This window comes from Streptomyces sp. GbtcB6 (genome assembly GCF_019091475.1).
Lineage (GTDB): Bacteria > Actinomycetota > Actinomycetes > Streptomycetales > Streptomycetaceae > Streptomyces > Streptomyces hyaluromycini.
In genome coordinates this window covers 1-53293 of record NZ_JAGXJL010000056.1, presented here as the reverse complement: position 1 = coordinate 53293, position 53293 = coordinate 1, and the positions used below count along the sequence as shown (strand labels likewise).

Below are 53293 nucleotides of genomic sequence, written 5' to 3'. Positions count from 1 at the left end.
ATCGAGGAGACCTCCGAGGACCAGGCGCGTGCTCAGATGGAGACGAACTTCTTCGGCGCGCTGTGGGTCACGCAGGCCGTCCTGCCGATCCTGCGCGCTCAGGGCAGCGGCCACATCGTCCAGATCTCCTCGGTCGGCGGCATCGCCGCGTTCCCGACCATCGGCGTGTACAACGCGTCCAAGTGGGCGCTCGAGGCACTGAGCGAGTCGCTCTCGCACGAGCTCGCCATCGCCGGCACCGGCATCAAGGTCACGATCGTGGAGCCGGGCGGCTTCACCACCGACTGGGCCGGTTCGTCCGCCAAGCACGCCGAGCGGATCCCCGTGTACGACACGGTCCGTGAGGCCATCGCGGCTCAGATGGGTGACGCCAGCTACGCCGACCCGAGCGACGCGGGCGCCGCCCTGCTGCAGATCGTCGACGCGGAGAACCCGCCGCTGCGCGCCTTCTTCGGCACGGACGGCCTGGAGATCGCCAAGAACGTCTACGCCGACCGCCTGAAGACCTGGGACGACTGGGCACACGTCTCCCAGCGGGCGCAGGGCGTCAAGGAGTAACCCCCCTCGGGCCGGCTCGTGTTGCAGGCGGCGTCACCGGTCACCACCGCGTCTCTTCACCAAGGGCCCCTTCCCGGACCGGCACCGATGGTGTCGTCGGGTCCGTGCTCATGGCGGCGGCCGAGTGCGCCTGCCGTCGCCCGCGACCGGCGGGTCCACCACGGACATCGCCTTCGGCACCCGTGCGCGGAAACGACCGTCCGGGGTGTGCCCGTGCCGGCCGGCTCTCAGGGCATGCATAGGATGGCCCCGATGCGCCCCACCGAGCAGCCCACCCCGCGACCGCCGTACCGGCGTTGGCGCGCCCTGCTCGTGCTGGGGCTGCTGACCGGGCTGCTCGGCATGCACGCGCTGGCACCCGGCGGCGTCATGGGAATGCACGGCGGGCACGAGCGGGCCGTCTCCTCCACGGCGGTCACGGCCACCGCGTACGACGGCTGCTCCGGCGACGACGGCCACTGCGGCGACCACCACGCGCACCACGCCGACGCGACCTGCGCCTCCGGCGCGGTGAGCGGCGGACCGGCGCTGCCCGCGCTGGTCCCGGACCCGGTCCCCGTGCTCGCGACCGCCTGCCCGGTGCCCGCCGGCCCGGTCACGGCACCGGACGGCGCACGGGCACCCCCCGACCTGGCCGAACTCCAGCTCCTGCGGATCTAGAGGCACCCGAGCCGGCCGCGCGCGGACAGCGCGGCGGTCGTGCTCCCGCGTGCCCACTCACATCCATTCGCAGGAGATCCAGCATGACCACCACGCGTACCCGTGCCGTCCTCGTCGCGCTCACCGCGACCGCCGCCCTCGCCCTCACCGCGTGCGGCAGCGGCGACGACAGCACCGACACCGCCGGCACCGCACACGCGTCGCACTCGGCGGCGGCCGGCGCCACCGCCACCGCCGACGCGCACAACGCGCAGGACGTGTCCTTCGCGCAGAGCATGATCCCGCACCACCAGCAGGCCGTGGAGATGGCCGGGCTCGCCGCCGACCGTGCCTCCTCCGCCCAGGTGAAGGACCTCGCCGCCCGGATCGAGAAGGCCCAGGACCCGGAGATCCGGACCATGACCGGCTGGCTGAAGGCCTGGGGCGAGGACGTGCCCATGGCGGGCATGGACCACAGCGGCCACGCCGGCATGGCCGGGATGATGTCCGACAAGGACATGACCATGCTGAAGCAGGCCAAGGGGACGGACTTCGACACGATGTTCCTGACCATGATGGTCCAGCACCACCAGGGCGCCGTCGAGATGGCCGGCACCGAGAAGGCCAAGGGTGACTACGCCCCGGCCACGAGCATGGCCGCCGGCATCGTCACCGCCCAGAACGCCGAGATCAAGGAGATGAACAAGCTCCTCGGCAAGGGCTGATCACCGATCGGGGCGGGACGGCCGCGCTCACGGGCCCGGCCGCCCCGCCCCCCGGCTCCTCCCCGGTCTACGCCGCGAGCACCTTCTCCAACGACCCCAGCGCCGACCGCAGTTCCTCCGCCGTGACGGTCAGCGGCGGGGCCAGCCGGATCGTGGAGCCGTGGGTGTCCTTGGCCAGGACGCCCTCGCGCATCAGGCGTTCGCCGATCTCCCGCCCGGTGCCGATCGCCGGGTCCACGTCGACGCCCGCCCACAGTCCGCGCGAGCGGAAGCCGACCACACCCCTGCCGACCAGCTCCGTCAGGCCGTCCCGCAGGACCACGCCCAGCTCGGCGGCCCGGCGCTGGAAGTCGCCGCTCTCCAGCAGCTCGACCACCGCCGTGCCGACCGCCGCCGCGAGCGGGTTGCCGCCGAACGTCGAGCCGTGCTCGCCGGGGTGCAGCACCCCCAGCACCTCCCGCCGGGCCACCACCGCCGACACCGGCACGATCCCGCCGCCCAGCGCCTTGCCGAGCAGCACCACGTCCGGCACCACGTCCTCGTGGTCGACGGCGAGGGTGCGGCCGGTGCGGCCGAGGCCGGACTGGATCTCGTCCGCGACGAACAGGCAGCCCTTGCGCCGGGTCAGCTCGCGGACCCCGGTCAGATAGCCGTCGTCGGGGATGAGCACCCCGGCCTCGCCCTGGATCGGCTCGATCAGCACGGCCGCCGTGGTCTCGTCGACCGCCGCCTCCAGCGCGGCCAGGTCGTTGTACGGCACGATCCGGAAGCCCGGCGTGAACGGGCCGAAGCCCGCGCGGGCGGTCTCGTCCGTGGAGAAGCTGACGATCGTGGTCGTACGGCCGTGGAAGTTGTCCGCGGCGACCACGATCGTGGCCTGGTCGGCCGGGACGCCCTTCACGTCGTAGGCCCATTTGCGGGCCACCTTGATGCCGGACTCGACCGCCTCGGCGCCGGTGTTCATCGGCAGCACCATGTCCAGGCCGGTCAGCGCCGCGAGCCGTTCGGCGAATTCGGCGAGCCTGTCGTTGTGGAAGGCGCGCGAGGTGAGGGTGAGGCGGTCCAGCTGGCAGTGTGCGGCCTCGACCAGCGCCGGGTGGCGGTGGCCGAAGTTGAGGGCCGAGTAGCCGGCCAGCATGTCGAGGTAACGGCGGCCCTCGACGTCCTCCACCCAGCTGCCCTCGGCGCGGGCGACGACGACGGGCAGCGGGTGGTAGTTGTGCGCGAGGACCGGTCCCTCCGCCTCGATCAGCTCGGCGGAGGTGCGTGCGCGTGCGGGTGCGGTCATCAGGGGGATCTCCTGGTCCTCAGCGGATTTCCTGGGTGCAGCACTTGATGCCGCCGCCTGCCTTGTGGAACTCCGACAGGTCGACGGGGACGGGCTCGTAGCCCTGGTCGGCGAGCCGGGCGGCGAGCGCCTCGGCCTGCGGCGCGATGAAGACGTGGCGGCCGTCGGAGACCGAGTTCAGGCCCCATGCCATGGCGTCGTCCCGGGTGGCGAGCACCGCGTCCGGGAACAGTCGGCGCAGCACGTCCCGGCTGCCGGGGGAGAAGGCCTCCGGGAAGTACACGATGTTCTCGTCGTCCAGGACGAAGAGCGCCGTGTCCAGATGGTAGAAGTACGGGTCCACCAGGGTCAGGCTGATCACCGGGTGGCCGAAGAACTCCTGGGCCTCCCGGTGCGCCTCGCGGCTGGTGCGGAAGCCGGTGCCGGCGAGCAGGTACCGGCCCGTCCAGACCAGGTCCCCCTCGCCCTCGACCACCGAGCCCGGGCGGTGCACGTCAAAGCCCGCGGTCTTGAACCAGAGGTCGTAGTGGGTGGACTCGGGGCGCCGCTCGGGCGCATGGAAGAGCGAGCCGAAGACGCGGCCGCCGACGACGACCGCCGAGTTCGCGGCGAACACCATGTCGGGCAGGCCGGGCACCGGCTCCAGCCGGTCGACGCTGTGCCCGTGCGTGCGGTAGGCGCTGATCAGCGCGGTCCACTGCTCCTGGGCCAGGTCGACGTCGACCCTGGTGTCGGGGTTCATCCAGGGATTGATCGCGTACTGCACGCCGAAATGTCTGGGTTCGCAGACAAGGAAGCGCCTGAGGCGCGGCACACGGCTTTCGGACACAGAGGGGTTCCTCCGCTTTCCCGCGGTGTCGACTGAGGGTTGACACCAAGGTAGAAAGCGTCGGATACGGGCGACAAGAAATGAATGTTGCGCGTCTGCGCAGGAACGCTGCGTCTCCAGTCGTACAAACGCAGCATCGATGCGTTTACTCCGGTACGGGGTGCGTGGCACCGGCCTCCGGGCTCTCCGGAAGCAGATGCGACAGCACCATCACACTGATCGTCTTCCGGATGAACGGCTCCACGCGGATCCGCTCCAGCACCTCCTCGAAGTGGCCCACGTCCCGGGCCCGCACATGCAGCAGCGCGTCCGCGCCACCGGTCACCGTCATGGCCGCGGTGATCTCCGGATGGTTGCGGACCACCTCCGCGAGCCGCCGGGGCGGGGCCGCGCCCTCGCAGTACACCTCGACGTACGCCTCCGTGCGCCAGCCGAGGGCCGACGGGGTGACGGTGGCCGTGAACCCGGTGATCACACCGGTCTCGCGCAGCCGGTCGACCCGCCGCTTCACGGCCGTCGCGGAGAGCCCGACGGCCGCGCCGATCTCGGCGAAACTGGTCCGCGCGTTCGCCATCAACGCAGTGGTGATCTTCCGGTCGAGATCGTCGAAGGAGGCGGTGCCGCTGTTCATGCCCGCACTGTAACCACGGCCGAAGAGACTTCGGGAACACCACTTCGTCCGGCGCGAACGTCCACGTCCGGTACATGTCCAGCGCCGCGTTCCGCCGCCTACACTCCGTTCATGCTGCGCGCCCTCGCCGTCGACGACGAACGCCCTTCGCTGGAGGAGCTGCTCTATCTGCTGCACGCCGATCCGCGCATCGGAAGCGTCGAGGGCGCCGGGGACGCCACCGAGGCGCTGCGCCGCATCACCCGCGCCCTGGAGTCCGGGCCCCAGGGCCCCGAGGCCATCGACGTCGTCTTCCTCGACGTCCAGATGCCCGGCCTGGACGGCCTGGACCTGGCCCGGCTGCTCACCGGCTTCGCCCGGCCGCCGCTGGTCGTCTTCGTCACCGCCCACGAGGACTTCGCGGTAAGGGCCTTCGATCTCAAAGCAGTTGACTACGTCCTGAAGCCGGTACGCAAGGAACGCCTGGCGGAGGCGGTACGCCGGGCCGCCGAACTGCGCGGCAACGCACCCCGGATACCCGTGCACGAACCCGACCCCGACCACATACCCGTCGAACTCGGCGGCGTCACACGGTTCGTGACGGTGAACGACATCACACACGTCGAGGCCCAGGGCGACTACGCCCGCCTGCACACCGACCGCGGCAGCCACCTGGTCCGCATCCCGCTCTCCACCCTGGAGGACCGCTGGCGCTCCCGCGGCTTCGTCCGCATCCACCGCCGTCACCTGGTCGCCCTCCGCCACATCGGCGAACTCCGCCTGGACGCGGGCACGGTGAGCGTCCTGGTCGGCGCGGAGGAGCTCCAGGTCAGCCGGCGCCACGCCCGCGAGCTGCGGGACCTGCTGATGAGGAGGGCCTGACGGTGGCCGCGGACCCCGCCGAGCGCCGGGTGACCGTCACCGGTCCGCCGCGCCGCAGCCGCCGTACCTCCGGCTACTACCGGCCGCGCACCGAGATCGACGAGCAGACCACCCTCGGCCACACCTACGTCCGCTCCCTCATGCGCAGCCAACTGCGCGTCGCCCTCGTCGTGTTCGCCGTCCTGGTGCTGCTCGTCGGCCCGCTCCCGCTGGTCTTCGCCGCCGCCCCCCAGGCGCGCCGCCTGGAGTGGCTGGTGCTCGGCTTCTGCCTGTACGCCCCGCTGATCCTGCTCGCCCGCTGGTACGTGCGCCGCGCCGAACGCAACGAGGAGGACTTCGTCCGCCTCGTCGAGGACCGATGAACTCCAGCCCCGACGACGCGGGATGAACTCCGACGAGGCCAGATGAACTCCAGTTACGCAGTCCCGGCCGTCGCCCTCGTGGTCGTCGCGACCGTCCTCGTCGGCGCCTTCGGCCTGCGCATCTCCCGGACCACCTCCGACTTCTACGTCGCCTCCCGCACCGTCGGCCCCCGCCTCAACGCGGCCGCGATCAGCGGCGAGTACCTCTCCGCCGCCTCCTTCCTGGGCATCGCGGGACTGGTCCTCGTCCAGGGCCCCGACATGCTCTGGTACCCGGTCGGCTACACCGCCGGCTACCTCGTGCTCCTGCTCTTCGTCGCCGCCCCGCTGCGCCGCTCCGGCGCCTACACCCTCCCCGACTTCGCCGAGGCCAGGCTCGCCTCGCAGCCGGTACGGCGGCTGGCCGGGGTGTTCGTCGTCGGCGTCGGCTGGCTCTACCTGCTGCCCCAACTCCAGGGCGCCGGGCTGACGCTGGCGGTCCTCACCGGCGCCCCCGACGCGCTCGGCGGGCTCATCGTCGCCGTGGTCGTGGTGGCCACCGTGGCCGCCGGCGGCATGCGCAGCATCACCTTCGTGCAGGCCTTCCAGTACTGGCTGAAGCTCACCGCCCTGCTCGTCCCCGCCCTCTTCCTCGTCCTCGCCTGGCAGCGCGCCGGCGCCCCCGTGCACGCCTTCGACGAACCGGCCACCTTCCGTACCCAGCGCGTCGTGGACGTCCAGGACACCCTCTCCCTCCGGCTCGACGGCCCGCTCACGGTCACCGTCACCGGCACCGTCGACGGCCACCCGCACGAGGACACCAGGGTCACCCTCCCCGAGGGCACCCACCGCATCACCGCCGGCACCCGCCTGACCTTCGCCAAGGGCACCCGCGTCCCCGCCACCGACCGGGGCACCAACGGCGGCATGTCCACCTCGCTCGCCGAGAGCCGCGAGGAACGCCCGCTGTACGCCACGTACGGGCTGATCCTCGCCACCTTCCTCGGCACCATGGGCCTGCCGCACGTCGTCGTCCGCTTCTACACCAGCCCGCACGGCGTCGCCGCCCGCCGCACCACGGTCGCCGTCCTTGCCCTGATCGGCCTCTTCTACCTCCTGCCGCCCGTCTACGGCGCCCTCGGCCGCCTCTACACCCCCGAACTCACCCTCACCGGCGAGACGGACGCCGCCGTCCTGCTGCTGCCCGACCGGGTCGTCGGCGGTCTCGGCGGCGACCTGCTCGGCGCGCTGGTGGCGGGCGGCGCCTTCGCCGCGTTCCTCTCCACCGCCTCCGGCCTCACCATGGCGGTCGCCGGCGTCCTCACCCAGGACGTCCTCCCGGCGCGCGGGGTACGGCACTTCAGACTCGGGACGGTCCTCGCCATGGCCGTACCGCTCGCCGCGAGCGTGCTGGTGGGCGGCCTGCCGGTCGCCGACGCCGTCGGGCTCGCCTTCGCCGTGTCCGCCTCCTCCTTCTGCCCGTTGCTGGTCCTCGGCATCTGGTGGCGGCGGCTGACCCCGCCCGGCGCGGCCGCCGGGATGCTGGCCGGGGGCGGCTCGGCGTTCTGCGCGGTGGCCGCGACGATGGCCGACCTGCCCGGCACCGGTGACCTGCACGCCCTGCTCGCCTGGCCCGCGCTCTGGTCGGTGCCGCTGGGCTTCCTCACCATGATCCTGGTGTCCCTGGCGACCCCCGGCCGGGTACCGCCCGGAACGGCCGCGATCCTGGCCCGCTTCCACCTGCCCGAAGAGCTGCGCGCGGAGGTGAAGGCGTGACCGGGTTCCTGGCCGGCCTCTGCGTGGCCGTACTCCCGCTCCTCGCCGCCGGCTTCTGGCTCGGCCGCCGCACCGCACGCCCCGAGAGCCTCGGCGGCCTCGGCACCCCGGTCGAGCACGCCACCTTCGAGACCCTGCACACCGCCTCCCTCGCCGCACCCCCGCTGCGCGCGGGCCTGACCGAGGAGACCGCCCGCCGCTCGGCCCGCCGGCTGCGCACGCTGCTCGGCACCGACGCCCTCTGCCTCACCGACCACAAGAACCTGCTGGTCTGGGACGGCGTCGGCGACCACCACCGCACCGAGATCATGGAACGGCTCGCCGGGCCGCTGGAGTCCGGCCGCGGCGAGGCCTTCCGGCTGCACTGCGAGACCCCCGACTGCCCGGTCCGCTGGGCCGTGATCACCCCGCTCACCGTCGACGACCGCGTCCACGGCACCCTGGTCGCCTGCGCCCCGCGCGAGTCCGCCGTCCTGGTCCGGGCGGCCGGCGAGGTCGCCCGCTGGGTCAGCGTCCAGCTGGAGCTGGCCGACCTGGACCGCTCCCGGACCCGCCTCATCGAGGCCGAGATCCGCGCCCTGCGCGCCCAGATCTCCCCGCACTTCATCTTCAACTCGCTCGCCGTGATCGCCTCGTTCGTCCGCACCGACCCCGAGCGCGCCCGCGAACTGCTGCTGGAGTTCGCCGACTTCACCCGCTACTCGTTCCGCAGGCACGGCGACTTCACCACCCTCGCCGACGAACTCCACGCCATCGACCACTACTTGGCGCTGGTCCGGGCCCGCTTCGGCGACCGCCTCACGGTCACCCTGCAGATCGCCCCCGAGGTACTGCCGGTCACCCTGCCCTTCCTCTGCCTCCAGCCCCTGGTCGAGAACGCCGTGAAACACGGCCTTGAGGGCAAGACCGGCACCTGTCACATCCAGATCACCGCCCAGGACGAGGGCGCAGAGGCCCTGGTCGTCATCGAGGACGACGGCGCCGGCATGGACCCGGTCCTGCTGCGCCGCATCCTCGCCGGCGAGACCAGCCCCAGCGGCGGCATCGGCCTGTCCAACGTCGACGACCGGCTCCGCCAGGTCTACGGCGACGACCACGGCCTCGTCATCGAGACCGCCCCCGGCGCGGGCATGAAGATCACTGCCAGGCTGCCCAAGTACCAGCCCGGCGTGCACTAGGCGCTCCGCGATGCGCCGTCAGTCGTCCGCGGCGCCGTTGTGGCTGGTCGCGCCCACGCGGCGGTAGCCGCACATTCAATACAGCCCCGCGCCCCTTCGGGGGCGCTGCAGGCGAGGGCGCTGTGTCAGTTGCTCTGGGTGGCCACCATCGCCAGGGTCAGCAGCCCCAGGACCACCCACCCGAACCAGAGCCAGCCGTTGCTGCCGAGCGCCACCGTGTAGGCCGTCACCACCACCAGCCCCCCGACGGTGAGAACCCCCATCGCCTTGGTGGCACCGTTCGAGCCGTTCGCAGAACCGGGCATCGCGACACCCTCCTCATGGTCCGTGTCCCTCCATGGTGCCCCCGTTCTGCTTCCTGACGGTGCACACGACGAAATGAGCGCCGGTCTTCCACATCAGGTCACCGACCAAGGAGGCCGCCCGATAGACGGAGGGATCGAATCCGTAGTCCCCGGGCGGCACGTCCCGCGCACAGGCCTCGTCCTGCTGCTTCGCCGCCTGCGCGAGCGTCAGGCCGGCCCCCAGCCGCGTGAACCCGAGCACCTCCTGGTCGTGCGGCCCCGAGCACGCGACGAGCAGGGCGGTCCGGGCGGGCGGCACCCGCAGACAGTCCCGCTTCTGCATGGTGCCCACGTCCGTGAACGCTGCCCCCTCCTTGCGGAACCCGTCCAACGGCCCGTACAGCGGTCCGTGCGCCCCCAGCACCAGACACGCGACCCGCCCCCCGGCCGCCTCGAACCCCGCCTCGCCCGGTACGACGGCGACGGCCCGCACGTCCGCGAGCTTCCCGCGCAGCACCCTGGTGCGCTCCTCGCACCCGGCGGGCCCCTGTGCACGCGCCTCGGCAGCCGACGCCACCGGCACGAACGTCATCACCTGACCGTCCGGCGCCCGGTCCGCACAGGTCGGGTCGAGAGTGAGCGTCGGGGTCCCGGCGAAGCGCGTCCCGCTGCCCCACTCGGCGACGACACAGTCACCCGCCTTGAGGGGGCGCGCGAGCCCCACCGTGCCGCCGTAGGGCTCGGCCGTGGAGTCGGTGCCCTGATGCGCGACGGCCCACCAGACCCCGGCCAGAGCGAGCACCAGGCCCAGGGCGGCGGCGAGGGCGGCCCGCAGCGCCCGGGGGAGCGGCCGTCGCCGGTGGCCGGGAGGAGGCGCGGACGGCCGGTCCCGGCCCGGGCCGCCCGAGACGACGTCAGGCGCTTCGGGGGAGGCGCCCCAGTGCGGCACGGAACCGGGAGCGGTCCGGGTACGGTCGTACGCCTCCGCCCTGGACGACACGATCAGCGACAGTGCGGCCTCAACCTCCGCCGCCGGTGTCCGCCGCGCCGGATCCTTGGCGAGCATCGCCGCCAGCACGGAGGCCAGTGCACCCGCCCGCACCGGCGGATCCGGCTCCTCGGTCACCACGGCGGTGATCTCCGCCAGCTGCGAGCCCCGCTCGAACGGCCCCCGCCCCTCCACCGCGAAATACAGCGTGCACCCCAGTGAGAACAGATCGGCGGTCGGTGTCGGCGGTCCGCCCGTGGCCCGCTCCGGCGCCAGATACCCCGCCGTCCCGACCAGCGCCGACGGCAGCGTGTACCGGGTCCGCCCGGCGTCGGGCTGCACCGAGATGCCGTAGTCCGTCAGCAGCACCCGGGCGTACGGCGTGCCCGCGCGGTCCGGGGCGAGCAGGATGTTCGCCGGCTTCACGTCCCGGTGCAGCACGCCCCGCTCGTGCCCGGCGGTCAGGGCGTCGAGGACGCCGAGGCCGATCCGGGCACACTCGGCCGGCGACACCGGCCCGTGCCGCGCCACCAGCTCCTGGAGATCGATCGCGCCCGGCACGTACTCCATGACGATCCACGGCAGGCCCTCGTGCTCCAGCACGTCGTGCACGGTCACCACATGCGGATGCCCGCGCAGCCCGGCCGCGTTCCGCGCCTCCGTCCGGGCCCGCGCGATCCGGGCCGTGCGGTCCCGCTCGTCCGCGTCCCGCAGCACGATCTCCTTGAGCGCGACCTCGCACTCCAGCCTCATGTCGTGGGCGAGCCAGACATGCCCCATGCCGCCGCTGCCCAGCCGGTTCAGCAGCACATACCGGCCGGCGACGACCCGGCCCCCTCCCGACGTCGGTGTTCCTCGGTACATCCGGTCACTCCCGGGTCAGGTGTCACGCCGTCCCCGTGCCGGCCCCGTCGTCCGGCACGGGGACATCACTCGTGGGCCCGCCGCCGGCGGTCTGGGTGACGGGCGGCGGCTCCGAGGGCGCCGGACTCGACGAGGGTGCCGCGGCGGCGCCGGAGGGTGTGACGGGGTCCGTGGCGGGCTCCGACGACGTGTCCGACGAGACGGACGAAGGCGACATGAAGGACGAGGACGAGGACGATGACGTCGGCGCGGATGACGACGACGGCGACGGCGATACGACCGGGGAGGAGTCCCCCGACGGCGAGGAGGAAGCCGACGACGAGGGCGACGACGAGGACGAGCCCGAGTCCCCGCCGACTGATCCGGAGGACGCCGAGGACGAGACCGAGGGTCCGTCCGGGCCCTCGCCGCCCCCGGACCCGGAGGGCGACCCTCCGCCGTCCGCACCGCCACCGCTGCCCTCGGCCACGCGCAGCGTCACGTACTCCCCGAACGCCAGCCGTGTGCCCGCCACCGGATCCGAGCCCAGCACCCGGGCGTCGTCGGGCGGCAGCTCCGGACCGTCGGACGCGGCCGCCAGCCCCGCGTCCGCGAGCAGCCGGCTCGCCTCCCCGAAGGAGGTCCCGGCGACCTCGGGCACCGCGTGCCGGTCACCGGTGCGGAACACGGTGTCCCGCGCGCCCTCCGTCCCCATCGGCCGCTCGATGCCCCGCGCGGGGTCGGTGACATCCACGAGCGCGAGTTGCTCCAGGGGCCGTGCGGTGGGCCGTACGGTCGTCACCTCGTCGCGGTCGTAGCCGGTCCACTTCTTGTTGCCATGGCGGAACTCGACCTTGACATGCCCCGGGTCGTCCTTGAACGGCAGGAGCGGATTTCCGCACGAGCATTTCACGGTGGGCTGTCCCCGCCTGTCGACGAGCACGGCTATTCCGGCCTGGAGCAGGGAATTGAAGGGGGTGGCGGTACCGTCCTTGTAGTCGTGGTTCTCCACGAGAGTGTCGTGACGCAGGAGAACAGGGGTGAGGCGGTCGAGATAACCCGGAATCTGTGCGGTGGTGATGTGGAGGACACCGGCCCATGCCTGTGCCTTGCGGTGATTCGCGGGATCGGTGAGGAATTCCTTGAGTTTCTCGACGTCACAGATCGTCGGCTCCCGGGTGCCGCCGTAAAGCCCGGGCGAGTCACCCTGCTGGATATGCCCGCGCACCGGCAGCGAACGGACCTGGACGTCGTGCCCGACTCCCTGGTGCTCGTCGACGAACGGGTTCAGCGTGGAAACACCGGCGGCCACCGCTTCGACCGCGGACCGGGGCGAAGCCCGCCCGCATCCGCCGAGTACCAGGAGCGGAACCAGAACCACGAGCACGCACGCCCTGTGCAGAAAAGCGCGAAGTGTCATCACCGCTCCCCCCGGCGGTTTTGGCCTGTCGCGCTTTATGCTACTGAATGAGAGGCCTTTCAGCCCTTGCGTGCGTGCAGTGAGGCCAAATAGGCGTTGTACGCCTCGAGTTCCTTGTCACCGTCACGGTCGGCGGCCCGGTCCTGGCGTCGGGCCTGGCGCTGTTCGGATCCGTACCACTGGAACAGCAGGGCGATCAGGACCAGTACGGACGGGACCTCGCTGAATGCCCAGGCGATTCCGCCGGCGGCGCTCTGGTCGGAGAGCGCGTCGATGCCGAGCGAGGCGGGCGGATTCTTGAACGTCTCGACCATCGGCTCCGACGCCATCATCAACGCGATACCGAAGAACGCGTGGAACGGCATGCCCGCGAACAACTCCAGCATGCGCATGAGGTACCCCGGCCGGTGCGGTCCCGGGTCGACGCCGATGATCGGCCAGAAGAAGACGATGCCGACGGCGAAGAAGTGCACCATCATCCCGATGTGCCCGGCCTTCGAGCTCATCAGGAAGTCGAACAGCGGGGTGAAGTAGAGCGCGTACAGGCTCGCGATGAACAGCGGGATGGTGAAGGCGGGATGGGTGACGATCCGCATGTACCGGCTGTGCAGCAGGGCCAGCAGCAGCTCACGCGGCCCCTTCCGGCCCCTCCCGGCGACGGGCAGCGCGCGCAGCGCCAGGGTCACCGGGGCACCCAGCAGGACCAGGATGGGCGAGAGCATGCTGATGATCATGTGCTGCACCATGTGCACGCTGAACATGACCATCCCGTAGTCGTTCAGCCTGGTGCACATCACGAGCATGACGGTCAGCACCCCGACGACGAACGACACGCTCCGGCCCACGGACCAGGCGTCCCCGCGCCGCCGCAGCCGCACCACACCCCACCCGTACAGCGCGAGCCCCGCGAGACAGGCGACGAGGAAAAAGGGATCCGCCGACCACTCCAGTCCGCGCCCCAGCGTGAACGGCGGCAGATCCATGGTCATGCCGTGCCCGCTGTGATCCATCCGGCGGCTCCTGATTCGTGGGGGGTTGTACGTTTACAGCCGACCCCAGAGTAGAACCGCCCCCGGGCGCCTTTGCGACCGGGGGCAGAACAGCCAACTCAGGGGCGCGGGGAACTGCGCGAGCAACCACACACAACCCGCACCCGGCAACGAATCCGGACCTCCTACGGCGAGGCCCCTTAAAGCACGGTCTCCGCCTCGTCGTACCGCTCCGCAGGAACCGTCTTCAACGTCTCCACCGCCTCGGCCAGCGGCACCATCACGACGTCGGTCCCCCGCAGCGCGGTCATGTGACCGAACTCCCCCCGGTGCACGGCCTCCACCGCATGCCACCCGAACCGCGTCGCGAGGACGCGGTCGTACGCGGTCGGCGTGCCACCCCGCTGCACGTGCCCGAGGATGACCGGCCGTGCCTCCTTGCCGAGCCGCTGCTCCAGTTCGATGGAGAGCTGCCGGGCGATCCCGGCGAACCGCTCATGGCCGTAGATGTCCTTGCCGCCCTCGTCGAAGGCCATCGTGCCCGCCTTCGGCTTGGCCCCCTCCGCCGCGACGACGATCGCGAACCGCTTGCCCGCCTCGAACCGCTCGCCGACCCGGCGGGCCAACTCCTCGATGTCGAAGGGCCGTTCCGGTACGACGATGGCGTGGGCGCCGGCCGCCATGCCGGAGTGCAGGGCGATCCAGCCGGTGTGCCGGCCCATGACCTCGACGACGAGCACCCGCTGGTGGGACTCGGCGGTGGTCTTCAGCCGGTCGAGCGCCTCGGTGGCGACCCCCACGGCCGTGTCGAAGCCGAAGGTCACGTCGGTGACGGCGATGTCGTTGTCGATGGTCTTCGGCACGCCCACGATCGGGAGCCCGGCGTCGGACATCAGCCGGGCCGCCTTCAGGGTGCCCTCACCGCCGATCGGGATGATCGCGTCGAGCCCGAGCTCGGCGACATGGCCCCTGGCCCGCTCCACGCCGTCCCGCAGATGGGAGGGCTGGACCCGGGACGATCCGAGGATGGTGCCGCCGCGGGCCAGGATGCCGGCCACGGCGTCGAGGTCGAGCTTGAGGTAGTCGCACTCCAGAAGGCCCTTCCAGCCGTCCCGGAAGCCGATGACCTCGTCGCCGTGGTCGGCGACGGCACGGTGCACGACGGACCGGATGACGGCGTTCAGGCCGGGGCAGTCGCCGCCGGACGTGAGGACACCAATGCGCATAGCCCGAAACAACCTTCTCCACGTGGGCCGGAGACCGGACCACGCTGTCCGGCTGTCATCGCCGTCACCCTACCCGCGCGAGGGGGTCATTCCGCACCGGGCGTCCGCCTGCTGGACGTGCCCGCACATGTGAGCGGACACCCTGTCAGGCGGGCCCCGGAACCGGCCGTCCCAGAAGGGTTACGCGGGCTGCTGGGCGGCCGCGATGCGCTCGTTGCGGAGCGCCTCGTACCAGCGGTCGTCGATCGGCGGCAGCGCGTTCACGTCGAGCGCCAGCTTCAGCAGCAGGTCCGCGATGAGCGGGTTGCGGGCGAGCACCGGCCCGTGCATGTACGTGCCGAAGACGGTGTCGTTGTACGCGCCCTCCGTGCCGTCCCCGGTGCCGTTGCCCTTGCCCAGCTGGACCCGGGCGAGGGGGCGGGCGGTGGGGCCGAGCTGGGTGACGCCCTGGTGGTTCTCGAACCCGGTGAGCGGGGGCAGCCCGAGGCGCGGGTCGATGTCGGCGAGGACGTCACCGACACACCGCTCGCCGGTGCCGCGCACGGTCGTCACGTCGAGCAGACCGAGGCCCGGCTCCCGCTGCCCGAGGTCGTTGATGAACTCGTGCCCGAGGATCTGGTAGCCGGCGCACACGGAGAACACGATCGCGCCGTTCTCCACCGCCCGGTACAGGTGCCCGTCACGGCGCAGCCGCTCGGCGGCGAGCCGCTGCGGACGGTCCTCACCGCCGCCGATCAGGTAGATGTCGCCGGAGGTCGGGATCGGCTGGTCGCTGCGCACGTCGAGCCGGGCCACGTCGAGACCGCGCTGCCGGGCCCGCCGCTCCACGACGAGCGCGTTGCCCTGGTCGCCGTAGGTGCTGAGCAGGTCGGGGTAGATCCACACCAGCCGCAGTTGGTTGTCTGTCATGAAGTGATCGTCCTTCGTGGTCAGTTGCCGACGCGGCGGCGCAGGTCCTGGAACGCGGTGTAGTTCGCGATGACCTCGATCCGGCCCGGCGGGCACATCTGCACGGCCTGGTCGAGCGAGTCGCAGACCTGGAAGTGCTGGTTCGCCACCTCCAGCCGCACCGCGAGGTCCAGCTTGCGGTCGCCGAGGACGAAGATCGGGTGGCCGGTCAGGCGCGTGTAGTCCACGTCCCACAGCCAGGAGGTGTCGGTGCCGTCGGCGCCGCGCGCGTTCACGGAGAGGATGACCGGCGCCGGCGGCGGGTCGATCAGCGAGAACGTCTCCAGCCAGCCGGCCGGGTTCTTGGCCAGCAGCAGGCGCAGGTCGCGGCCCTGGAACTGCACGACGTCGTAGCGTCCCGCGACGGCCTGCACCTGGTACATCCGCTCCAGGGCGACCTGCGGCGGCACCCCGAAGACGGCGGCGACGGCGGCCGAGGAGGCGGCGTTCGCCTTGTTGGCGCGCCCCGGCAGCTGCAGGTGGATCGGCCAGGCGGACCCGTGCGGGTCGAGGACGTGGTCGCCGGAGAGCACCCAGCTCGGCGTCGGCCGCCGGAACCCGCACTCACCGCAGAACCAGTCGTCGCCGGGGCGCTGCATCACGCCGCCGCAGGACGGGCATGACCAGGCGTCGTCCTTCCACATCTGCCCCGCGGCGACCCAGATCACGTTGGGGGAGGAGGACGCGGCCCACACCACCAGCGGGTCGTCGCAGTTCGCCACGATGACGGCCTTGGTGCCGGCCAGGCCCTCCCGCCAGTTCTCGGCGAGCATCCGGGTCTCGGCGGCCCGGTCGAGCTGGTCGCGGGAGAGGTTGAGCAGCGCGATGCACTTGGGGTCGGTGTCCCGGGCCACCCCGGCGAGGTACTTCTCGTCGACCTCGATGACACCGAACTTGGACTCCGAGCCACCCGCCAGCGCCGACGTGATGCCGGCCGGCATGTTGGCGCCGAGCGCGTTGGACACGACCGGCCCGGCGGCCTTCAGCGCCTCGGCGATGAGGCGGGTCGTCGTCGTCTTGCCGTTCGTCGCCGAGACGAGGGTGACGTCCAGGTTCTGGGCGAGCCGGGCGAGAAGGTCGGGGTCGAGTTTGAGCGCGACCCGGCCACCGATCACGGATCCGCTGCCGCGCCCCGCGGCACGGGACGCCGCCGCGACCGCCTTGCCCGCGGTCACGGCCAGCTTGGCCCGCGGCGTGAGCGGGTCCGAGTTGCCTGCCATCAGTTCTCGATCCTCCTTGCGTACGCGCCGCGCCTGAGCCATCCGGCAACGTGGTGTGAGGTCAGCCTATCGAGATCCATTCGCACACCCGAATTCCGGCCCGTGCCTGCGCGGCGAGCAGGGGCCGATCCGAACCGTACCCTTGCGGCCATGCGACACGGTTCCATTCCGGGCGCCCATGGGCGGGTCCGGCCTCTCACCCTGCTCGGCGACCCCGTTCTGCACGCCCGTTGCGCGGAGGTCACCGACTTCGGCCCCGAACTCTCCCGGCTGGTGGATGACTTGTTCGCCACGATGTACGCGGCGGAGGGCGTGGGCCTGGCGGCGAACCAGGTGGGGGAGCCGCTGCGGGTGTTCGTCTTCGACTGCCCCGACGACGAGGACGTCCGCCACCTGGGCCATGTGGTCAACCCGCGCCTGGTGGCGGCGGACGGCGTGACCCTCCGCGGCCCCGAGGGCTGCCTGTCCCTGCCGGGCCTGGAGGCGGGCACGGAGCGGTACGACCACACGGTGGTCGAGGGCTTCACGGCGACGGGGGAGCCGATCACGATCCACGGCACGGGCTTCTTCGCGAGGTGCCTCCAGCACGAGACCGACCACCTGGAGGGCCGGGTGTACGCCGACCACGTCACGGGCTGGCGCAAGCGCAAGCTGATGCGACAGGTGGCGAAGTCTTCCTGGCACCCGTGAGCGGACGCGCCCCGAAGGGGCGCGGGGCTGTGTCTGATTTGCGGCTGCCGCCGCGCGGGCGCGACCAGCCCCCACCGGCGGTGAGCCGAAATTCAACCCTCAGAACCCCGGCCCTCCCACCTTGTCCCCCGCAGCCGCCAGCCGCCCCCACAGAAGATCGGCCAAACTCTTCACCAGTTCCGCACGAGTACAGGGCCGTTCCCCCAGCCACCAGTCCCCTGCGGCATGCATCATCCCGACGATCCCGTGCCCCCACACTCGCGCCAGCTGCTGACTCCCGGGCCCGAGATCCAGCCGCTCCTCGATGACCTGCGCCAGCTCCTCACCCATCCGCCGCAACAGCGGAGCCGAGTGCTTGCCGACATCGAACCCCTGGTCAGTCCCGCTGCTGCCCTCTGCGGGATGCATCAGGAACCGGTACACCTGAGGCCGCGCCTCGATCGCCGCGAGGTAGGTGTCCAAGGTCGCCTCGACGCGCTCACGGCGCTCCGCGGGAGCGTCCAGCGCGGCCCGGAGCGAGTTCAGCAACGCGTCCGTGTGCCGCGTGGCCAGGGCCGCGTACAGCCCGCCCTTGTCGCCGAAGTGGCGGTAGAGGATCGGCTTGGTGATGCCGGCCTCCGCCGCGATGGCGTTCATGGAGGCCTGCGGGCCGTCGCGCAGCACCACCCGGTCGGCGGCCTCCAACAGCTCGCGCCGTCGGCGGTCGGCGGACCGCTGCTGTTCGGTCCGCTGTGTGGTGTCCATGTGCTCTCCCCACCCCGTGCTGTTTCGGTGACGCCTGCGCAAACTAACACCTGACGGCCATCCGCTCTCGAACTGGCTGCCGAGGTGACCTTGGGAGTTGACTTTTCCTACCGACGAGTAACAGACTCGGGTTACCGCTAGTAACACATTATGCGCCGCCGCTGGAGGAGTCATGGCCGAGTTCACCATGGAACTCAACGACGAACAGAAGGAGGTCCGGGACTGGCTGCACGGTTTCGCCGCCGACGTCATCCGTCCCGCGGCCGCCGAATGGGACGAGCGTGAGGAGACTCCCTGGCCGGTCATCCAGGAGGCCGCGAAGGTCGGCATCTACTCCCTGGACTTCTACGCCCAGCAGTACTTCGACCCCACCGGCCTCGGCATCCCGATGGCCATGGAGGAGCTGTTCTGGGGCGACGCGGGCATCGCCCTGTCGATCGTGGGCACGGGCCTCGCCGCCGTCGGCGTCCTCGCCAACGGCACCGAGGAGCAGATCGGCACCTGGATCCCCCAGATGTACGGCGACGCCAACGACGTCAAGGTCGCCGCGTTCTGCTCCTCCGAGCCCGATGCCGGCTCCGACGTGGCCTCCCTGCGCACCCGGGCCGTCTACGACGAGGCCAAGGACGAGTGGGTGATCAACGGCACGAAGACCTGGGCGACCAACGGCGGCATCGCCAACGTCCACGTCGTCGTGGCGGTCGTCGACCCGGAGCTCGGCTCCAAGGGCCACGCCTCCTTCATCGTCCCGCCGGGGACGCCCGGGCTCTCCCAGGGCCAGAAGTTCAAGAAGCACGGGATCCGTGCCTCGCACACCGCCGAGGTCGTCCTCGACAACGTCCGGGTGCCCGGTTCCTGCCTGCTCGGCGGCAAGCAGAAGCTGGACGAGCGCCTGGCCCGGGCCCGGGAGCGGGCGAAGTCGGGCGGCATGGGGGTCCCCCCGCTCGAGCGAAGCCGAGAGTGGGGGAGGGTGAAGAACGCGGCGATGGCCACGTTCGAGGCCTCGCGGCCCGCCGTCGGTGCGATGGCCGTCGGTACGGCACGCGCGGCGTACGAGGTCGCCCTCGACTACGCCATGACCCGTGAGCAGTTCGGGCGGCCGATCATCGACAACCAGGGAGTGGCCTTCCAGCTCGCGGACATGCGGACGGCCATCGACGCGTCCCGGCTGCTGGTGTGGCGGGCGTCCTGGATGGCGATCAACGGCAGGCCCTTCACCGCGGCCGAGGGGTCGATGTCGAAGCTGTTCGCGAGCGAGACGGCGAAGAAGGTGACCGCCCAGGCGATCCAGATCCTGGGCGGCAACGGGTACACGCGGGAGTATCCGGTGGAGCGGATGCACCGGGATGCGGCGATCTACACGATCTTCGAGGGTACGAGTGAGATCCAGCGGTTGGTGATCGCGCGGACCTTGTCGGGGATGCCGATTCGGTAGCGCCGTGGGGGTGCGGGTGCGTTGCGGACGGACCGTGCGTTGTGGTTGCTCGCGCCCACGCGGCGGAGCCGCATATCGACAACGCCCCGCGCCCCTAGGTAGGACATCTCACCGGTGTTTCAAAGGCGTGAGTTGCTCGATGTCGTAGCGGCTCCGGAGTTCCTCGATCGCCTCGTGGTCCGGGGGGCCGTCGCTGCCGAGGATCTCCAGGAGCTCCTCGAAGTAGCGCTCGTGATCGGGCGGCGGCGATGCCTGGAAGAACATCTTCGCCGGAGTCTCCGTCGGGTTGGCGAAAGCGTGCGGGCACCCCGGTGGTACGACGATGACCGTACCCGGAGTCGCCCGCACCACCCTCGTGCCCGAACTCGACTCCCACTTCTGCCAGTTGTCGGGGGTGCGGATCAGGGGCTCGAAGGCGAGGACGTCCAGTTCGCCTTCGAGCACGTAGAACAACTCCTCGCTCCGGGTGTGCACATGGGCGCCCACGTCGAACCCCGGCGGGACCTCCACCTCGAAGGTGGAGGCGATCCGCGAGTGTGTGCCCGTCACTTTGAACGTGACGCGCTGAGCCGGTGTGTGGACCACGCGTCCCTGGCCCGGTGGCACGAGGAGTCCCTCCGCGAGTCCCTCAGCGAGTCCCTCGGTCGTCGTCATGGGCCACTCACCACGTCACCGGAAGCGCTTCGGGACCCCGGATCAACGCACCCTTTCTGAAGGGGACCTGCTCCGGGGGCACGGCGAGCCGCAGCCCGGGCAGCCGGTCGAGGAGGGCGTCGACCAGCAGCTCCTCCTCCAGCCTGCCCAGCTGGCCGCCGGGACAGTAGTGCGGGCCGAACCCGAAGGAGACGTGCGGGTTGGGGCTGCGGGAGAAGTCGATCGTCTCGGGGGCCGGGAAGACCTCCGGATCGCGGTTGGCGGCCAGGTACGAGACGTAGATCGGATCGCCCGCGCGGATCCGTACGCCCTTGATGTCCACGTCCTCCGTGGCGATCCGGGACAGCCCGACCGCGCTGCGGTGCGGGATGTAGCGCAGCAGCTCGTCGATCGCCCGGGGGCGGATCTCCGGCTCGGTGCGCAGCCGGTCGAGGAGGTCGGGGCGGGTCAGCAGCAGGTAGAACATCTGCCCGCTGTTGTTGGTGACCGCCTCGCCGCCGATCTGGAGGAGGACGGCGAGACCGACGGCCTCCTCCAGAGTCACCTCGCCGCGGCCCACGGCCGCGCCCAGCAGGGACGCCACGTCCTCGCCCGTACTGCCGTCGCGCAGGGTGACGAGGTCGGCGAAGTAGGCGCTCATCTCGCGCTTGGCCTTCTCGCTGACCTCCTTGCCGTGGCTGGAGGACAGGATCAGCTGCGTCCAGACGTGCATGGTGTGCCGGTCGGCGGCCGGCACGCCCATCACCTCGCAGATCACCGCGATGGGGAACGGGCTCAGGATCGCCGCCGTGAGATCGGCGGGCGGGCCGTCCTGGACGAGCTCGTCGACGAGCTCGTCCAGCATCCGGCGGGCCTTCTCCCGGACCCGCTCCACGCCCTTGCTGGTGAGCGCGGAGGCCACCGAGCGGCGCAGCCGCGTGTGGTCGGGCGGGTCCAGGAAGCCGACCGCGCCGCGGTCCGGGATGAAGTGCGGGGCCAGCCGGGTGACCGGCTGCTCCATCACCGCCTCGCGGCTGAACCGGAGGTCGTTGGCCACCATCCGTACGTCGTCGTACCGGGTGACCAGCCACGCCCAGCCCTCGCCGTTCGGAAGCTGGATCCGGGTGACCGGACCCTCCCGCATCAGCTCGGCCAGGGTGGGGTCGAAGTCCACCCCCGTCAGGTCCGGCACCTTCCAGTGCCGGACCGGACAGGCGGCCTCGCCGGGGGCCTCGTCGGCGGGGTCGAGCGGTTCGGTGAGCGTCATCTCTATCGAGCCGCCTCTTCGTTCGAACGCCGCCAGCGACCCAGCGACATTTCCGCGGTGATGCCGGGACCGAAGCCGGCCAGCAGGCCGCGCGCCTGGTGCTCGGCACCGCCCTCGTCGAACATCCGGCGCAGCGCGTCCAGGACGACGGCGCTGGCGATGTTGCCGTACTCGGTGAGCGTGGACCGGCTGAACCGGAAGGCGTGCGGGTCGACCTGGAGGAACTTGCTCAGGTCGTCCAGGATCCGCGGCCCGCCCGCGTGGACTATGTAGAAGTCCAGGTCGGACGCGTCCCAGCCGTGCAGTCCTGCCAGGTCCTGGAGAGCCGGCGCCAGCGGCTCCATGGTCGCCGGGACCCGCTTGTCCAGCAGGAAGTGGAACCCGGTGGCCCGCACGTCGTACATGATCCACTCCTCGGTCTTCGGGATCAGGTACGAGCCGTTGCGTTCGAGTTCGACGCCCGTGCCGCCCTTGCCGCGGACCACGGCGGCGGCGATGCCGTCACCGAAGAGGCCGTTGGAGAGCAGCGAGCCGACGCCGAGGTCGGTCGGCTGGTAGCACAGCGAGCAGAACTCGCAGGCCACGATGAGGGCGTTGGCGTCCGGGTACGCCGAGCAGAAGTCGTGCGCCCGGTTGATCGCCGCTCCGCCGGCCGCGCAGCCGAGCTGCGCGATGGGGATCTGGCGGGTGGTGGAGTCGAAGTCCATCTCGTTGATCAGCCACGCCGTGAGCGAGGGCATCATGAAGCCCGTGCACGAGACGTAGATGATCACGTCGATGTCGGTGGTGAGCAGTTCGGCGTCGTCGAGTGCTCGCTGGATGACTGCGGGGACCCGGGACTTGGCCTCGACCTCGTAGAGCTTGTTGCGCTCCTCGAAGCCGGGGTGCTTCAGGGTTTCCTCGATCGGCTGCACGATGTGCCGGGTGCGAACGCCCGTGTTCTCGATCAGTCTCAGCGCCAGCGGCAGCTGCGGGTGGTTCTCGTGGTGGGAGCGCGCCAGTTCCAGCGTCTCCTCCATCGTGATCACGTACTCCGGGACCGACACTGAGGGTTTGCACAAAGTCGCCATGAACCGTGCCTGCTTTCAGCCTTCCGGCGGGTTTGGGCCCGACCGGTCAGAGAGGTGGTTCACCTCAGGAGGTGGTTCCCTCACGATCACCCGTGAGGGCGATGATCTCTCGCCGGACTACTCCGAACCGGTGACCCCGTGTCAGGGTCGGAGCAGCACAGAGCTATCCGGACGAGGAGGACGCGATGCCCGGCACGGCCGCGGAAATGCTGAAAACGACCAGGTCAGAGCTAGCCCCGAACCCGAACGCCAATCCATTGGTCCCCCTCGTCGCCAGCGGCCGGGCGAGCCTGGAGACACTCGCCGCACTTGCCCTGGAACAACACCAAGTGATCCCCGCCGACCGACGCGCGTTCCTGCATCTGGCGCAGCGCGCCTCCGAGGAGCCGGCGGCCGCCGGGTTCTTCACCATGCTGGCCGAGGGCGAGGAACTGGCGGCAGAGCGGCTGGGCGCGTTCACCGAGGCGTGCGAAGTGGATGAAGAGCGCATGCAAGCGTACGAGCCCCTGCCGGGCTGCCAGGCGTACCCGGCGTACATCTCCTGGCTCGCCCTCAACGCAACCCCGACGGACGCGGTCCTGGCCATCACGGCCAACTTCGCGACGTGGGGCACCTATTGCGCGAGCATCGCGCAGGGCCTGCGCACGCACTACGCCTTCACGGACGAGGCCTGCGCCTTCTTCGACTTCTTCGCCGAACCGGCCCCGGCGTTGGACGTACAGGCAACGGCGGCGGTGCAGGCGGGACTGGAGTCAGGCCGCCTGGACGAGAAGCAGGTGTACGCCTACGGCCGCTTGCTCCAGGCATACGAGGAGATGTTCTGGTCGACGTTGGGCGAGACTCCCTAGGGGCGCGGGGCTGTATCGATTTGCGGCTGCCGCCGCGTGGGCGCGAGCAACCCCCACCCACCCGCACCCGCCGAACGACCGTCACTCCCCACTGCTATGGGCGATACAAGCCACGTCGATCCGGTCGGCGAGCTTCGCCAGCTCAATGGTCAGAGCGGCCACCGTGTCCTCGTCCAGCCCACCTTCGTCGGCCTCCACCAGACGCAGCCACCGTGCCCCCAACGTCCGCAACAACTTACTCACGTCGGCCGCGGCCACCTGCAAGGTACCGCGGTCGTCGACGATCAGAGGCAGGGTCACTTCGCGGTTCACACCCGGGATCGTAGCCGTGCAACCGTCACGCACCCTGCCAAACGGTGGTGATGTTGCAGAACTCCCGGATTCCGTGCCCGGACAGCTCACGGCCGTACCCGGACCGCTTCACCCCGCCGAAGGGGAACGCCGGGTGGGAGGCGGTCATGCCGTTGACGAACACGCCACCGGCCTCCAGATCGCGTACGAACCGGTCCACCTCGGCCTCGTCCCGCGTCCACACGTTCGAACTCAGCCCGAAGGGCGAGTCGTTGGCGATGAGGATCGCCTCGTCCAGGTCCCCGGCCCGGTACAGCGTGGCCACCGGCCCGAACGCCTCCTCGCGGTGGATGCGCATGTCGCGGTGGATCCCGGCGAGCACGGTCGGCGGGTAGTACCAGCCGGGCCCGTCCGGCCGCTGCCCGCCGCACAGCACCTGCGCGCCCGACCGCCTGGCGTCCTCGACCAGCTCCTCCAGGTCCTTGCGCCCCTGCTCGCTCGCGAGCGGCCCGACGTCCGTCTCCTCCTCCATCGGGTCGCCCGTCCGCAGCGCCGCCATCCCCGCCACGAACCTCTCGGCGAACGCGTCGTAGACGTCCGCGTGCACGATGAACCGCTTCGCGGCGATGCACGACTGCCCGTTGTTCTGCACCCGCGCGGTCACCGCGATCCTCGCGGCCCGGTCGATGTCCGCCGAGGGCATCACCACGTAGGGGTCGCTGCCGCCCAGCTCCAGCACCGTCTTCTTGACCATCTCCCCGGCGGTGGAGGCCACGGCCCGGCCCGCGGGCTCGCTGCCGGTGAGCGTCGCCGCCTTCACCCGCTCGTCGCGCAGGACGTCGTCGACCGCGCCGGAGCCGATCAGCAGGGTCTGGAAGCAGCCCTCGGTGAACCCGGCCCGGTGGAACAGGTCCTCCAGGTACAGGGCGGTCTGCGGGACGTTGGACGCGTGCTTGAGCAGACCCACGTTGCCCGCCATCAGCGCGGGCGCGGCGAAGCGGACCACCTGCCAGAGCGGGAAGTTCCACGGCATCACGGCGAGCACCGGCCCGATCGGGCGGTAGCGCACCCGGACCCGGGACGCGCCCGAGTCCTTCACGTCCGCCTCCGCCGGCTCCTCGTCGGCCAGCAGCTCCGCAGCGTGGTCGGCGTACCAGCGCATCGCCCTCGCGCACTTGGCGGCCTCCGCACGGGCCTGCTTCAGCGGCTTGCCCATCTCGGTGGTCATGGTGCGCGCGATGTCGTCCAGGTCCGCGTCCAGCAGGTCGGCGGCCCGGTGCAGCAGCCGGGCGCGCTCGGCGAAGGTGCTCGTGCGGTACGTGCGGAACGTCGCCTCGGCGAGTTCGAGCCGGCGTTCGAGCTCGTCCTCGTCCATGGCCTCGAACGTTTCGAGCGTCTCGCCGTTCGCCGGGTTGACCGTCGCGATGGGCATGGCTGACCTCCCTGGGAGCGGGCTTGCTACGACCTTCCCGCGCGGCCGGGCCGACCGCAACGTAGGAGGCTCCGTTCAGCCCGAGTGCTCCGCCAGCCGGTCCAGAAACGCGGCCTGGGCCTTGACGATCACCTCGCGGGCCCGGTCGGGGGTCAGCCAGGCCACCCGGTCCAGCTCCGGGAACTCCTGGATCCGGCCCGACCGCGGCGGCCACTCCATCACGAAGGTGCCGGGTTCGATCGTGGCCGGGTCCAGGTCCGCCTCGATCGCCCACGCCGTCACGATCTTGCCGTTGGTCTGCCGGACCTCGCCCAGCTCGATCGCCTCGCCGTCCGGCGGCGGCAGGCCCAGCTCCTCCTGGAACTCGCGCCGGGCCGCCGCCCAGGCCGGCTCGTCCGGCTCGTACTCGCCCTTGGGGACGGTCCAGGCGCCCGCGTCCTTCTTCGCGAAGTACGGCCCGCCCATATGGCCGAGCAACACCTCAAGGCCCTCGCCGGTATGCCGGAACAACAGCAGTCCGGCGCTTCGCTTCGGCTCGGTCAACGCCGTACCTCCGGGTGCGCGGCCAGCAGGGTCTCCACCGTATCGGCCTCCTCCGGCCGCTTGTCCTCGCGGTAGCGGACCACCCGGGCGAAGCGCAGGGTGACGCCGGCCGGGTAGCGGGAGGACCGCTGCAGGCCGTCATAGGCGATCTCGACGACGAGTTCGGGGCGTACGGTCACCACCCAGCCGTCGTCCGAGACCTCCAGCTCCTTGAGGCGGGCGGTCTGCCACTCCAGCATCGCGTCGGTCATGCCCTTGAACGTCTTGCCGAGCATCGCGAAGGTGCCGTCCGCGTCGCGGGCGCCGAGGTGGAGGTTGGAGAGCCTGCCGGTGCGGCGGCCGTGGCCCCATTCGGCGGCCAGGACCACCAGGTCGAGGGTGTGGACGGGCTTGACCTTCAGCCAGGAGGCGCCCCGGCGGCCGGCGCTGTAGGGGGCGTCCAGGGCCTTGACGACCACGCCCTCGTGGCCGCGGGCGAGGGTGGCCGCGAGGAACTCCTCGGCGGCCGTCGTGTCGTCCGGCCCGGACACCAGCGCCCGGCGCACCCGCATCGGCTCGGGGACCAGCCGGGCCAGCTCCGCGTGGCGGTCGGCGAAGGGAAGGTCGAGCAGGTCGTGGCCGTCGACCGAGAGCGCGTCGAAGAAGACGGGGCAGACCGGGACCTCCCGCGCCGCCTTCGCCACGTCCGTCCGGGAGCCGACCCGGCCCGCCGTCTCCTGGAAGGAGCGGGGCCGGCCGTCCGCGTCGAAGGAGATCACCTCGCCGTCCAGGATGAACCGCTCGCCGCTCAACTCCCTTGCGGCGGAGGTCACTTCGGGGAGACGTTCGGTGATGTCATCGAGCGTCCGGGTGAAGATCCGTACCGTGTCGCCGTCCCGGTGGACCTGGACCCGGATGCCGTCCAGCTTCTCCTCGACCGCGCAGCCGCCCAGCTTCTGCACCGCCTCGGCGACCGAGGAGGCGGTGTGCGCCAGCATGGGCAGCACCGGGCGGCCGACGGTGAGACGGAAGCGGTCCAGGGCCGGCGGGCCGTCCGCCAGCAGTGCCTCGGCCACCGTCTGGAGGGACCCGGCGAGCATCACCGCCCGGCGGACGGCGGCCGGGTCCGCGCCGGTCGCCTGCGCAAGGCCTTCGACGGCGACCGCGTCCAGGGCGCCCTGCCGCACCTCCCCGGTGATCAGCCCCAGCAGGAAGCGCTGTTCGTCCGCCGTCGCCGCGCCCATCAACTCGCCCGCGATCCTCACGCGTTCGGCCTGCGAGCCGGGTCCGGAGACCTTGCCCAGCTCGGTCAGCCGGGCGTCGACCCCGCGGACGGTGAGGGACGGCGCGGCGGCCGGTGTGACGGGCCGGCTCAGCACCTTCCAGCCGACGCCGAGCCTGCCCTGCGGGAGCCGGCCGGCCAGGTAGGGGATGACGACCGGTACGTCGTCGGGATCCGTCTCCCTGAAGAGCTCGGCGAGCAGCGCGGTCTTGCGGGACCTGGCCGCGGTGGCGGCGACCTCCCGGGACACTTCGGCGAGCCGGGTCAGCAGCATGCAGCCATGGTGCAACGGGCGCGCCCGGACTACACCCGCACGGCCGCGTCCAGGTCCGGGAAGAGCAGTTCGCCGTTGATCGCCGCGCCGGCCCGGTAGCCCCGGCTCGCCGCGTCGACGACCAGGGTGCGGCGCCGGGCCCGGCCCAGGACCAGCGCGGCGGACAGCCCGGCCGCGCCGCCTCCGACGACGACCACCTCGTACGTGTCGGTCATGGTGACCACCTCCGCGGCCGAGAGTCGCCCGGCCGCTGCCGGATTGACAAACGTCTTTGCCGAAACTGCAATGCAGGCATGACTACGGACGACGTCCTCGCGGGCGTGGGACCCCGGCTGCGCCGGCTCCGCAAGGAGCGGGAGGTCACCCTCGCCGCCCTCTCCGAGACCACCGGCATCTCGGTCAGCACCCTCTCCCGGCTGGAGTCCGGGCTGCGCAAGCCCAGCCTGGAGCTGCTGCTGCCGATCGCGCAGGCCCACCAGGTGCCCCTGGACGAACTGGTCGGCGCCCCGCCGGCCGGCGATCCCCGGGTGCGGGCCAAGCCGATGGAGCGCTACGGCCGCACCTTCCTGCCGCTCACCCGGCAGCCCGGCGGCCTGCAGGCCTTCAAGGTGGTCGAACCGAAACGGAAACTCGAACCCGAGCCGCGTACCCACGAGGGCTACGAGTGGCTGTACGTGCTGTCCGGGAAGCTGCGGCTGGTGCTCGGTGACCATGACGTGGTGCTGGGGGCGGGGGAGGCGGCCGAGTTCGACACCCGGGTGCCGCACTGGTTCGGGTCGACGGGGGAGGGGCCGGTGGAGTTCCTCAGCCTGTTCGGACCGCAGGGGGAGCGGATGCATGTGCGGGCGCGGCCGAAGAGGACGTGACGAATCCGGCGTTCCCCCGGGCGGCTGTTCCCTGGACGGCAAGCGACCGCTTAGTATGCGATGGACCCCGGTCAGACGACGCAGTCGACGCAGTCCCGTGGAGGCACCGCATGCAGGCATGGCAAGTGCACGAGAACGGCGAGCCGAGCGAGGTGATGCGGCTCCAGGAGGTGGAGCTGCCCACGCCCGGCGACGGCCAGGTGCTGCTCAGGGTGCGTGCCGCCAACATCAACTTCCCCGATGTCCTGATGTGCCGGGGGCACTACCAGGTGCGCCCGCCGCTGCCGTTCACCCCTGGGGTGGAGATCTGCGGTGAGACCGAGGACGGACGCCGGGTGATCGCCAACCCCGTGCTGCCCCACGGCGGTCTCGCCGAGTACGCGGTCGCGGACGCCGCCGCGCTGCTGCCGGCCCCGGACGCGCTGGACGACTCCGAGGCCGCCGCGCTGCACATCGGCTACCAGACGGGCTGGTTCGGCCTGCACCGCCGGGCGGCCCTCCAGGCCGGCGAGACACTGCTCGTGCACGCCGCCGCCGGCGGGGTCGGCAGCGCGGCCGTCCAGCTCGGCAAGGCGGCCGGGGCGAGGGTGATCGGTGTCGTCGGCGGCGCCGACAAGGCCGCCGTGGCCCGCGAGCAGGGCTGCGACGTCGTCATCGACCGGCGCGCCGAGGACGTCGTCGCCGCCGTCAAGGAGGCCACCGGTGGCCTCGGCGCCGACGTGATCTACGACCCGGTCGGCGGCGAGGCCTACACCCAGTCCGCCAAGGTGGTCGCCTTCGAGGGCCGGATCGTGGTCGTCGGCTTCGCCAGCGGCACCATCCCGAGCCCGGCGCTCAACCACGCCCTGGTGAAGAACTACTCGATCATGGGCCTGCACTGGGGCCTGTACGCCACCAAGAACCCCAAGCTGATCCTGCACTGCCACCAGCAGCTCACCGAGCTGGCCGCCAAGGGCGCCATCAAGCCCCTGGTGAGCGAGCGGGTACCGCTCTCCGAGGCCGCGGCGGCCGTGCAGCGGGTCGGTGACGGCGTCACCACCGGCCGGGTCACCGTCGTACCGAAGGGAGCCGCAGCATGACCGACGCTGCCGAACTGGAGCGCCGCACAGCCGAGTTGCTGGCCGCACACCCGCCCGCGACGACCGGGAAGCTCGACTTCCTCAAGGCCCGTTTCGACGCGGGACTTGCGTGGGTGCACTACCCGGAGGGCCTCGGCGGCCTCGGTGCCCCGCGCTCCCTCCAGGTCGTCGTGGACGCGGCGCTGGAGGCCGTGGGTGCCCCCGACAACGACTCGCGCCGCAACGGCATCGGGCTCGGCATGGCCGCGCCGACCATCCTCAAGTACGGCACGGAGGAGCAGAAGCAGCGCTATCTGCGGCCGCTGTGGATCGGGGAGGAGGTCTGGTGCCAGCTGTTCAGCGAGCCGGGCGCCGGCTCCGACCTGGCCGCGCTGGGCACCCGGGCCGTCCGTGAGGGCGACGACTGGGTCGTCAACGGGCAGAAGGTGTGGACCTCCGGTGCGCACAACTCCCACTGGGCCATCCTCATCGCCCGCACCGACCCGAACGTGCCCAAGCACGCGGGCATCACCTACTTCATCTGCGACATGACCGACCCGGGCGTGGACGTCCGCCCGCTGCGGCAGGTCACCGGCGAGGCCGAGTTCAACGAGGTCTTCCTCACCGACGTCCGCATCCCCGACTCCCGCCGCCTCGGCGCGATCGGCGACGGCTGGCGGGTCGCGCAGACCACGCTGAACAACGAGCGCGTCGCCATCGGCGGCATGCGGCTGCCCCGCGAGGGCGGCATGATCGGCCCGGTCGCGAAGACCTGGCGCGAACGCCCCGAACTGCGCACCCACGACCTGCACCAGCGGCTGCTGAAGCTGTGGGTCGAGTCCGAGGTCGCCCGGCTCACCGCCGAACGGCTGCGCCAGCAGCTCGTCGCCGGACAGCCAGGCCCCGAGGGTGCCGGCATGAAGCTCGCCTTCGCCCGCCTCAACCAGGAGATCAGCGGCCTTGAGGTCGAACTCCGCGGCGAGGAAGGCCTGTTGTACGACGACTGGACCCTGCGCCGGCCCGAACTGGTGGACTTCGTCGGCCGCGACGCCGGCTACCGCTACCTCCGTGCCAAGGGCAACAGCATCGAGGGCGGGACCAGCGAGGTCCTGCTGAACATCGTCGCCGAACGCGTCCTGGGCCTGCCCTCGGAGCCGCGCACCGACAAGGACGTCGCGTGGAAGGACCTCGCCCGATGACAACGCAGAGCACACAGCCCGACCTGCTGTACTCGGAGGAGGAAGAGGCGCTGCGGGCCGCAGTGCGGGATCTGCTCGCCGACCACTGCGACGCGCCGGGCGTCATCGCCCGCACCGAGTCGGACGTCCCGCACGACGCGGCCGCCTGGAAGGCCCTCACCGAGGGCATGGGGCTCGCCGGGCTGCTGGTACCGGAGAAGCTGGGCGGCCAGGGCGCCTCGCACCGCGAAGTCGCCGTCGTCCTGGAGGAGCTGGGGCGGGCGGTGGCGCCCGTGCCGTATCTGACCAGTGCCGTGGTGGCGACCGAGGCGCTGCTGGCCTGCGGCGACGAGGAGCTGCTCGGCGAGCTGGCGTCCGGGCGGACCGTCGGGGCGCTGGCCGTGGGGCTGCACGTCGCCCCGGGGGCCGCGTTCACCGCCGTACGCGTCGAGGACGGGCGACTGCACGGTGAGCTGACCGGGATCGCGGACGCGGTCGCCGCGGACGTGCTGCTGGTGCCCGGGGACGACGGCGGGCTGTACGCGGTCGAGGCCGGCGCCGTGACCGTCACCCCGCAGGTGTCCTTCGACCTGACCCGGCCGCTCGCCACGGTGACCCTGGACGGGGCGGTGGGGCGCCGCGTGGGCGACGCGGAGCCCGCGGTACGGCGTGCACTGCGGGCCGGGGCCGGGCTGCTGGCCTCCGAGCAGTTCGGCCTCGCCGAGTGGGCGTTGACCGAGACCGTGCGGTATCTCAAGGAGCGCAAGCAGTTCAACCGGCCGGTGGGCGGGTTCCAGGCGATCAAGCACCGGCTGGCGCAGCTGTGGCTGGAGGTCGTCAACCTCCGCGCGGCGGCGCGCAGTGCAGCCGACGCGCTGGCCTCCGGCGAGGACGCCGATGTGTTGGTGGCCGTTGCGCAGGCCTACGCGGGGCCGGTTGCCGTGCATGCTGCCGAGGAGGCCCTGCAGTTGCATGCGGGGATCGGGATGACCTGGGAACATCCGATTCATCTTTACTTGAAGCGGGCCAAGGCTGATTCGATCGCTTTCGGTACGGCGGGGGCGCACCGAGAGGCGCTGGCCGGACTGGTCGACCTTCAAGCGCCCTGATTTTCGGTCGTCGACCGCGGGTGCGTGGGGGCTGGTCGCGCACCCGCGGCGGAGCCGCATATCCGACACAGCCCCGCGCCCCTTTGGGGCGCGTATGAAATGAACCGGGGGTGGCAGTCCGGCCAACCTCCTGCGCAGATACACCAATTGGGCTCTGCTCGAACGCATACTCCCTTCGGTCCCTCATGGCCCTACAAGGGAGGCAGAGCATGGCCCTCACCACCCGTCGCAGAGCCCTCACCACCCTCGGTGCCGCCCTCGCCGGTGCCGTCGTGCTGCCCGGCGCGCAAGCGTGGGCGGGCGGCGGTCACCGAAGCCGGCGGCCGCTGTGGCGTGCCCACGCCCACAACGACTACGAGCACACCCACCCCCTCCACGACGCCCTCGACCACCGCTTCGGCAGCGTCGAGGCCGACATCTTCCTCGTCGGTGACCAGTTGCTGATCGGTCACACCGAGGACGACCTCGACCCGACGCGCACCCTCGAATCCCTCTACCTCGACCCGCTGGCCGCGATCGTCGAGGCCAACCACGGCTCCGTGTACCGCGGTTGGCGCAAGCCGCTGCAACTGCTGATCGACATCAAGACCGAGGGCTCCTCGACCTACTTGGAGCTCGACCGGCATCTGCGGCGCTACCCGCACCTGTTCACGACGTACCGCCACGGCCGGGTCGTCCCCGGTGCGGTCACCAACGTCATCTCAGGTGACCGTGCCGCCCGCGCGCCGATGGAGGCCCAGAGCGTCCGCCGGGCCTTCTACGACGGCCGGCTCACCGACCTCGGCACCTCGGCGCCCGCCTCCTTCGTCCCGCTGATCAGCGACAACTGGCAGCTCAACTTCACCTGGCTCGGCGAGGGCGCGTTCCCCGACGCGGAGCGGCAGAAGCTGCGCGACATCATCGGCCAGGCACACGACCGCGGCCAGGCGGTGCGCTTCTGGAACACCCCCGACCTGGCCGGCCCCGCCCGTGACGCGCTGTGGGGCGAGCTGTTCACCGCCGGTATCGACTACTTCAACACCGACGACCTGGCCGGCCTGGAGGCCTTCCTGGACGCCCACGCGGCGTCGTAACACCACTCGAACGGGGGTCGTGTCAACCGCACGGGCCTGCCCTCCGCTACGCCACACTTGCGGGCGAACGCCCTGAAACGGGCGTGGCGGAGGAGGTTCGCGATGGCCGTTTCGATCTCTGTGGTGCTGCTGCTCCTGTTGCTGGCCGTGATCTTCATGCGCCAGGGCGCGCTGAAGATCTCGCACGCCCTGGTCTGCATGCTGTTCGGGTTCTTTCTGGCCAGTACCAGCATGGCGCCGACCATCACCAGCGGGCTCACCGCGACCGCCGATCTGGTCAGCAGTCTGAAACCCTGAGTCATCCGCTCAGGGTTTCCAGAAGACCCCGATCCCGTTCGCCACGGCGCGCTCCGGGCTGTCGGTCGGGTGGTTGAGCACGCTCACCGTCTTCGCCCCCGCGGTGCGGGCCACCATCGTCGTGGAGCCGCCGCCGTCCAGACTGAACGCGTCGGCTGCTCCCAACTGCCGCATCTCGTCCGCCACTTCGGCAATGGTCATGCCGCTGCGGTAGGCCACCGCGCCGTCCAGCGCCAGCAGCAGAAGCGTGCGCCCGCCGTTCGCGTAGCCGACGGCCGTGCGCACGGCCGAGGTGGTGCCGTTCAGCCCGGCCAGCGGTTGGCCGTCGCGCAGCACCGGGTAGCCGCCGACCGCGAAGCGGTACCGGATCCAGGAGGCGGACGCCACCATGCGCTCGCGCACCGTGACCCGTTCGCCCTTGGTGAGGGCGCGCAGCTTGTCCGCGCCCGCCTCCCGGCCCAGCAGGACGGTCGTACCCGTGGCGATCGCACCGCTGCCCGGGGTGTCGGAGGTGGCGACGACCCTGCCGGCGCGGACCTGCACCTCGTAGGTGTCCGTGCTGCACCCGGCGGCCCGGTCGGTGTCCGAGCCGCAGGTGGCGCGCTTGCGGGAGGCCGGGCCCCAGGCGGCGGTATAGGCCCCGACGGACCCCTGCGCCAGCGCGTACTGGTTGAGGCCCCGCAGCGCCAGGGTGGCGTCGGGGGTGCGGACCGTGCCGGCGAGCGTCAGCCGGTCGAGCCGGGCCCGGCGGTCCACGCCGACGCCGAAGACGTCGGTGGTGTCGGTGCCGGGCGGCAGCGCCGGGCCGAACCGCTGGGCCGTCGGCACCGCCGCCTTGAGCGCCCTGCCGTGCGCGATCGCCGGACCGACGCTCGCGCCGGTCGCCTCGACGCCCGGGTGCTGGGTCTCGTTGATGTTGAAGAAGTCGCCGTTCACGCCCGCGACCGCGCCCGCCGCGTCCGCCATCGCGGACACCGGCGACCGTGCGGCCACCGCACCCGGGGAGAGCAGGTCCACGTGGACGTGCGGATCGGTCAGGTCGACGGTCAGCAGATGGGCGTGGACCGTGCCCTTGGCCGCCGGGACGTCGAACTGCCGGTAGGCGACACCGGACGCGATCTGCCGGGCGGAGCCCGACACGGCGCCGGCCGGTGCCGCCCCCGCGAGGGCCGCACCGGCCAGCATGCCGGACGTGGTGAGAATCGTGCACAGAGTTCGGGTCGTCGCTGCAAGTCGTCTCTGACGATGCGTCACCGCACCCCCTGATGTCTCGTCAAGTTCCTCAGGACTCGGGGGAAGTGCAGCAGACGAGAGTGACCGGCGGGGCTGCTAGCCGTCGACTACGCGAGAACGGGTGAGGAAACGCACCCCCTCGGGTGCCTCCAGGGAGAAGCCGCTCCCCCGTCCGGGTACCACGTCCACGATCAGCCGGGTGTGGCTCCACACCTCGTACTGGCTGCGGGACATCCAGAAGGTGACCGGCTGCTCGACACCGTCCACCGCCAGCTCGGCCAGCAGCACGTCCGAGCCGCCGGTGCGGAACTCGCCGTCGGGATAGCACATGGGCGCGCTGCCGTCGCAGCAGCCGCCGGACTGGTGGAACATCAGCGGGCCGTGCTCGGCGTGCAGCCTGCGCACCAGTTCGGCGGCCTGCGGGGTGAGTTCGACGCGCGGGGGCGTCGCTGTCGTGTCGGCCATGGTCACCCTCCTGGGGCCGGGGCGGCGGACCCCCTCAGTCTCATGGCTTGTCACCGGCGCGTCCAGAACCGGTCGTTGAGCTACTCGGTGCGCAGTGCCGTCGCCGTCCGGACGCGGGCCGCCCAGCCGGCCGGGAGCAGCGCGCCGAGGATCGCGATCGCCGTGCCGCTCAGGGCGAGGAGGAGCAGTTCGGGTGTCCGGTAGACGTCGAGGACCACGTCGGGCAGGCGCAGTCCGGCGCTGTCGCCCATGGCGGGCATGACGACGCGGTGCACGGCGAGGCCCAGCGGGACGCCGAGCGCACCGCCCGCCAGCCCCGGCAGGACGACCGAGGCGATCACCATCGCCACCGTCTGCCGGGGTGTCATCCCGAGCGCCTTGTGGATGCCCAGGTCGCGGATGCGCTCATGGGTGTCGAGGACGACCCCGCCGAGCACGCCGAGTCCGGCCACCGCCACCAGGATCAGGGTGAGTGCGGCCGCCAGCGTGTCGAGGGCGACCGCACCGTCGCTGCCGTTGACCGACTTGGTGTCGGTGGCCGAGACGCCGAGCGGCTTCAGGGCCGCGTTCAGGTGTCTCACGTACGCGTCGGCGTCGGTGCCCCGGGTGAGCCGCACGGAATGGTCGGCCGGGTGCAGGTCCGGGGCGGCGGTCCGGAGCGACGCGAGGTCCGTGAACACCCGCAGGCCCTGCTCGCCGACGTCGAAGACCTCGCCGACGATCCGGGTCCGCACCGGGGAGCCGTTCACGGTGAGGGTGACGGTGTCGCCCACCTCGGCTCCGCTCGCGGTCAGGAACGGGGCCGCCACCACCGCCTCACCGGCCGCCCGGACCCAGCGCCCGGACACCATCACGAACCCGCCCCAGGAGGCGTCACCGTCGTAGGCGATCACCGGCACGCCGCCCGTCACCCCGGCGACCTTGGCCTCGGCCGTGACGCTGCCGTACTGGTTGCGGGTGCCCGGCTGGGCGGCGATCGCGGCCTCGACGGCCGCGGCCTGTGCGGCCGTGACCTGGGGAGCGTCCGGCCCGACGGGTACCGGGCCCGCCGTCCGCCCGGCGCCCACGGTCACGTCCGCCGCGTTGTGGTTCTTGGCCGCCACCACCTCTCCCAGCGATGCGGCCATCCCGGTGGCGAAGGTGACCGCCGCCGTGCCGAAGACGACCGCCGCGACCATCGACGCGGCGCGGGCCGGGCGGTGGAAGGGCCGGGCCAGACCGAGGCCCACCGGCCGTGGCACCGGCAGCCGGGCCGTCAGCCGGGCCGTCGTACGGCCCCGGCCCGCCGCCGGGGTCCGGCCCACGGCCAGCGCGTCGACCGTGCGCAGCCGCCCGGCCCGCCAGGCGCTCAGCCACGCCGTGCCGGACACCACGCCCAGTACCCCGCCCACGACGGCCAGATCGACGCCGGCGGAGACCCCGAGTCCGACCGAGCCGTACACGGCCGCGGTGTCCGCCAGCAGCGGCGCCGCGAGCAACTGCCCGACGACCACGCCGAGCCCGGTGCCGATCGCGGCCGGGACCAGTGCCTGCGCCACATGGGCGCGGACGACCTGCCCCGGAGTGCAGCCGACCGCCTTCAGGACGCCGATCCGCCGCAGCCCGGTGCCCACCGCACCGGCGACCACGTTCCCGACGACCAGCGCCGACATCACCAGGCCCAGCACCCCGAAGGCGACCAGGAACGGCACGTACAGGGCGGTCTCGCGGGTCGCGAACAGCCTTACGGAGAGCCAGGACCGGGCGTCGGTGAGTGCTCCCTTCGGTACGGCCGCCGCCACCGCCGCGCGGTCCCGGGCGACCTGGGCGTCGGTGGCCGCGTGGGCGAAGCGGTACAGCATCTGGTAGCCGTCGGCCCGGCCGGACCGCGTGAGCCCGGCGATCTGCGCGGGCACCACCCAGGCGTCGGCGGTACGGCTCACCGACCGGGCCGTGCCGACCACGGTGAGCGCCGGACTGCCGGGCAGGCCGGGGAAGTCCAGCCGTTGCCCGAGCCGCACGGGCGGTCCGTCCGGGTCCGCCGCGAGCACGATCTCGCCGGTCCGCCGCGCCCACCGACCCTCGGTCACCGTGAGCCGGTCCACCGCCCCGCCGGGATCGGCACGTCCGACGACCGAGAGCGCGTCGACGACCGGCAGCGCGCCGGTGGCCGCCGGCGTGGCGGTCGCCGTCGGGAACGGGCCGGACGACCCAGTCACCCCGGACGCGTGTGCGGAGGCCGCGAGTTGGCCGGTGGTGGACCGGCGCGCGTCGAACTGCGCGGTGAGCTGGGCGCCCCGCTGCCGGGCGAAGGCATGGTCGAAGGGCGCCCGGGAGGCCACAAGGAGCGCACCGGCCAGCACGGAAGCAGTCACCGCCAGCAGCGCGGCCAGGGTGATGACCAGTGTCTGGGTACGGCGCCGGGTCATGCCCGACCGGACGACCCGGAACAGGCCGCTCATCGGACCGTCTCCGCCGTGACGTCGGTGGTGATCCGGCCGTCGGCGAGCTGGACCGTGCGCCGGGTGCAGGCCCTGGCCAGGTCGTGGTCGTGGGTGACCAGGACGAGGGTCTGGCCGTCTGCGTTGAGCTCCCGGAGGAGACGGGCGACGTCGGCTCCGGACGCGGAGTCCAGGGCGCCCGTCGGCTCGTCGGCCAGCAGCAGCGCGGGTCGGTTCATCAACGCCCGGGCCACCGCGACGCGTTGGCGTTGACCGCCGGAGAGCCGGCCGGGGTAGGCGGTCGCCTGGGCCGCGATGCCCAGCGACTCGAGCAGTTCCCCGGCCCGGCGGGCGGCCTCCCGCCGTCCCGTTCCCGCGAGTTGGGCGGGCAACGCCACGTTGTCGGCGACGGTCAGGTCGTCCAGCAGGTTGAAGAACTGGAACACCATCCCGACGCTCGCCCGTCGGTAGCGGGCCGCGCCCGCCTCGCCCAGCCCGTCCACCCGGACGCCGTCCACGGTGACCGTGCCCTCGTCCGGCCGGTCCAGGCCCGCGATCAGGTTCAGCAGCGTCGACTTGCCGCTGCCGGAGGGCCCCAGCACGGCGACGGCCTCCCCGGGTGCCACGGTCAGGGTCACGTCCAGCAGCGCGGGCGGTCCGGCGTCGTAACGCCGGGTCACGTCCCGCAGTTCGATCAGCGGTGTCGTCATCGGTGGGCCTCCGTCCCTCGGTGGCCGCCGACGCTAGGGAACGGGCCGGGCCGGGCACGACGGCCGCCGGGGGTAATCGCCGTACCGTGCCGGGGGTATGGCCCGTGGAGTCATCCTTGAGATGTAGTCGGGCGAGGGATGCCGGGGGAGCGTGCGGCGCCGAGAATGGGGCGATGACGACTGCACGGGTGGGGGAGCCGTTCCGGGAACGGCTGCGCGCGCTGGCCGAGCCGAGCGGTGCCGTTCCCGTGCCCACCGTGCGCGGCAGGCTCTTCGACGCCGCCCTCGCCCTGATCGTGCTGGTCTCCTCCCTCGACTACACGACCGGTGACCTCGACGACCAGGCCCACCGGCACAGCATCGTGGGGCTGGTCTGCCTGGTGTTCCTGGCCTCCGTGCCGCTCGTCTGGCGCCGCCGCTACCCGCTGGCCGTGCTGTGGATCGTGCTGGTGGCGAACGCGCTCACCCCTGGTGACGTCACCCGGCTCACCTTCTACGCCTGCGTCATCGCCGCCTACAGCGCGGCCGCCTACAGCCCCTACCGGCCGGCGGCGACGGCCACGCTCGCGCTGGCCGTGCTGCTCACCTTCGTGATCGGGAAGTCGGTACCGCACACTCCCTTCGGCGTCGATCCGACCGTGCCCACCCAGTACGTGCCGCTGATGATCTCCGCGCCGTTGGTCGTGGCCACGGTCGGGCTGCGCAGTTGGAAGGTGCGGGCGGCCGAGAGCCGGGTGCGGCTGGCGGAGGTGGAGCGGCGCCAGGCCGAGGCGCTGCGCAGTGCCGTGGAACACGAACGGGCCCGGATCGCGAGGGAGTTGCACGACGTCGTGACGCACAACGTCAGCGTGATGGTCATCCAGGCCGGCGCCGCCCGTAAGATCATGGGCAGTTCGCCCGAGCAGGCGCGCGAGGCGCTGCTCGCGGTGGAGGCCGGCGGCCGTACGGCGATGGGGGAGCTGCGGCAGGTGATGGGGCTGCTCACGATGGACGACGCCGAGGAGACGGAGCTGGAGCCGCAGCCGGGTCTGGAGCGGCTCGGCCCGCTGATCGACCGGACCCGGGGCACCGGCACCCCCGTCGAGCTGTCGGTCTCCGGAACGGTCCGGCCGCTGCCGGGCGGGGTCGAGCTGACCGCCTACCGTGTGGTCCAGGAGGCCCTGACCAACACCCTGAAGCACGCGGCCGGTTCGCGTGCCGTCGTGCGCGTCGACTACGGCGAGGACGAACTGCGCGTCGAGGTCACCGACTCCGGCGGCACCCCCGGACCGGCCGCCGCGACGGGCAACGGACGCGGACTGCTCGGGCTGCGCGAGCGGCTCGCCGTGCACGGCGGCACCCTGAGCAACGGGCCGCGCCCGCTGGGCGGTTACCGGGTCCGGGCCCAGATACCCCTGGAGGGCACGTGAGTTCGCAGGTGGGCGCGCCGCGCGTCGTCGTCGCCGACGACCAGGCACTGGTGCGCACCGGCTTCCGGCTGATCCTCGCGGCCGACGGCATCGAGGTCGTCGCCGAGGCCACCGACGGCCACGAGGCCGTGGACGCGGTGCGGCGCACCCGGCCGGACGTCGTCCTGATGGACATCCGGATGCCCGAACTGGACGGCCTGGAGGCGGCCCGCCGCATCCTCGCCACCCCCGACCCGCCGCGCATCCTCATGCTGACCACCTTCGACCTCGACCGGTACGTGTACGCGGCGCTGTCCGCCGGGGCCAGCGGCTTTCTGCTCAAGGACGTCACACCCGAGCACCTGACGGCCGCCGTCCGCACGGTCCGCTCCGGCGACGCGCTGCTGGCGCCCGCCATCACCCGCCGCCTCGTCGAACGGTTCGCCCGGGCCGGTACCGACAGCGCCGCCCTGCACCGCGACCTCGCCCACCTCACCCCCCGTGAACTCGACGTCCTGCGCCTGCTGGCCCAGGGCCTGTCCAACGCCGGCCTGGCCGCCCGCCTCCACCTCTCCGAGGCCACCGTCAAGACCCACGTCTCCCGCGTCCTCGGCAAACTCTCCCTGCGCGACCGCGCCCAGGCGGTGGTCGTCGCCTACGAGACGGGACTGGTCACCCCGGGCGGCCGTTGAGGGCCCGGTCCTGAAACGTACGGATCCGCTCCCTGGCCTTCGTCTTCATATGTAGATACTGTCTCTGTATGAGTCAGCCCTTCGTCACCCGTTTCTCCGTGTACCCGGTAGCAGGCCGGGACTCCATGCTCCTCAACCTCTCCGGTGCGCACGCCCCGTACTTCACCCGCAACGTGGTGGTCGTCGAGGACTCCGAGGGCCGGACCGGGCTCGGCGAGGTACCTGGCGGGGAGGCGATCACCCGGACCCTGCGGGATGCCGAGCCGCTGGTCGTCGGGTCCCGGCCGGGTGACTACCAGCGGGTGCTGCGGGCCATGGGGGAGGAGTTCGGCGGGCGGGACGCAGGCGGCCGCGGGGAGCAGACCTTCGACCTGCGCACCACCGTGCACGCCGTCACCGCCGTCGAGTCCGCCCTGCTCGACCTGCTCGGCCAGCACCTGGAGGTGCCCGTCGCCGCCCTGCTCGGCGACGGCAAGCAGCGCGACTCGGTACGCGTCCTCGGCTACCTCTTCTACGTCGGCGACCCCGACCGCACCGACCTGGACTACCTCCGCGAACCCGACGCCGACGTGGAGTGGTACCGGATCCGCCGCGAGGAGGCACTCACCCCGGAGTCGATCGTCCGGCAGGCCGAGGCGGCCTACGACCACTACGGCTTCCGTGACTTCAAGCTCAAGGGCGGAGTCCTGGCCGGCGCCGAGGAGGTCAAGGCCGTACAGGCGCTCAAGCAACGCTTCCCCGAGGCCCGGATCACCCTCGACCCCAACGGCGCCTGGTCCCTGCACGAGGCCGTCGAGCTGTGCCGCCCACTGCTCGGCACGCTCGCCTATGCCGAGGACCCCTGCGGGGCCGAGGGCGGCTACTCCGGGCGCGAGATCCTCGCCGAGTTCCGCCGGGCCACCGGGCTGCCCACCGCGACCAACATGATCGCCACCGACTGGCGGCAGCTCACCCATGCCCTCGCCCTGCAGTCGGTGTCGATTCCGCTCGCGGACCCGCACTTCTGGACCATGCGGGGGTCGGTGCGGGTGGCGCAGCTCTGCCACGAGACGGGGCTGACCTGGGGCTGCCACTCCAACAACCACTTCGACATCTCGCTGGCCATGATGGCCCACTGCGGTGCCGCGGCCCCCGGCGACTACAACGCCCTGGACACGCACTGGATCTGGCAGGAGGGACAGGAGCGCCTCACCGTGGAACCGCCGAGGATCACCGGCGGCGAGGTCGCCGTCACCGACGCCCCCGGCCTCGGCGTCCGTCTCGACATGGACCGGCTGCTCGCGGCCCACGCCCTCCACGAGGAGCAGCGGCTCGGCGCGGGCCGGGACGACGCGACCGGGATGCGCTACCTGGTGGAGGGCTGGACCTTCGACGCCAAACGGCCCTGCCTGGTGCGGTGAGCCGTCAGGCGCCCCGCGCCGCCGGGGCCTGCTCGGCCGAGGCCGTGGTGTGCCCCGCCGCCCTGAGCGTCCCCTGCTGCCGGGGTGCGCGCAGCAGGACCACCGCGACCAGGGCGGCCAGCAGCGTCAGGCTCCCCGCAGTGATCAGACACAGGCGCATTCCGTCCAGGAAGGAGTCGCCGAGCGCGCCCATCGTCTGCCCTGTGCGGGCGCCCAGGTCCAGGCCGGCGACCGCGCCCAGACCGTCCGCCTGCGCGGTCGTGACGATGCGGTCCTGCGCCGCGCCGGTGATCCCCGCGTCGGTGAGGTGACCGGGAAGCGCATCGAGGGCCCGGGTGGTGAGCAGCGCACCCAGGACGGCCGGGCCGAGGGCGCCGCCGACCTGCCGGAAGGCGTTGTTGCCTGCGGCGGCCATGCCGGCCAGGTGGTACGGCACGGAGGCCACCGCGGTCGCGGTCATCGGCGTCATGACGAAGCCCATGCCGAGGCCCAGCAGGGCGAGCCGCCAGGCCGCCGAGCCGAACGAGGTGTCGGCGGCCAGACCGGTCAGCGCGAACTGCGCGGCGGCCACCAGCAGCAGGCCGCCGGTGATCATCACCCGCGCCGATATCCGGTGCATCAGCCGCCCGGCCGGCCCGCCGACCAGCAGGGCCGCCCCGGTGACCGTCAGCAGCCGCCAGGCCGCCGCCATGGTGTCGAGCCGCTGCACCATGCCGAAGTAGAGGCTGAGCACGAAGAAGAACCCGATGAGCGCCAGGAAGCTGGTCATCGCGACCAGCGTGGTGGCGGTGAAGGCAGGGCTGCGGAACAGGGTCAGGTCCAGCATCGGGCTGTCGCTGCGCCGTTCCGCCAGCACGAACGCGGCACCGGCGGCCACGGCCGTGAACAGCGCCACCATCACCTTGACGTCGGTGAACGAGCCCGCCCCGCCCTCGATGACGCCGTACACCAGCGCGGTGACCGCGAGCGTGGCGGTGAGCTGGCCGGGCCAGTCCAGGCGGCGCCCGTGCGGTGCCCGTGAGTCGGGCAGCTGCCGCGCCGCGACGACGACGGCCAGGAGCGCGACGGGAACGCTCGGCAGGTAGACCCAGCGCCAGGAGAAGTGCTGGACGACCACACCGGCGATCAGCGGGCCGACGGCCAGGGCCGCCATCAGGCAGGTGGCCCAGACGCCGATGAACTTGCCGCGCTCCCGGTGGTCCGGCACCGCATGGCTGATCAGCGCCAGCGTGGTCGGCAGCAGCGCGGCCGCGCCGACGCCGGCCAGGGCCTGTCCGGCCCAGACGACCCCGATCGAGTGCGCGCACAGGGCGGTGACCGCGCCCGCGGCCGAGAACAGCAGGCCGGCCTGGAACACCTTCTTGCGCCCGTGGACGTCCCCGAAGACGCCCGCGGTCAGGATGAACGCGGCCATCGGCAGCACGAACGCGTCCTGCACCCATGACAGCTGGGCGGTCGAGGCGTTCAGCGCGGCCTGCAGGGCGGGCAGGCTCACGGCGACGGTGGTGACCGGAAGATAGGCGACGAAGACGCCCAGGCAGGCCATGACGATGGTGGCCGCCCGTCGCTCGACCGGCCCGCTCGCCGGTGTCGTGACGTTCACGGAGATACTCCTTCGCGGCGCACCGCACCGCGGTCGAAGGCCACCGGCGTGTCCGGCGGCCTGTGTCGTACGGGCTTCCGAGGGGAGACCCGCCGCCACAGCATCCGATCCCGCTCGCGCAACCGCCAACCAGGTCCGCTCACGGCCGCAGAATCCTCCAGATTGCTGATCCGCGTGGCAAACTTCCACCATGCTCGACGAGGTAGACCGAAAGATCCTCCGCGCTCTGCAGTGCGCGCCCCGGCTGCCCTTCCGCCGGATCGGCGAGGTGGCCGGGGTGTCCGAGCAGACCGCGGCCCGCCGCTACCAGGCGCTTCGCCGCAGCGGGGCGTTGCGGGTGGTGGGGCTGGTCAACCCGCGGGTGTACGGCGCCGCGCAGTGGGTCACCCGCATCCGCTGCCGCCCCGACCGGGTCGCCCCGCTCGCCGACGCCCTCGCCCGGCGCCCCGACATCTCCTGGGCCCACCTGGCCTCGGGCGGTTCGGAGATCATCTGCGTCATGCGCTCACCGCTCGACATGCCGCGCGAGGACGTCCTGCTCCGGCAGCTGCCGAAGTCCGCCTCGGTCCTGGACGTCAGCATCGACCTGATCATCCACAACTACGACGCGCCCGGCACCGCCGGGTGGACCGGCTACGGCGACAGCCTCGACCCCGAGCAGGTCCGGCTGCTGACCTCGGAACGACCGACCCTCACCCCTGGGCCCCCGCCCCCGCCGGCCGACGAGGACGCCCCGCTGCTCGACGCCCTCGCCCAGGACGGCCGCACCACCCACACCCGGCTCGCCGAACTCACCGGCTGGTCGCTGTCCCGGGTGGCTCGCCGGCTGGAGTCGCTGGAGAGCTCCGGAACCCTTGAGTACGAGGTCGAACTGCTCCCCGAGCGGCTGGGCCACCGGCTCAACGCCATCCTCTGGCTGCGGGTCGCCCCCGCTCACCTGGAGCGGGTCGGCGCGGAGGCCGCCCGGCACGACGAGGTCCCCTTCGTCGGTGCCATCAGCGGGGAGCACAACCTGATGGTCACCGTCGTCGCCCGCGATCCCGAGGACTTCTACCGCTTCCTGACCACGCGCATCGCCGTGACCCCGGGCATCGACGGCTACGGCGTCAGCATCAGCGTCCACCACCTCAAGAAGGCGGCATCCCTCATCTCCCGGGGCCGCCTGGTGCCACCGGCGTCCCTCTAGGCCCTGCCGTTTGGATCATCCCGGCGTCGCGGGGCCTGGCACGCACATCTGCGGCGTTGTCGTCACTCGCCGACGTCCCCCAGCCTTCGGCCGGGAGGTGCCCCCACCGCGTCGACTCCCTCCTCCGCCTTGCAGCTGCACGCACCAGGCCCCACTCGGGTCTGTCGAAAGGCGCAGCACCTCATAGCCAGGCTGATCCAAACGGCAGGGCCTAGACGGAATCCCCGGTGTCCCCGGAATCCCCGGTGTTCTCGGAAGCCACGACCGACACGGGCAGCCGCCGTACTCCGTGCATCAACAGGCCCGGCGCCCACTCCAGGTCCGCCTCGGCCACGGCCAGGCTGAGACCCGCCACCCGGCCTACGAACGCGGCGACCGCGACCTCGGCCTCCATCCGGGCCAGCGGAGCGCCCAGGCAGTGGTGGACGCCGTGACCGAAGGCGAGATGGCCGCCGGCCGGACGCTCCGGGCGGAAGGCGTCCGGGTCCTCGAAGCGGGCCGGGTCCCGGTTCGCCGCGGCCAGGGACACCAGCAGCATGTCGCCGCGCCGTACCGGGACGTCTCCCACCCGCAGGTCCTCGGTGGCGAAGCGCTCGGTCGCCGTCACCACCGGCCCGTCCAACCGCAGGAACTCCTCGACCGCCGCGGGGACCAGCCCCGGATCGGCGCGCAGCGCCTTGAGGAGGTCCGGCTGCCGGGCGAGGCCGAGGAGCACCGAGCCGATGAGGTTCGCGGTCGTCTCGTACCCGGCGATCAGCAGCAGGAAGGCCATGCCGACCAGCTCCGGGTCGGTGAGCCGGTCGTCGCCGGTGTCACCGGCCAGGGCGCTCAGCAGGTCCGGCCCGGGCTCGGCCCGCTTGCCGGTGATGAGCTCCGCCAGATACCCGCTCATCCATAGGTAGGCCTCCTCCCGGTCCGAACCGGCGACCGGGGCCACGATCTGCTCCGAGGCCCAGCGGAACCGGTCCCAGTCGCCCAGCGGCACACCGAGCAGTTCGCAGATCACCGCGATGGGGACGCGGGCGGCGAAGCCGTCGACCAGGTCCGGAGTCTCCGCGGCCAGTACGTCGTCCGCCAGCCGGGACGCGATCTCCCGGGTCCGCGGCCGCAGCGCCTCGACCCGCTGCGGGGTGAAGGCACGGGCCACCACCTTGCGCAGCCGGGTGTGGTCGGGCGGGTCCATGGTCAGCATGTAGTCGACCCCGACCTCGTCCCGGACCCCGCTCATCAGCCAGCCGGGCTCCAGCCCCGCGCGCTCGCTGCGCTTGGAGACCCGCGGATCGGTGAGCACCTGGCGTGCCGCCTCGTATCCTGTGACCAGCAACTGCGGCGGCGCACCGGCCGGTTCGCAGCGGTGCGCGGCCCCCGACTCCGTCAGCCGCCGCAGCGCCGCATGCGGGTCCGCCTGGAACGCGGACCCCTCCAGTACGGCCCGCAGTGCGGTGCCCTCGCCGCCCGGGGTGTGTGTGGTCATCGAGGTCTCCCGCCTGAACATATTGCTTTCGTCGGCAAGCATTATGGTCAAGTAGGGGACTGTCAAGGAGAGTTCGGACGCGGTGGATGCTAGAAACTGGCCCGTGTTCCGCCGTCGACCGTCACCATCGCGCCCGTGACGTAGGCCGCGGCCGGCGACAGCAGGAACGCGGCGGTGCGGCCGAACTCCTCCGGGGTGCCGAGGCGGCGCAGCGGGATGCCGGCGGCGGTGGTGTCGGCGTCGCCGGTGATCGACTGGAGTTCGAGCGTCCGGTCGGTCGCGATGTGGGCCGGGACCAGCCCGACCACGCGGATGCCCCGCGGGCCCACCTCCCCGGCGAGGGTCTTGGCGTAGCCGGCCAGTGCGGGCCGCAGGGCGTTGGAGACGGCGAGGCCGGGGATCGGCTCGTACACCGAGGTCGACAGGACGAAACCGATCACCCCGCCCTCGCCCAGCCGCGCGGCGACGGCCCGCGACAACCGCACCGCGCCCAGGAAGCCCGATTCGAAGGACGCCCGCCACTGTTCGTCGTCGATGCTGTCCGTGGTGCCCGTCGGCGGGCCGCCGACGCTGATGAGCACGCCGTCCAGCCCCTTGAACGCCTCGTGTGCCGCGGCCAACAGCCGGTCCGGAGTCCCGGCGTCGGCGTTGTCGGCGACGACCCCGACGGCCTGCCCGGGTCCGCCCAGCTCCGCCTCGGCCGCGGCCAGCGAGTGCGTGCTGCGCCCGCTGACCACCACCTTGGCGCCGCCGGAGGTCAGCTCGCGGGCGGCGGCCAGGCCGAGACCACGGGTGCCGCCGGTGACGATGTAGACGCGGTCCTTCAGTCCGAGATCCATCTCTGCTCCCCAGCTCCCGATCTACTCCCGTGCGCCCGTCACAGCATGGCCTTCTGCGGCTGGGTGGCCACCACGATGACGGTGGTGGTGTCCGCGGTCAGGGCCGCCTTGAACTCGCGCTGCAGGTCCTCGGTCGTGTCGACGTCGACCGCGCGGCAGCCGAAACCGCGGGCCACACCGGCGATGTCGAGACCGGGCAGGTCGAGGCCGGGCACGCCCGGCGTCTCCTCCAGGACCGCGAACGACTTGAGGATCGAGTACTCCTGGTTGCGCATCACGACGTAGACGATCGGCAGCCGGTGCTGCGCCGCCGTCCAGACGGACTGCACGGAGTACTGGAAGGAGCCGTCGCCGATCAGCCCGACGACCGGCCGGGGCACACCCCGCTGCCGGTCGGCCAGGGCCACCCCGACGGCCGCCGGCGCGCCCCATCCGATGCCGCCGCTGGCGGTGGCGAAGAAGGACCCGGTCCGGGTGGTGGGCAGCCACTCGATCTGCTGGGCCATCGTGGAGGTCGACTCGTTGACGATGACCGCGTCGGCCGGCTTGACGCTGCTCAGGGCGGCGTACACCTCCGGCGGGGTCAGCGGGCTGTTCGGTGCCTCCGGGAGCACCCGGGGGCGCTCCATCGGCTGCGGGGCGGTCCGGGCGGATCCGTCCTCGACCGTGACCAGGAGCAGCTCGATCGCCGTCTTGGGGTCCCCCAGCAGGCTGTCGCCCACCCGCGCCGCGGCGGCCACGTCGGGGTTGCCGGTGATCTGGAGGAGTTCGGTGCCGTCGGGCAGGTAGGAGCCCGGCACGTAGGGGTAGTAGCGGAAGACCTCCGCGCCGACCACCACCACGAGGTCGTGCCCTTGGAGGCGGTCGCTGATGGTCTTGACCGACATGCCGAGGGGGCCGCGGAAGAGCGGGTGGTCCTCGGGGAAGGAGGCGCGGTCCAGGAGCGGGGAGCCGTAGACGGCCGCGCGCAGTTTCTCCGCGAGCGCGACGGCCACGTCCCAGCCGCCGGCCTTGTCGACCTCAGGACCGAAGACCAGTGCCGGATTCCTGCTGGCGGAGATGCGGTCCGCGAAGGTGCGCAGCCGGTCCGGGTCGGGCACCACCCGGTTGCTGAAGGTCCGCATGCGGGTGAAGCCGGACAGCGGCCGCTTCCAGTCGTCCATCGGCACGGACAGGTAGACGGGACCGGCGGGCGGCTGCAGGGCCATCGCGTAGGCCCGCAGGAACGCCTCGGGCACGTCCTCGGCGCGGGCGGGTTCGTACGACCACTTCACCCACGGCTTGGGCAGCGTGGTGGCCTCCCGGTTGCCCAGGTAGGGCTCGCCGATCAGCAGTTCCCGGTGCTGCTGGCCGGAGGTGACGATCAGTGGGGTGTTGCCGTGGTAGGCGGCGACCAGGTTGCCGACGGCGTTGCCCAGCCCGGCCGAGGAGTGCACGTTGACCAGTGCGGGCCGGCCGGTGACCTGGGCGAAGGTGTCCGCCATCGCGATGACGGAGGCCTCCTGCAGGGCGAGTACGTAGGTGAAGTCCTCCGGGAACTCCTGCAGGAACGGCTGTTCGGTGGACCCCGGATTCCCGAAGACGGTGGTGAGGCCTAGGGAACGCAGCAGATCGTAGGTCACGCTTCGGACGGTGGCTTGTGCGGTCATGGCAGCCTGCCAGCTTTAGTGCCGGGCCCGATATCGGGATGATCCGTCCCATCCTGACCCGGGCACGGCCGCCACGCCTTCCGTCCGATGACTGAAGGGTCTGCTGAAACGACGGCGCACCCGGGCCTCATCCGGGCCGCGCACGGCCGGGTGACCGTACACCCCGGTTCCGGCGTCAGTCGGATGACCGAAGCCGGGACACCTTGGGCCGTCGGAGTGTGGTGTCAGCCGTTGGGTGCGACGAACACCTTCATGACCTCGGCGGAGCGCAGGGCGTCGATGGCCCGCAGGGCCTCGCCGACCGGGACGATTTCCGTGGTGAGGTCGTCGACGCGGATGTCGCCGCGGGCGTGCAGGCCGACGGCGTCGTCGAACTCGGAGCCGTACACGAACGACCCACGGTTGGTGATCTCCTTGAGCAGGACGACATCGGGGTCGAAGCCGCCGCCGGGCCCCGCCCCCACGTTGACCAGCACCCCGCCTGGGGTCAGCAGCCGCAGGGCCTCCGCCCGGGCCGCCGCGTTGCCCGAGCACTCGAACACCACGTCCACCGTGGACTCGGCGAGCTCGGCGCCCGACTCGGCCGGGCTCAGGGTCAGATCGGCGCCGGAGGCCGGGCCGAAGCGGCGGCGCTCCGGGGCCGGCTCCACCAGGACGACCCGGCCCGCGCCCCGGTGGGCGGCGATACGGCAGGCCAGCTGGCCGATCGGGCCGCCGCCGAACACCGCCACGGTGGCGCCCCCGAGGCCACCGGCCAGGACCGCGGCCCGCAGTGCGGTGGCCGTCGGCTCGACCCAGGCGGCCTCCAGGCGCCCCATCGAGGCGGGCAGCGCCCGCAGGGTGCCCGGGAAGACGGCCATCCGCCGGGCGAGGGCGCCGTCCATCTGGAGCCCGAGCGCGGTCTCCATGGTCGCCTGCCGGCAGAAGTTGGGCCGCCCCGAGAGGCAGTACGTGCAGTGGCCGCACACGTTGCCGTTCGGGTTGACGGCGATCCGCTGGCCCACCTTCCAGTCCCCGGCCTCGTCGCCCACGCGGGTGATACGGCCCGAGGGTTCGTGGCCCATGACGAAACCGCCGCGGTAGACCTGAGGCAGCTGCGGCGCGTGCAGGTCACTGCCGCAGATGCCGCACAGGTCGACCTCCACGATCACCTGATCGGGACGGAGGCCCGGCTCGGGCCTCGACTCCAGCACGATCTTCCGGTCCACACCCAGGACCACCGCTTCCATCACGGCCCTCGCCGCCCTTCCGTCGTCGCCGTGAGCGATTCCGATTCCGCCCCTGTCCGATGAGGAGCCGAAATGCCCGTCTACACCTGCACCGCAGCGCAGGGAACGCTGACCGGTGAGTCGAAGGCCGCGCTGGCCGCCGAGATCACCCGGATCCATGTGGCGATCAACCATGTGCCGCCGGCCTACGTCAACGTGATCTTCTCCGAGCCGCCGCCGGACAGTGTCTACGTCGGCGGGGAGCCCGGAGCCCCGCTGATCGTCTCCGGCTGGGTCCGGCGGGGACACCCCCAGGAGGAGGCGACACGGCTGGCGCTGGACCTGTCCTCGGCCGCCGCCCGCGTCACGGGCGTACCGGAGGGCCACGTCATGGTCGTGCTCCAGGACGGCCCCGCCCGCTCCGCCGTGGAAGGCGGCCTGGTCCTGCCCGAACCGGGCGAGGAGAAGGAGTGGCTGGCCCGGAGGGGCGAGTCCTGACCGACGTGCCCAGCTGCCCCGGGCGAACGCCCTGGGCTCCGGTCGCCCCTGCTCCTGCCGCGCGACGGTCGCCCGCCGACCTCGCCGGACGGCCCTTCGCCGACGGTGCCGTGCGCCCGGGGGCCTGTCGACTGCTTCACAGAAGAGGCTGGTCGCTCGCGGATCTCTTCGAAGGCACCGAGCGCCTGCCGCCCCTTTGCGGACGACGGGCCGCCGGGTGACGCCTCCGAAGAAGGCTGCCGCCCCTGGGGAGGGGCTGATCGCCGCTCCGCGGGGAAGCGCCGCCCGCCTGCCCCCGGAGAAACAGCTTCTCGCCGCCTCAGGGGGAAAGTTCGCCTGGTCGCAACGGCCGCGTTTCGGCACTCGCAGCCCCCCGACCGCGTCCCTCCGGTCCTTGCGCCCTGACCGTGTGCCCGGCGGCAGCCCCCTGCCGCCGGGCACACGGCCGTCTGTGCGGCCGTCCGGCACGTGGCCTCGCTCGCGGCCGGTGGTTACGCGGCCTGGAAGCGGGCGGCGATCGCGGCCACCCGCTTGCCCTGGTAGACGGCGGCGGCGCGGGCGGTGTCGTCGACGGGGATCGCACCCTGGCCGTTGACGTGGCTGGTGCCGTAGGGGTTGCCGTCCACGAACTTCACCGGGTCGGTGTAGCCCGGGGTGACGAGGATGCCGCCGAAGTGGTGGACGGAGTTGTAGAGCGCGAGCAGCGTGGACTCCTGGCCGCCGTGCGCGGTGGCCGTGGCGGTGAAGCCGCTGTAGACCTTGTCGGCCAGCTTGCCCTGGGCCCACAGCCCGCCGAGCGTGTCGATGAACTGCTTCAGCTGGCTGGCGATGTTGCCGAACCGGGTGGGGGTGCCGAAGACGACGGCGTCGGCCCACTCGATGTCCGCCGGGGTGGCGATCGGGATGTCCTTGGTGGCCGCGGCATGCGCCGACCAGGCGTCGTTGCTCGCGATGGCCTCCTCGGGCGCGAGCTCGGACACGCGCAGCAGCCGTACCTCCGCACCCTCCTTGCGGGCGCCGTCGGCCACGGCCTCCGCCAGCTCGTGGACGGTACCGGTCGACGAGTAGTAGATGACCGCGATCTTGGGAGACATGGGGAGTTCCTCTCGCTGTGCTGCGCTCTCGACGGCGGACGCCGCCTCGGTCTTCTGGACGGATGACGCCGCAGGGTGGGCGGTGGCGGACAGGGTGAGCCGCAGCAGACGCGCCGCGAGGCCCTTCGCCGCGGTCAGCCCGTGGCGGTACCGGTCGACGGTCGCCGAGGCCGAGATCTTCAGTGAGCCGTTCTCGACGGACAGGGAGTCCACCGCCAGCTCGACCGGTGCGCGGTGCCCGCGGACCGTGAGGTGCCCCTCGACGACCCAGGCGCCGCCCGCGCCGCGGCTCACCCCGGTCGACTCGAACCGGATCTCGGGGTGGCGCTCCGCGTGGAGAAACGCGGCGGAGCGCACGTGCTCGTCACGGCGTGGCGTCCCGGTGTGGAAACTGCCCGCCCCGATCACGGCGTGTGCGGTCGACCGGGTGACCGGTTCGGCGACCGTGATGCTCGCCGACTCCACCCGGAAGGTGCCGTTCACCTTGCCCAGACCGAACATGTGCCGCGTGGTGAAGCTGATGGACGACCGCTCCGGATCGACCGTGTAGGTCCCCGCGGGGGGCAATTCGACGCTCATGCCTTTCTGGCCTCTCGGTTGGCGTCGCGCGGCTGGTCCGCTGCGGCGCTGTTGCTTGCCTTGGCAAGTATCCTGGCGGTGTCGAAATGCTTTGTCAAGCAAGTAATCCTGTGCTTCAGTGGGAAGGGCCGGACAACGAAGGGAGGTCAGCACGTGTCACCGCAGTCGCCGGAGCCCACGTATCCGCTGAACAACGACGAGGAACGCCTCTGGCGTGCGCTGCAGCGGATGCTGGTGGCTCTGCCCCGGGCGCTCGACGAGGACCTGCTCTGCGCCACCGGCCTGTCGCTCACGCAGTACATCGTCCTGGCCAACCTCTCCGAGGCCGACGGAAACAGCCTGCGCATGACCGAACTGGCCACGGCGGCGGCGCTGTCCGCGAGCCGTATCACCAGGGTGGTGGAGCACCTGCGGGACCAGGGCCTGGTGACCAAGCGGCGGCACTGCACGGACGCCCGCGGGTACGTGGCCGAGCTGACCGAGGCCGGCCTGCTGCGGCTGGCCGGCGCCTATCCGGCGCATCTCGCCAGCGCGCGCAGACGCGTCATGGACCAGCTCGACCCCGCCCTGGTCCAGCGGCTGGCCGGGCAGATGCAGTCGGTGGCCGACCCGCTCGCCTCCCCCTGCGAACGCGGCGCGGGGCCCCGGGAGCGCCCCGTGCGGCAGGAGCGCCCCGCGGCCGGGGACGGCGGCGGGTGCGGCGAGGAGCCTCCGCGGTACCCGGACGTCTCCAGCTACCGCGAGGCAGTCATTTGACCCAAGCCGGGGAGCGGTGTCCGTGCGGAACATGGTCCCTTCCAGCGCGCCCACCCTCTCTGGAGGCCCCCATGCTGCAGGGCTACACCTACCCGCTGTCGCCGCGCGGAGAGGCGAACCTCGCCTCGGCTCCGCCGTGGCACTACGCCGGGGACATCGTCGGCGTCGAGTTCTGGACCGACCCGGCGGCCGCCGCGGCGACCCTCCCGGAGGGGCTCACCCCCGACACCGGGTCCGACGGGCGGGTGGTCGCGCTCTTCGTCGACTGGCAGTTCTCGGCGGAGCACGACGAGTACCTCGACCCGGTGCGCAGCCAGTACCGCGAGTTCATGCTGCTGGTGGACGCCCGGTTCCGGGGCGAGCCGGTCTCCTGGTGCCCGTACATCTACGTCGACAACGACCTCGCCATGGCCCGCGGCTGGGTGCAGGGCTTCCCGAAGAAGCTGGGCTCGGTGCACCAGACCCGGGTCTTCGCCTCGCCCGGCAAGGCCTCGCCGTCCCTCGCCGCCGGCGGGAGGTTCGGCGCGTCCCTGTCGGCGGCCGGGCACACCCTCGCCGAGGCGCGGGTCACCCTGGAGCAGCCGGCGAGCGACCCCGCGGCCCTGTTCCGGCCCACGGTCAACCTGCGGCACTTCCCGACGCTGGCCGTCGGGCAGTACGACAAGCCCGCGGTGCACGAGCTGGTGATGGCCGAGTTCTCCGAACAGGCCCTCGCCGACGTCTGGGTCGGCTCCGGCGACATCAGCCTGTTCCCGGCCCGCGGCGAGGAGCTGGCGGACCTGGCCCCGGTGCGCACCGGCACCGGCTTCCGCGCCTCGATGTCGTACACCGTGACGGCCGTTCGCCTGCTCAGCGAATAGCGGAACAGGACCGGGACCGCCCGCACGACCCTCCGAGCCTCCGCACGACCGCCGTACCGAAAGGAAGCTGATGCACACCATCGCCGACCTCATAGTCGACGGCCTGCGGAACGCGGGCGTCTCCCGGATCCACGGACTGCCCGGCGACTCGCTCAACGGACTGACCGACGCCCTGCGCAGGAATCCCTCGGTGACCTGGGAGCACTACCGGCACGAGGAGGCGGCGGGGTTCGCCGCCGCGGGCGAGGCCGCGGTCACCGGCTCGCCCGCGGCCTGCGCCGGCAGCTGCGGACCGGGCAACCTCCACCTGGTCAACGGCCTGTTCGAGGCCCAGCGCAGCCGCCTCCCGGTGCTCGCGATCGCCGCGCACATCCCGGGCCCGGAGATCGGCACCGGCTACTTCCAGGAGACCCACCCCCAGGAGCT

53 protein-coding genes and 1 pseudogene are annotated in these 53293 nt (G+C 72.0%); 24 read left to right on the top strand and 30 right to left on the bottom strand.

Features of this window, described 5'->3' with window-relative positions:
* The 3 genes from KVT45_RS46295 to KVT45_RS46285 form a co-directional block, all read left to right on the top strand.
* Positions 1–558: SDR family NAD(P)-dependent oxidoreductase (locus KVT45_RS46295; protein WP_217556005.1), on the top strand; the 558-nt coding region annotated here is incomplete at its 5' end.
* Between the two features lie 252 nt (positions 559–810).
* On the top strand, positions 811–1218 hold the full coding sequence (locus tag KVT45_RS46290) for a DUF6153 family protein (protein WP_217556004.1): 408 nt from the start codon (positions 811–813) through the stop codon (positions 1216–1218).
* Between the two features lie 83 nt (positions 1219–1301).
* Positions 1302–1922: a DUF305 domain-containing protein gene (locus tag KVT45_RS46285; RefSeq protein WP_217556003.1), complete on the top strand. Its 621-nt coding sequence runs from the start codon at positions 1302–1304 to the stop codon at positions 1920–1922.
* A 67-nt stretch (positions 1923–1989) separates the two neighbouring features.
* Here the strand turns inward: KVT45_RS46285 and rocD are convergent, their stop codons facing one another.
* From rocD to KVT45_RS46270, 3 genes are all read right to left on the bottom strand, one after another.
* Complete coding sequence (gene rocD / locus KVT45_RS46280) at positions 1990–3210, bottom strand: ornithine--oxo-acid transaminase (RefSeq protein ID WP_217556002.1); 1221 nt, start codon at positions 3208–3210, stop codon at positions 1990–1992.
* Positions 3211–3229: 19 nt separating this feature from the next.
* Positions 3230–4039, bottom strand: a complete 810-nt coding sequence (gene ddaH, locus KVT45_RS46275) for a dimethylargininase (RefSeq protein ID WP_217555981.1) — start codon at positions 4037–4039, stop codon at positions 3230–3232.
* A gap of 145 nt (positions 4040–4184) precedes the next feature.
* Positions 4185–4670, bottom strand: coding sequence for an Lrp/AsnC family transcriptional regulator (locus tag KVT45_RS46270; RefSeq protein ID WP_089105436.1), 486 nt, complete (start codon positions 4668–4670; stop codon positions 4185–4187).
* A gap of 111 nt (positions 4671–4781) precedes the next feature.
* On the opposite strand from KVT45_RS46270, the gene KVT45_RS46265 reads away from it, so the two are divergent.
* The 4 genes from KVT45_RS46265 to KVT45_RS46250 are packed head-to-tail and all read left to right on the top strand — an operon-like array spanning position 4782 to position 8826.
* On the top strand, positions 4782–5531 hold the full coding sequence (locus KVT45_RS46265) for a LytTR family DNA-binding domain-containing protein (protein ID WP_217555972.1): 750 nt from the start codon (positions 4782–4784) through the stop codon (positions 5529–5531).
* A 2-nt stretch (positions 5532–5533) separates the two neighbouring features.
* Positions 5534–5893 carry a hypothetical protein gene (locus KVT45_RS46260; protein ID WP_089105434.1) on the top strand — a complete coding sequence of 120 codons (360 nt, stop codon included), beginning with the start codon at positions 5534–5536 and terminating at the stop codon, positions 5891–5893.
* Positions 5894–5935: 42 nt separating this feature from the next.
* A complete protein-coding gene (locus KVT45_RS46255) occupies positions 5936–7648 on the top strand; it encodes a cation acetate symporter (RefSeq protein ID WP_217555957.1) in 1713 nt (570 codons plus the stop codon).
* Positions 7645–8826 carry a sensor histidine kinase gene (locus KVT45_RS46250; RefSeq protein ID WP_217555955.1) on the top strand — a complete coding sequence of 394 codons (1182 nt, stop codon included), beginning with the start codon at positions 7645–7647 and terminating at the stop codon, positions 8824–8826. The genes KVT45_RS46255 and KVT45_RS46250 overlap by 4 nt, the downstream gene beginning before the upstream one ends.
* A 125-nt stretch (positions 8827–8951) precedes the next feature.
* Here KVT45_RS46250 and KVT45_RS46245 read toward each other — a convergent pair whose 3' ends face one another.
* From KVT45_RS46245 to KVT45_RS46215, 7 genes are all read right to left on the bottom strand, one after another.
* Positions 8952–9131, bottom strand: a complete 180-nt coding sequence (locus tag KVT45_RS46245) for a hypothetical protein (protein WP_089105431.1) — start codon at positions 9129–9131, stop codon at positions 8952–8954.
* 13 nt (positions 9132–9144) lie between these two features.
* Positions 9145–10962, bottom strand: coding sequence for a serine/threonine-protein kinase (locus tag KVT45_RS46240; RefSeq protein WP_217555953.1), 1818 nt, complete (start codon positions 10960–10962; stop codon positions 9145–9147).
* Between the two features lie 22 nt (positions 10963–10984).
* Positions 10985–12328, bottom strand: coding sequence for a DUF6777 domain-containing protein (locus KVT45_RS46235; protein WP_308311073.1), 1344 nt, complete (start codon positions 12326–12328; stop codon positions 10985–10987).
* 92 nt (positions 12329–12420) lie between these two features.
* Positions 12421–13371 carry a cytochrome c oxidase assembly protein gene (locus KVT45_RS46230; protein ID WP_217555949.1) on the bottom strand — a complete coding sequence of 317 codons (951 nt, stop codon included), beginning with the start codon at positions 13369–13371 and terminating at the stop codon, positions 12421–12423.
* Between the two features lie 179 nt (positions 13372–13550).
* A complete protein-coding gene (locus KVT45_RS46225; RefSeq protein WP_217555947.1) occupies positions 13551–14576 on the bottom strand; it encodes a 6-phosphofructokinase in 1026 nt (341 codons plus the stop codon).
* 180 nt (positions 14577–14756) lie between these two features.
* Positions 14757–15485 (bottom strand): type 1 glutamine amidotransferase, encoded by a 729-nt coding sequence (locus KVT45_RS46220; protein ID WP_089105427.1) that lies wholly within the window; start codon positions 15483–15485, stop codon positions 14757–14759.
* Positions 15486–15505: 20 nt separating this feature from the next.
* On the bottom strand, positions 15506–16744 hold the full coding sequence (locus tag KVT45_RS46215) for a MurT ligase domain-containing protein (protein ID WP_089105426.1): 1239 nt from the start codon (positions 16742–16744) through the stop codon (positions 15506–15508).
* A 150-nt stretch (positions 16745–16894) separates the two neighbouring features.
* Between KVT45_RS46215 and def the strand changes: the two genes are divergently transcribed.
* Positions 16895–17434, top strand: a complete 540-nt coding sequence (gene def, locus KVT45_RS46210; RefSeq protein WP_217555945.1) for a peptide deformylase — start codon at positions 16895–16897, stop codon at positions 17432–17434.
* A 99-nt stretch (positions 17435–17533) separates the two neighbouring features.
* Here the strand turns inward: def and KVT45_RS46205 are convergent, their stop codons facing one another.
* Positions 17534–18178 carry a TetR family transcriptional regulator gene (locus tag KVT45_RS46205; RefSeq protein WP_217555943.1) on the bottom strand — a complete coding sequence of 215 codons (645 nt, stop codon included), beginning with the start codon at positions 18176–18178 and terminating at the stop codon, positions 17534–17536.
* A 172-nt stretch (positions 18179–18350) separates the two neighbouring features.
* Here KVT45_RS46205 and KVT45_RS46200 point away from each other — a divergent pair, with 172 nt between their 5' ends.
* Entirely contained in the window at positions 18351–19613 is a 1263-nt protein-coding gene (locus KVT45_RS46200) for an acyl-CoA dehydrogenase family protein (RefSeq protein WP_217555941.1), read from the top strand.
* Positions 19614–19721: 108 nt separating this feature from the next.
* Here KVT45_RS46200 and KVT45_RS46195 read toward each other — a convergent pair whose 3' ends face one another.
* Genes KVT45_RS46195 through KVT45_RS46185 form a run of 3 tightly spaced genes read right to left on the bottom strand, consistent with a single transcriptional unit; the run spans position 19722 to position 22583 of the window.
* On the bottom strand, positions 19722–20267 hold the full coding sequence (locus KVT45_RS46195; RefSeq protein WP_217555939.1) for a cupin domain-containing protein: 546 nt from the start codon (positions 20265–20267) through the stop codon (positions 19722–19724).
* Between the two features lie 7 nt (positions 20268–20274).
* Entirely contained in the window at positions 20275–21513 is a 1239-nt protein-coding gene (locus tag KVT45_RS46190; RefSeq protein ID WP_217555937.1) for a cytochrome P450, read from the bottom strand.
* A gap of 2 nt (positions 21514–21515) precedes the next feature.
* The gene (locus KVT45_RS46185; protein ID WP_217555935.1) at positions 21516–22583 is read right to left on the bottom strand and encodes a type III polyketide synthase; all 1068 of its coding nucleotides are present in this window, start codon (positions 22581–22583) and stop codon (positions 21516–21518) included.
* 185 nt (positions 22584–22768) lie between these two features.
* On the opposite strand from KVT45_RS46185, the gene KVT45_RS46180 reads away from it, so the two are divergent.
* A complete protein-coding gene (locus tag KVT45_RS46180; RefSeq protein ID WP_217555933.1) occupies positions 22769–23431 on the top strand; it encodes a transcriptional regulator in 663 nt (220 codons plus the stop codon).
* A gap of 81 nt (positions 23432–23512) precedes the next feature.
* On the opposite strand, the gene KVT45_RS46175 is transcribed toward KVT45_RS46180, so the two are convergent.
* The 5 genes from KVT45_RS46175 to KVT45_RS57885 form a co-directional block, all read right to left on the bottom strand.
* Positions 23513–23743 carry a DUF6213 family protein gene (locus KVT45_RS46175; protein ID WP_089105419.1) on the bottom strand — a complete coding sequence of 77 codons (231 nt, stop codon included), beginning with the start codon at positions 23741–23743 and terminating at the stop codon, positions 23513–23515.
* A gap of 25 nt (positions 23744–23768) precedes the next feature.
* Positions 23769–25154, bottom strand: a complete 1386-nt coding sequence (locus KVT45_RS46170; RefSeq protein WP_217555931.1) for an NADP-dependent succinic semialdehyde dehydrogenase — start codon at positions 25152–25154, stop codon at positions 23769–23771.
* Between the two features lie 75 nt (positions 25155–25229).
* Positions 25230–25697 carry an NUDIX domain-containing protein gene (locus KVT45_RS46165; RefSeq protein ID WP_217555929.1) on the bottom strand — a complete coding sequence of 156 codons (468 nt, stop codon included), beginning with the start codon at positions 25695–25697 and terminating at the stop codon, positions 25230–25232.
* On the bottom strand, positions 25694–27232 hold the full coding sequence (locus KVT45_RS46160) for an ATP-dependent DNA ligase (RefSeq protein ID WP_217555928.1): 1539 nt from the start codon (positions 27230–27232) through the stop codon (positions 25694–25696). Before KVT45_RS46160 ends, KVT45_RS46165 begins: the two co-directional genes overlap by 4 nt.
* A gap of 29 nt (positions 27233–27261) precedes the next feature.
* The gene (locus tag KVT45_RS57885; protein WP_302832647.1) at positions 27262–27447 is read right to left on the bottom strand and encodes an FAD-binding protein; all 186 of its coding nucleotides are present in this window, start codon (positions 27445–27447) and stop codon (positions 27262–27264) included.
* Between the two features lie 78 nt (positions 27448–27525).
* Between KVT45_RS57885 and KVT45_RS46150 the strand changes: the two genes are divergently transcribed.
* The 6 genes from KVT45_RS46150 to KVT45_RS46125 all read left to right on the top strand — a co-directional run bounded on the left by KVT45_RS46150 (position 27526) and on the right by KVT45_RS46125 (position 32813).
* Entirely contained in the window at positions 27526–28098 is a 573-nt protein-coding gene (locus tag KVT45_RS46150) for a helix-turn-helix domain-containing protein (protein ID WP_089105415.1), read from the top strand.
* Between the two features lie 110 nt (positions 28099–28208).
* The gene (locus tag KVT45_RS46145; RefSeq protein WP_217555926.1) at positions 28209–29177 is read left to right on the top strand and encodes an NADPH:quinone oxidoreductase family protein; all 969 of its coding nucleotides are present in this window, start codon (positions 28209–28211) and stop codon (positions 29175–29177) included.
* Positions 29174–30355, top strand: a complete 1182-nt coding sequence (locus KVT45_RS46140) for an acyl-CoA dehydrogenase family protein (protein WP_217555924.1) — start codon at positions 29174–29176, stop codon at positions 30353–30355. The genes KVT45_RS46145 and KVT45_RS46140 overlap by 4 nt, the downstream gene beginning before the upstream one ends.
* Positions 30352–31443, top strand: coding sequence for an acyl-CoA dehydrogenase family protein (locus KVT45_RS46135; protein ID WP_217555922.1), 1092 nt, complete (start codon positions 30352–30354; stop codon positions 31441–31443). Before KVT45_RS46140 ends, KVT45_RS46135 begins: the two co-directional genes overlap by 4 nt.
* A 209-nt stretch (positions 31444–31652) precedes the next feature.
* Complete coding sequence (locus tag KVT45_RS46130; protein ID WP_217555920.1) at positions 31653–32516, top strand: phosphatidylinositol-specific phospholipase C/glycerophosphodiester phosphodiesterase family protein; 864 nt, start codon at positions 31653–31655, stop codon at positions 32514–32516.
* 102 nt (positions 32517–32618) lie between these two features.
* Positions 32619–32813 (top strand): hypothetical protein, encoded by a 195-nt coding sequence (locus KVT45_RS46125; protein ID WP_089105410.1) that lies wholly within the window; start codon positions 32619–32621, stop codon positions 32811–32813.
* 9 nt (positions 32814–32822) lie between these two features.
* Here the strand turns inward: KVT45_RS46125 and KVT45_RS46120 are convergent, their stop codons facing one another.
* The 4 genes from KVT45_RS46120 to KVT45_RS46105 all read right to left on the bottom strand — a co-directional run bounded on the left by KVT45_RS46120 (position 32823) and on the right by KVT45_RS46105 (position 37641).
* Positions 32823–33998 carry a phosphodiester glycosidase family protein gene (locus tag KVT45_RS46120; RefSeq protein WP_217555918.1) on the bottom strand — a complete coding sequence of 392 codons (1176 nt, stop codon included), beginning with the start codon at positions 33996–33998 and terminating at the stop codon, positions 32823–32825.
* A gap of 144 nt (positions 33999–34142) precedes the next feature.
* Positions 34143–34511, bottom strand: coding sequence for a DUF779 domain-containing protein (locus tag KVT45_RS46115; RefSeq protein WP_189267543.1), 369 nt, complete (start codon positions 34509–34511; stop codon positions 34143–34145).
* A gap of 80 nt (positions 34512–34591) precedes the next feature.
* On the bottom strand, positions 34592–36952 hold the full coding sequence (locus KVT45_RS46110) for an ABC transporter permease (RefSeq protein ID WP_217555916.1): 2361 nt from the start codon (positions 36950–36952) through the stop codon (positions 34592–34594).
* Positions 36949–37641: an ABC transporter ATP-binding protein gene (locus tag KVT45_RS46105; protein WP_217555915.1), complete on the bottom strand. Its 693-nt coding sequence runs from the start codon at positions 37639–37641 to the stop codon at positions 36949–36951. The genes KVT45_RS46110 and KVT45_RS46105 overlap by 4 nt, the downstream gene beginning before the upstream one ends.
* A 173-nt stretch (positions 37642–37814) precedes the next feature.
* On the opposite strand from KVT45_RS46105, the gene KVT45_RS46100 reads away from it, so the two are divergent.
* From KVT45_RS46100 to KVT45_RS46090, 3 genes are all read left to right on the top strand, one after another.
* Positions 37815–39050, top strand: a complete 1236-nt coding sequence (locus KVT45_RS46100; protein ID WP_217555913.1) for a sensor histidine kinase — start codon at positions 37815–37817, stop codon at positions 39048–39050.
* Complete coding sequence (locus KVT45_RS46095) at positions 39047–39721, top strand: response regulator transcription factor (protein WP_308311072.1); 675 nt, start codon at positions 39047–39049, stop codon at positions 39719–39721. Before KVT45_RS46100 ends, KVT45_RS46095 begins: the two co-directional genes overlap by 4 nt.
* 68 nt (positions 39722–39789) lie before the next feature.
* Positions 39790–41121, top strand: coding sequence for an enolase C-terminal domain-like protein (locus tag KVT45_RS46090; protein WP_217555911.1), 1332 nt, complete (start codon positions 39790–39792; stop codon positions 41119–41121).
* A gap of 4 nt (positions 41122–41125) precedes the next feature.
* Here KVT45_RS46090 and KVT45_RS46085 read toward each other — a convergent pair whose 3' ends face one another.
* Positions 41126–42724, bottom strand: a complete 1599-nt coding sequence (locus tag KVT45_RS46085) for an MFS transporter (protein WP_217555908.1) — start codon at positions 42722–42724, stop codon at positions 41126–41128.
* A 190-nt stretch (positions 42725–42914) separates the two neighbouring features.
* On the opposite strand from KVT45_RS46085, the gene KVT45_RS46080 reads away from it, so the two are divergent.
* Positions 42915–43910: an Lrp/AsnC family transcriptional regulator gene (locus KVT45_RS46080; protein WP_217555907.1), complete on the top strand. Its 996-nt coding sequence runs from the start codon at positions 42915–42917 to the stop codon at positions 43908–43910.
* A 211-nt stretch (positions 43911–44121) separates the two neighbouring features.
* On the opposite strand, the gene KVT45_RS46075 is transcribed toward KVT45_RS46080, so the two are convergent.
* From KVT45_RS46075 to KVT45_RS46060, 4 genes are all read right to left on the bottom strand, one after another.
* Positions 44122–45384 carry a cytochrome P450 gene (locus KVT45_RS46075; RefSeq protein WP_217555906.1) on the bottom strand — a complete coding sequence of 421 codons (1263 nt, stop codon included), beginning with the start codon at positions 45382–45384 and terminating at the stop codon, positions 44122–44124.
* A gap of 89 nt (positions 45385–45473) precedes the next feature.
* A complete protein-coding gene (locus tag KVT45_RS46070; RefSeq protein ID WP_217555905.1) occupies positions 45474–46223 on the bottom strand; it encodes an SDR family NAD(P)-dependent oxidoreductase in 750 nt (249 codons plus the stop codon).
* 38 nt (positions 46224–46261) lie between these two features.
* Entirely contained in the window at positions 46262–47845 is a 1584-nt protein-coding gene (gene mdlC / locus KVT45_RS46065) for a benzoylformate decarboxylase (protein ID WP_308311071.1), read from the bottom strand.
* A 251-nt stretch (positions 47846–48096) separates the two neighbouring features.
* Positions 48097–49101 (bottom strand): zinc-binding dehydrogenase, encoded by a 1005-nt coding sequence (locus tag KVT45_RS46060; protein WP_217555902.1) that lies wholly within the window; start codon positions 49099–49101, stop codon positions 48097–48099.
* 72 nt (positions 49102–49173) lie between these two features.
* Here KVT45_RS46060 and KVT45_RS46055 point away from each other — a divergent pair, with 72 nt between their 5' ends.
* Positions 49174–49578, top strand: coding sequence for a tautomerase family protein (locus KVT45_RS46055; protein ID WP_217555899.1), 405 nt, complete (start codon positions 49174–49176; stop codon positions 49576–49578).
* A 491-nt stretch (positions 49579–50069) separates the two neighbouring features.
* Here the strand turns inward: KVT45_RS46055 and wrbA are convergent, their stop codons facing one another.
* Both wrbA and KVT45_RS57055 read right to left on the bottom strand, forming a co-directional pair.
* Positions 50070–50672, bottom strand: a complete 603-nt coding sequence (gene wrbA / locus KVT45_RS57060) for an NAD(P)H:quinone oxidoreductase (RefSeq protein WP_254648340.1) — start codon at positions 50670–50672, stop codon at positions 50070–50072.
* Between the two features lie 135 nt (positions 50673–50807).
* A pseudogene (locus KVT45_RS57055) lies at positions 50808–51251 on the bottom strand (YceI family protein); the annotation flags it as partial.
* A 153-nt stretch (positions 51252–51404) separates the two neighbouring features.
* Between KVT45_RS57055 and KVT45_RS46045 the strand changes: the two are divergent.
* The 3 genes from KVT45_RS46045 to KVT45_RS46035 all read left to right on the top strand — a co-directional run.
* Positions 51405–52007: a MarR family winged helix-turn-helix transcriptional regulator gene (locus KVT45_RS46045; protein WP_308311070.1), complete on the top strand. Its 603-nt coding sequence runs from the start codon at positions 51405–51407 to the stop codon at positions 52005–52007.
* Between the two features lie 71 nt (positions 52008–52078).
* A complete protein-coding gene (locus tag KVT45_RS46040; protein WP_217555897.1) occupies positions 52079–52867 on the top strand; it encodes an acetoacetate decarboxylase family protein in 789 nt (262 codons plus the stop codon).
* Positions 52868–52937: 70 nt separating this feature from the next.
* Positions 52938–53293, top strand: a 356-nt coding sequence (locus KVT45_RS46035; protein WP_254648338.1) for a thiamine pyrophosphate-binding protein, incomplete at its 3' end; no start/stop codon positions are given.

Excerpts from the sequence above, each read along its gene's own strand:
- KVT45_RS46290 (WP_217556004.1), top strand. The coding sequence starts at position 811 with ATGCGCCCCACCGAGCAGCCCACCCCGCGACCGCCGTACCGGCGTTGG.
- KVT45_RS46285 (WP_217556003.1), top strand. The coding sequence starts at position 1,302 with ATGACCACCACGCGTACCCGTGCCGTCCTCGTCGCGCTCACCGCGACC.
- rocD (WP_217556002.1), bottom strand. The coding sequence starts at position 3,210 with ATGACCGCACCCGCACGCGCACGCACCTCCGCCGAGCTGATCGAGGCG.
- KVT45_RS46270 (WP_089105436.1), bottom strand. The coding sequence starts at position 4,670 with ATGAACAGCGGCACCGCCTCCTTCGACGATCTCGACCGGAAGATCACC.
- KVT45_RS46265 (WP_217555972.1), top strand. The coding sequence starts at position 4,782 with ATGCTGCGCGCCCTCGCCGTCGACGACGAACGCCCTTCGCTGGAGGAG.
- KVT45_RS46255 (WP_217555957.1), top strand. The coding sequence starts at position 5,936 with ATGAACTCCAGTTACGCAGTCCCGGCCGTCGCCCTCGTGGTCGTCGCG.
- KVT45_RS46245 (WP_089105431.1), bottom strand. The coding sequence starts at position 9,131 with ATGCCCGGTTCTGCGAACGGCTCGAACGGTGCCACCAAGGCGATGGGG.
- KVT45_RS46240 (WP_217555953.1), bottom strand. The coding sequence starts at position 10,962 with ATGTACCGAGGAACACCGACGTCGGGAGGGGGCCGGGTCGTCGCCGGC.
- KVT45_RS46230 (WP_217555949.1), bottom strand. The coding sequence starts at position 13,371 with ATGGATCACAGCGGGCACGGCATGACCATGGATCTGCCGCCGTTCACG.
- KVT45_RS46225 (WP_217555947.1), bottom strand. The coding sequence starts at position 14,576 with ATGCGCATTGGTGTCCTCACGTCCGGCGGCGACTGCCCCGGCCTGAAC.
- KVT45_RS46220 (WP_089105427.1), bottom strand. The coding sequence starts at position 15,485 with ATGACAGACAACCAACTGCGGCTGGTGTGGATCTACCCCGACCTGCTC.
- KVT45_RS46215 (WP_089105426.1), bottom strand. The coding sequence starts at position 16,744 with ATGGCAGGCAACTCGGACCCGCTCACGCCGCGGGCCAAGCTGGCCGTG.
- def (WP_217555945.1), top strand. The coding sequence starts at position 16,895 with ATGCGACACGGTTCCATTCCGGGCGCCCATGGGCGGGTCCGGCCTCTC.
- KVT45_RS46205 (WP_217555943.1), bottom strand. The coding sequence starts at position 18,178 with ATGGACACCACACAGCGGACCGAACAGCAGCGGTCCGCCGACCGCCGA.
- KVT45_RS46200 (WP_217555941.1), top strand. The coding sequence starts at position 18,351 with ATGGCCGAGTTCACCATGGAACTCAACGACGAACAGAAGGAGGTCCGG.
- KVT45_RS46195 (WP_217555939.1), bottom strand. The coding sequence starts at position 20,267 with ATGACGACGACCGAGGGACTCGCTGAGGGACTCGCGGAGGGACTCCTC.
- KVT45_RS46190 (WP_217555937.1), bottom strand. The coding sequence starts at position 21,513 with ATGACGCTCACCGAACCGCTCGACCCCGCCGACGAGGCCCCCGGCGAG.
- KVT45_RS46185 (WP_217555935.1), bottom strand. The coding sequence starts at position 22,583 with ATGGCGACTTTGTGCAAACCCTCAGTGTCGGTCCCGGAGTACGTGATC.
- KVT45_RS46180 (WP_217555933.1), top strand. The coding sequence starts at position 22,769 with ATGCCCGGCACGGCCGCGGAAATGCTGAAAACGACCAGGTCAGAGCTA.
- KVT45_RS46170 (WP_217555931.1), bottom strand. The coding sequence starts at position 25,154 with ATGCCCATCGCGACGGTCAACCCGGCGAACGGCGAGACGCTCGAAACG.
- KVT45_RS46160 (WP_217555928.1), bottom strand. The coding sequence starts at position 27,232 with ATGCTGCTGACCCGGCTCGCCGAAGTGTCCCGGGAGGTCGCCGCCACC.
- KVT45_RS57885 (WP_302832647.1), bottom strand. The coding sequence starts at position 27,447 with ATGACCGACACGTACGAGGTGGTCGTCGTCGGAGGCGGCGCGGCCGGG.
- KVT45_RS46150 (WP_089105415.1), top strand. The coding sequence starts at position 27,526 with ATGACTACGGACGACGTCCTCGCGGGCGTGGGACCCCGGCTGCGCCGG.
- KVT45_RS46145 (WP_217555926.1), top strand. The coding sequence starts at position 28,209 with ATGCAGGCATGGCAAGTGCACGAGAACGGCGAGCCGAGCGAGGTGATG.
- KVT45_RS46140 (WP_217555924.1), top strand. The coding sequence starts at position 29,174 with ATGACCGACGCTGCCGAACTGGAGCGCCGCACAGCCGAGTTGCTGGCC.
- KVT45_RS46135 (WP_217555922.1), top strand. The coding sequence starts at position 30,352 with ATGACAACGCAGAGCACACAGCCCGACCTGCTGTACTCGGAGGAGGAA.
- KVT45_RS46130 (WP_217555920.1), top strand. The coding sequence starts at position 31,653 with ATGGCCCTCACCACCCGTCGCAGAGCCCTCACCACCCTCGGTGCCGCC.
- KVT45_RS46125 (WP_089105410.1), top strand. The coding sequence starts at position 32,619 with ATGGCCGTTTCGATCTCTGTGGTGCTGCTGCTCCTGTTGCTGGCCGTG.
- KVT45_RS46120 (WP_217555918.1), bottom strand. The coding sequence starts at position 33,998 with ATGCTGGCCGGTGCGGCCCTCGCGGGGGCGGCACCGGCCGGCGCCGTG.
- KVT45_RS46115 (WP_189267543.1), bottom strand. The coding sequence starts at position 34,511 with ATGGCCGACACGACAGCGACGCCCCCGCGCGTCGAACTCACCCCGCAG.
- KVT45_RS46110 (WP_217555916.1), bottom strand. The coding sequence starts at position 36,952 with ATGAGCGGCCTGTTCCGGGTCGTCCGGTCGGGCATGACCCGGCGCCGT.
- KVT45_RS46105 (WP_217555915.1), bottom strand. The coding sequence starts at position 37,641 with ATGACGACACCGCTGATCGAACTGCGGGACGTGACCCGGCGTTACGAC.
- KVT45_RS46100 (WP_217555913.1), top strand. The coding sequence starts at position 37,815 with ATGACGACTGCACGGGTGGGGGAGCCGTTCCGGGAACGGCTGCGCGCG.
- KVT45_RS46090 (WP_217555911.1), top strand. The coding sequence starts at position 39,790 with ATGAGTCAGCCCTTCGTCACCCGTTTCTCCGTGTACCCGGTAGCAGGC.
- KVT45_RS46080 (WP_217555907.1), top strand. The coding sequence starts at position 42,915 with ATGCTCGACGAGGTAGACCGAAAGATCCTCCGCGCTCTGCAGTGCGCG.
- KVT45_RS46075 (WP_217555906.1), bottom strand. The coding sequence starts at position 45,384 with ATGACCACACACACCCCGGGCGGCGAGGGCACCGCACTGCGGGCCGTA.
- KVT45_RS46070 (WP_217555905.1), bottom strand. The coding sequence starts at position 46,223 with ATGGATCTCGGACTGAAGGACCGCGTCTACATCGTCACCGGCGGCACC.
- KVT45_RS46060 (WP_217555902.1), bottom strand. The coding sequence starts at position 49,101 with ATGGAAGCGGTGGTCCTGGGTGTGGACCGGAAGATCGTGCTGGAGTCG.
- KVT45_RS46055 (WP_217555899.1), top strand. The coding sequence starts at position 49,174 with ATGCCCGTCTACACCTGCACCGCAGCGCAGGGAACGCTGACCGGTGAG.
- wrbA (WP_254648340.1), bottom strand. The coding sequence starts at position 50,672 with ATGTCTCCCAAGATCGCGGTCATCTACTACTCGTCGACCGGTACCGTC.
- KVT45_RS46040 (WP_217555897.1), top strand. The coding sequence starts at position 52,079 with ATGCTGCAGGGCTACACCTACCCGCTGTCGCCGCGCGGAGAGGCGAAC.